The sequence below is a fragment of the Streptomyces sp. BBFR2 genome (assembly GCF_044497305.1).
Lineage (GTDB): Bacteria > Actinomycetota > Actinomycetes > Streptomycetales > Streptomycetaceae > Streptomyces.
Genome location: NZ_CP172415.1, coordinates 1 through 56,127 on the forward strand (window position 1 = coordinate 1; position 56,127 = coordinate 56,127).

49 protein-coding genes and 4 pseudogenes (1 of these 53 only partly in view) are annotated in these 56,127 nt (G+C 70.5%); 31 read left to right on the forward strand and 22 right to left on the reverse strand.

Translation table 11 applies throughout. From position 1 onward, the window contains the following. Positions 1-396: 396 nt before the first annotated feature. A complete protein-coding gene (locus ACGH2B_RS00005) occupies positions 397-972 on the reverse strand; it encodes a transcriptional regulator (RefSeq protein ID WP_399081948.1) in 576 nt (191 codons plus the stop codon). Between the two features lie 507 nt (positions 973-1,479). On the opposite strand from ACGH2B_RS00005, the gene ACGH2B_RS00010 reads away from it, so the two are divergent. Continuing rightward, positions 1,480-1,833, forward strand: a complete 354-nt coding sequence (locus tag ACGH2B_RS00010) for a hypothetical protein (protein WP_399081951.1) — start codon at positions 1,480-1,482, stop codon at positions 1,831-1,833. Between the two features lie 362 nt (positions 1,834-2,195). Beyond that, entirely contained in the window at positions 2,196-3,029 is an 834-nt protein-coding gene (locus ACGH2B_RS00015; protein WP_399081954.1) for a PIG-L family deacetylase, read from the forward strand. 102 nt (positions 3,030-3,131) lie between these two features. On the opposite strand, the gene ACGH2B_RS00020 is transcribed toward ACGH2B_RS00015, so the two are convergent. The 3 genes and pseudogenes from ACGH2B_RS00020 to ACGH2B_RS00030 all read right to left on the reverse strand — a co-directional run. Next, on the reverse strand, positions 3,132-3,905 hold the full coding sequence (locus ACGH2B_RS00020; RefSeq protein WP_399081957.1) for a maleylpyruvate isomerase family mycothiol-dependent enzyme: 774 nt from the start codon (positions 3,903-3,905) through the stop codon (positions 3,132-3,134). Positions 3,906-4,088: 183 nt separating this feature from the next. After that, positions 4,089-5,408 carry an aldehyde dehydrogenase family protein gene (locus ACGH2B_RS00025; protein WP_399096585.1) on the reverse strand — a complete coding sequence of 440 codons (1,320 nt, stop codon included), beginning with the start codon at positions 5,406-5,408 and terminating at the stop codon, positions 4,089-4,091. After that, a pseudogene (locus ACGH2B_RS00030) lies at positions 5,394-6,086 on the reverse strand (type 1 glutamine amidotransferase domain-containing protein); the annotation flags it as partial. The pseudogene ACGH2B_RS00030 and the gene ACGH2B_RS00025, both read right to left, overlap by 15 nt. Positions 6,087-6,238: 152 nt before the next feature. On the opposite strand from ACGH2B_RS00030, the gene ACGH2B_RS00035 reads away from it, so the two are divergent. Further along, on the forward strand, positions 6,239-6,712 hold the full coding sequence (locus tag ACGH2B_RS00035) for a MarR family winged helix-turn-helix transcriptional regulator (protein WP_399081960.1): 474 nt from the start codon (positions 6,239-6,241) through the stop codon (positions 6,710-6,712). A 366-nt stretch (positions 6,713-7,078) separates the two neighbouring features. On the opposite strand, the gene ACGH2B_RS00040 is transcribed toward ACGH2B_RS00035, so the two are convergent. Next, the gene (locus ACGH2B_RS00040; RefSeq protein WP_399081963.1) at positions 7,079-8,206 is read right to left on the reverse strand and encodes an NADH:flavin oxidoreductase; all 1,128 of its coding nucleotides are present in this window, start codon (positions 8,204-8,206) and stop codon (positions 7,079-7,081) included. Positions 8,207-8,280: 74 nt separating this feature from the next. Next, on the reverse strand, positions 8,281-9,249 hold the full coding sequence (locus ACGH2B_RS00045) for an alpha/beta fold hydrolase (protein ID WP_399081966.1): 969 nt from the start codon (positions 9,247-9,249) through the stop codon (positions 8,281-8,283). A 434-nt stretch (positions 9,250-9,683) separates the two neighbouring features. Between ACGH2B_RS00045 and ACGH2B_RS00050 the strand changes: the two genes are divergently transcribed. The 4 genes from ACGH2B_RS00050 (at position 9,684) to ACGH2B_RS00065 (ending at position 12,159) form a co-directional block, all read left to right on the forward strand. Beyond that, a complete protein-coding gene (locus ACGH2B_RS00050) occupies positions 9,684-10,223 on the forward strand; it encodes a SigE family RNA polymerase sigma factor (RefSeq protein WP_399081969.1) in 540 nt (179 codons plus the stop codon). Beyond that, entirely contained in the window at positions 10,223-10,918 is a 696-nt protein-coding gene (locus ACGH2B_RS00055) for a hypothetical protein (RefSeq protein ID WP_399081972.1), read from the forward strand. Before ACGH2B_RS00050 ends, ACGH2B_RS00055 begins: the two co-directional genes overlap by 1 nt. Before the next feature lie 83 nt (positions 10,919-11,001). After that, positions 11,002-11,826, forward strand: coding sequence for a pectate lyase (locus ACGH2B_RS00060; protein WP_399096588.1), 825 nt, complete (start codon positions 11,002-11,004; stop codon positions 11,824-11,826). A gap of 114 nt (positions 11,827-11,940) precedes the next feature. After that, the gene (locus ACGH2B_RS00065; protein ID WP_399081975.1) at positions 11,941-12,159 is read left to right on the forward strand and encodes a hypothetical protein; all 219 of its coding nucleotides are present in this window, start codon (positions 11,941-11,943) and stop codon (positions 12,157-12,159) included. Positions 12,160-12,279: 120 nt separating this feature from the next. Here the strand turns inward: ACGH2B_RS00065 and ACGH2B_RS00070 are convergent. Next, positions 12,280-12,663, reverse strand: a pseudogene (locus ACGH2B_RS00070) (short chain dehydrogenase); the annotation flags it as partial. Between ACGH2B_RS00070 and ACGH2B_RS00075 the strand changes: the two are divergent. The 3 genes and pseudogenes from ACGH2B_RS00075 to ACGH2B_RS00085 all read left to right on the forward strand — a co-directional run. After that, a pseudogene (locus ACGH2B_RS00075) lies at positions 12,658-12,804 on the forward strand (transcriptional regulator); the annotation flags it as partial. The pseudogenes ACGH2B_RS00070 and ACGH2B_RS00075 sit on opposite strands and share 6 nt — an antisense overlap. Positions 12,805-13,080: 276 nt before the next feature. Then, the gene (locus tag ACGH2B_RS00080) at positions 13,081-13,749 is read left to right on the forward strand and encodes a Type 1 glutamine amidotransferase-like domain-containing protein (protein WP_399081978.1); all 669 of its coding nucleotides are present in this window, start codon (positions 13,081-13,083) and stop codon (positions 13,747-13,749) included. A 216-nt stretch (positions 13,750-13,965) separates the two neighbouring features. Next, positions 13,966-14,586, forward strand: a complete 621-nt coding sequence (locus ACGH2B_RS00085; protein WP_399081981.1) for a LysE family transporter — start codon at positions 13,966-13,968, stop codon at positions 14,584-14,586. 110 nt (positions 14,587-14,696) lie between these two features. On the opposite strand, the gene ACGH2B_RS00090 is transcribed toward ACGH2B_RS00085, so the two are convergent. Beyond that, positions 14,697-15,275, reverse strand: a complete 579-nt coding sequence (locus ACGH2B_RS00090) for a TetR/AcrR family transcriptional regulator (protein ID WP_399081984.1) — start codon at positions 15,273-15,275, stop codon at positions 14,697-14,699. A gap of 85 nt (positions 15,276-15,360) precedes the next feature. Between ACGH2B_RS00090 and ACGH2B_RS00095 the strand changes: the two genes are divergently transcribed. Both ACGH2B_RS00095 and ACGH2B_RS00100 read left to right on the forward strand, forming a co-directional pair. Next, complete coding sequence (locus ACGH2B_RS00095; RefSeq protein ID WP_399081987.1) at positions 15,361-16,242, forward strand: SDR family oxidoreductase; 882 nt, start codon at positions 15,361-15,363, stop codon at positions 16,240-16,242. Positions 16,243-16,528: 286 nt separating this feature from the next. Beyond that, positions 16,529-17,380, forward strand: a complete 852-nt coding sequence (locus ACGH2B_RS00100; protein WP_399081989.1) for an SDR family oxidoreductase — start codon at positions 16,529-16,531, stop codon at positions 17,378-17,380. Between the two features lie 514 nt (positions 17,381-17,894). On the opposite strand, the gene ACGH2B_RS00105 is transcribed toward ACGH2B_RS00100, so the two are convergent. Further along, positions 17,895-18,830: an alpha/beta fold hydrolase gene (locus ACGH2B_RS00105; RefSeq protein WP_399081992.1), complete on the reverse strand. Its 936-nt coding sequence runs from the start codon at positions 18,828-18,830 to the stop codon at positions 17,895-17,897. A 377-nt stretch (positions 18,831-19,207) separates the two neighbouring features. Here ACGH2B_RS00105 and ACGH2B_RS00110 point away from each other — a divergent pair, with 377 nt between their 5' ends. Further along, on the forward strand, positions 19,208-19,906 hold the full coding sequence (locus ACGH2B_RS00110; RefSeq protein WP_399081995.1) for an ABC transporter ATP-binding protein: 699 nt from the start codon (positions 19,208-19,210) through the stop codon (positions 19,904-19,906). Positions 19,907-19,974: 68 nt separating this feature from the next. Further along, positions 19,975-22,425 (forward strand): ABC transporter permease, encoded by a 2,451-nt coding sequence (locus tag ACGH2B_RS00115; RefSeq protein WP_399081998.1) that lies wholly within the window; start codon positions 19,975-19,977, stop codon positions 22,423-22,425. A 182-nt stretch (positions 22,426-22,607) separates the two neighbouring features. Here the strand turns inward: ACGH2B_RS00115 and ACGH2B_RS00120 are convergent, their stop codons facing one another. The 6 genes from ACGH2B_RS00120 to ACGH2B_RS00145 form a co-directional block, all read right to left on the reverse strand. Further along, the gene (locus tag ACGH2B_RS00120) at positions 22,608-22,781 is read right to left on the reverse strand and encodes a hypothetical protein (protein WP_399082001.1); all 174 of its coding nucleotides are present in this window, start codon (positions 22,779-22,781) and stop codon (positions 22,608-22,610) included. A 12-nt stretch (positions 22,782-22,793) separates the two neighbouring features. Continuing rightward, positions 22,794-23,099 carry an MTH1187 family thiamine-binding protein gene (locus ACGH2B_RS00125; RefSeq protein WP_399082004.1) on the reverse strand — a complete coding sequence of 102 codons (306 nt, stop codon included), beginning with the start codon at positions 23,097-23,099 and terminating at the stop codon, positions 22,794-22,796. A 15-nt stretch (positions 23,100-23,114) separates the two neighbouring features. After that, a complete protein-coding gene (locus tag ACGH2B_RS00130; RefSeq protein ID WP_399082007.1) occupies positions 23,115-24,260 on the reverse strand; it encodes an MAB_1171c family putative transporter in 1,146 nt (381 codons plus the stop codon). Beyond that, a complete protein-coding gene (locus ACGH2B_RS00135) occupies positions 24,245-24,622 on the reverse strand; it encodes a hypothetical protein (protein WP_399082010.1) in 378 nt (125 codons plus the stop codon). The genes ACGH2B_RS00130 and ACGH2B_RS00135 overlap by 16 nt, the downstream gene beginning before the upstream one ends. 1,054 nt (positions 24,623-25,676) lie before the next feature. Beyond that, positions 25,677-26,663, reverse strand: coding sequence for a DNA polymerase thumb domain-containing protein (locus ACGH2B_RS00140; RefSeq protein WP_399082013.1), 987 nt, complete (start codon positions 26,661-26,663; stop codon positions 25,677-25,679). A gap of 6 nt (positions 26,664-26,669) precedes the next feature. Then, positions 26,670-30,119 (reverse strand): DNA polymerase III subunit alpha, encoded by a 3,450-nt coding sequence (locus tag ACGH2B_RS00145; RefSeq protein WP_399082016.1) that lies wholly within the window; start codon positions 30,117-30,119, stop codon positions 26,670-26,672. Between the two features lie 623 nt (positions 30,120-30,742). On the opposite strand from ACGH2B_RS00145, the gene ACGH2B_RS00150 reads away from it, so the two are divergent. Both ACGH2B_RS00150 and ACGH2B_RS00155 read left to right on the forward strand, forming a co-directional pair. Further along, positions 30,743-31,771, forward strand: a complete 1,029-nt coding sequence (locus ACGH2B_RS00150; RefSeq protein ID WP_399082019.1) for a chitinase — start codon at positions 30,743-30,745, stop codon at positions 31,769-31,771. Between the two features lie 278 nt (positions 31,772-32,049). Beyond that, positions 32,050-32,712, forward strand: a complete 663-nt coding sequence (locus tag ACGH2B_RS00155; RefSeq protein ID WP_399082022.1) for a DUF4232 domain-containing protein — start codon at positions 32,050-32,052, stop codon at positions 32,710-32,712. A 277-nt stretch (positions 32,713-32,989) separates the two neighbouring features. Here the strand turns inward: ACGH2B_RS00155 and ACGH2B_RS00160 are convergent, their stop codons facing one another. The 4 genes from ACGH2B_RS00160 to ACGH2B_RS00175 form a co-directional block, all read right to left on the reverse strand. Then, entirely contained in the window at positions 32,990-33,394 is a 405-nt protein-coding gene (locus ACGH2B_RS00160) for a PIN domain-containing protein (protein WP_399082025.1), read from the reverse strand. Continuing rightward, a complete protein-coding gene (locus tag ACGH2B_RS00165; RefSeq protein WP_399082028.1) occupies positions 33,391-33,669 on the reverse strand; it encodes a hypothetical protein in 279 nt (92 codons plus the stop codon). Before ACGH2B_RS00165 ends, ACGH2B_RS00160 begins: the two co-directional genes overlap by 4 nt. A 1,465-nt stretch (positions 33,670-35,134) precedes the next feature. Further along, complete coding sequence (locus ACGH2B_RS00170; protein ID WP_399082031.1) at positions 35,135-35,704, reverse strand: nitroreductase; 570 nt, start codon at positions 35,702-35,704, stop codon at positions 35,135-35,137. A 611-nt stretch (positions 35,705-36,315) separates the two neighbouring features. Continuing rightward, a complete protein-coding gene (locus tag ACGH2B_RS00175; protein ID WP_399082034.1) occupies positions 36,316-37,644 on the reverse strand; it encodes an aminotransferase class V-fold PLP-dependent enzyme in 1,329 nt (442 codons plus the stop codon). Between the two features lie 454 nt (positions 37,645-38,098). Here ACGH2B_RS00175 and ACGH2B_RS00180 point away from each other — a divergent pair, with 454 nt between their 5' ends. The 8 genes from ACGH2B_RS00180 to ACGH2B_RS00215 all read left to right on the forward strand — a co-directional run bounded on the left by ACGH2B_RS00180 (position 38,099) and on the right by ACGH2B_RS00215 (position 47,409). Beyond that, positions 38,099-39,073, forward strand: a complete 975-nt coding sequence (locus ACGH2B_RS00180; protein ID WP_399082037.1) for a ParB/RepB/Spo0J family partition protein — start codon at positions 38,099-38,101, stop codon at positions 39,071-39,073. Positions 39,074-39,462: 389 nt separating this feature from the next. Beyond that, positions 39,463-40,470 (forward strand): NAD(P)/FAD-dependent oxidoreductase, encoded by a 1,008-nt coding sequence (locus ACGH2B_RS00185; protein ID WP_399082040.1) that lies wholly within the window; start codon positions 39,463-39,465, stop codon positions 40,468-40,470. Further along, positions 40,467-40,766 (forward strand): 2Fe-2S iron-sulfur cluster-binding protein, encoded by a 300-nt coding sequence (locus ACGH2B_RS00190; RefSeq protein ID WP_399082043.1) that lies wholly within the window; start codon positions 40,467-40,469, stop codon positions 40,764-40,766. The genes ACGH2B_RS00185 and ACGH2B_RS00190 overlap by 4 nt, the downstream gene beginning before the upstream one ends. 43 nt (positions 40,767-40,809) lie before the next feature. Next, positions 40,810-41,562 (forward strand): hypothetical protein, encoded by a 753-nt coding sequence (locus ACGH2B_RS00195; protein ID WP_399082046.1) that lies wholly within the window; start codon positions 40,810-40,812, stop codon positions 41,560-41,562. Between the two features lie 66 nt (positions 41,563-41,628). Continuing rightward, positions 41,629-43,503, forward strand: a complete 1,875-nt coding sequence (locus ACGH2B_RS00200) for an ATP-grasp domain-containing protein (RefSeq protein WP_399082049.1) — start codon at positions 41,629-41,631, stop codon at positions 43,501-43,503. Further along, positions 43,500-45,107 (forward strand): acetyl-CoA carboxylase biotin carboxylase subunit family protein, encoded by a 1,608-nt coding sequence (locus ACGH2B_RS00205; protein WP_399082052.1) that lies wholly within the window; start codon positions 43,500-43,502, stop codon positions 45,105-45,107. Before ACGH2B_RS00200 ends, ACGH2B_RS00205 begins: the two co-directional genes overlap by 4 nt. Beyond that, on the forward strand, positions 45,104-46,369 hold the full coding sequence (locus ACGH2B_RS00210; protein WP_399082055.1) for an acetyl-CoA carboxylase biotin carboxylase subunit family protein: 1,266 nt from the start codon (positions 45,104-45,106) through the stop codon (positions 46,367-46,369). The genes ACGH2B_RS00205 and ACGH2B_RS00210 overlap by 4 nt, the downstream gene beginning before the upstream one ends. Continuing rightward, positions 46,366-47,409 (forward strand): EamA family transporter, encoded by a 1,044-nt coding sequence (locus ACGH2B_RS00215; RefSeq protein WP_399082058.1) that lies wholly within the window; start codon positions 46,366-46,368, stop codon positions 47,407-47,409. Before ACGH2B_RS00210 ends, ACGH2B_RS00215 begins: the two co-directional genes overlap by 4 nt. Before the next feature lie 109 nt (positions 47,410-47,518). Here ACGH2B_RS00215 and ACGH2B_RS00220 read toward each other — a convergent pair whose 3' ends face one another. Next, a complete protein-coding gene (locus ACGH2B_RS00220; RefSeq protein ID WP_399082061.1) occupies positions 47,519-48,094 on the reverse strand; it encodes an AAA family ATPase in 576 nt (191 codons plus the stop codon). Positions 48,095-48,343: 249 nt separating this feature from the next. Between ACGH2B_RS00220 and ACGH2B_RS00225 the strand changes: the two are divergent. From ACGH2B_RS00225 to ACGH2B_RS00255, 7 genes and pseudogenes are all read left to right on the forward strand, one after another. Beyond that, positions 48,344-48,460: pseudogene (locus ACGH2B_RS00225) on the forward strand (AAA family ATPase); the annotation flags it as partial. Positions 48,461-48,474: 14 nt separating this feature from the next. Continuing rightward, complete coding sequence (locus ACGH2B_RS00230; RefSeq protein ID WP_399082064.1) at positions 48,475-49,248, forward strand: class I SAM-dependent methyltransferase; 774 nt, start codon at positions 48,475-48,477, stop codon at positions 49,246-49,248. Positions 49,249-49,547: 299 nt separating this feature from the next. Further along, positions 49,548-50,522, forward strand: coding sequence for an alpha/beta hydrolase (locus tag ACGH2B_RS00235; RefSeq protein WP_399082067.1), 975 nt, complete (start codon positions 49,548-49,550; stop codon positions 50,520-50,522). A gap of 311 nt (positions 50,523-50,833) precedes the next feature. Then, positions 50,834-51,436, forward strand: a complete 603-nt coding sequence (locus ACGH2B_RS00240; RefSeq protein ID WP_399082070.1) for a TetR/AcrR family transcriptional regulator — start codon at positions 50,834-50,836, stop codon at positions 51,434-51,436. A 305-nt stretch (positions 51,437-51,741) separates the two neighbouring features. Beyond that, positions 51,742-52,701, forward strand: coding sequence for an NAD(P)H-quinone oxidoreductase (locus ACGH2B_RS00245; RefSeq protein ID WP_399082073.1), 960 nt, complete (start codon positions 51,742-51,744; stop codon positions 52,699-52,701). 46 nt (positions 52,702-52,747) lie between these two features. After that, positions 52,748-53,881, forward strand: coding sequence for an NAD-dependent epimerase/dehydratase family protein (locus ACGH2B_RS00250; RefSeq protein WP_399082076.1), 1,134 nt, complete (start codon positions 52,748-52,750; stop codon positions 53,879-53,881). Positions 53,882-53,930: 49 nt separating this feature from the next. Continuing rightward, positions 53,931-54,278 carry a VOC family protein gene (locus ACGH2B_RS00255; RefSeq protein WP_399082079.1) on the forward strand — a complete coding sequence of 116 codons (348 nt, stop codon included), beginning with the start codon at positions 53,931-53,933 and terminating at the stop codon, positions 54,276-54,278. Between the two features lie 173 nt (positions 54,279-54,451). Here the strand turns inward: ACGH2B_RS00255 and ACGH2B_RS00260 are convergent, their stop codons facing one another. Both ACGH2B_RS00260 and ACGH2B_RS00265 read right to left on the reverse strand, forming a co-directional pair. Further along, on the reverse strand, positions 54,452-54,985 hold the full coding sequence (locus tag ACGH2B_RS00260) for a GNAT family N-acetyltransferase (protein WP_399082082.1): 534 nt from the start codon (positions 54,983-54,985) through the stop codon (positions 54,452-54,454). A 226-nt stretch (positions 54,986-55,211) separates the two neighbouring features. Then, positions 55,212-56,127 carry the 3' portion of a GNAT family N-acetyltransferase gene (locus tag ACGH2B_RS00265; protein WP_399082085.1) on the reverse strand. 68 nt of this gene lie beyond the right edge of the window, so only the last 916 of its 984 coding nucleotides appear in the window; its start codon lies off the right edge, out of view; its stop codon occupies positions 55,212-55,214.

The following is a 56,127-nucleotide window of genomic DNA, read 5'->3' on the forward strand; positions in this document are numbered from 1 at the left end:
GTCTGCTCCGCAGACACGACGCGCCGCCGCTACGCGGCGGAAAGGAAATGCTCCGCATTTCCAAATTCCGGCTCCGCCGGAATTCCCAGCCAACTCCGTTGGCTGGGGCCTGAATTCGCTCCGCGATTCAGGCAGGAAAGGAATTCGCTCCGCGAATTCCTCGGCTGGCAACAGGGTGGGGCAGATCCGCGAGGAGCTCTCGGAAGGTTTGACCTGCCGTCAAAACCCGAATAAATTTCTGGTTTGTTTGTCTGTCATTCTTCGCCGGGTTAGTATCATGAGTGGGCTTCAGTTCTCCGCGCAAATCCTCATGCATTTTCCGGGTATTGAATCTCAGGGTCATTTTTCCGGCTCTAGAAAATTTTCGGATGAGCCGTCAAAGGCCCCTCCGGGGCCTCAAGCGGCGAACCCGATGTTGGTCACGTACTCGTACGCGCCGTAGTCGCTGCCCAGCTCGATGGTGATGTCGTCGAACCAGGCACGGTCGAGCGCGCCATCATCGTGGTCCGCCCATGCCCGGACCACGGCGTCCCAGTGACGTACATTCAGTGTCCGGTATCCGACTACTCGTTGTTGAGGCCGACTGACCTGCGACTGGTCGAGCGGGTGGAACTCCACCCGCGTCCCGCGTCCCGCGCGGTTGAGCCGACCGAGCAGATACCGCGCGACATTCTTCCGGCGCACGGTCCGGTAGGCGTCTTCGATCCGGGCGAGGTTGCACCGACTGGGAGCACGCTTGCCGCCCAGCCACGCCTTCAACGTACGGTCCGTCACCGTCAACCCCGCTTCCCGCGCAGCAGCACGAGCATGATCAGAGCGAGTCAGGTAATGCAGGCGGGCCAACAAACCACGACGTGCGGTAATTGGCGTGGCAATGAATCCGGCCAGCGTATCCAGTTGCCGCGCGACTGCCTCATGTCCCTTGATTCCTTGGGCGCCGAACTTACCGAACTCAATACTCCTATCCGGCACCAGATACCCCTTCCAGGACTCGCTATCGCTACCTCATACTACGTCAACAAGCAGGGAAAAGAGGGAAATCCAATGAGTTGAGAGTCAGGCCGGAGAGAAGCGGGAGCGGAGGGCCGAAGCAAAGTGACGCGTTTGTCTTGCGGGTTGCTGCTTGTGCGTCCCGAGCCGGCTGTTACCCGCGGTCTGTTGCGATGCCGCCTTCCTGTGTCCGGGGAGAAAGAGCCCGCTTTCACTCGTTCGTCCCCTGCCTGTCCTGGCGTAGAGCTACGCGAGGACAGGCAGCCGTTTGCGTCCGGGCATCGGTGAGGTGAGCGGCCCGGCGTCCACCAGGTCTCCGGGAGTTCGGACGCCGTCGGCGCCGATCAGGTCGGCGAGGAGCTAGGAGGGCGCTGCCGGTTCAGCGGTCACGGGCAGTCCAGCCGGGGTGGCCTCCTGCTGCGTGTTTGTTCTGCGGGGTGTCATGGGTGGTGGGGAACTCGTGTGGTCAGGGGGTGCGTCTGTAGGGGCATGCGCAAACGTGTTGAGTCGACCGGCGCCGTCGGTTTTGGGGTGGCGGTCGCCGCCGTGGTGGTTGGGTTGGTTTTGTGGCGGTACGGGGCTCAGCCTGGTTTGCGTGGTGGCTTTGAGGGCGAGCGGGACTGGAGTCTGCTTTATGTGGAGTTGCCGGTCATGCTGTTCGGTTTCCCTGCGGTCACGCTGGTGACCTGGCGGTTGTCCAGGTCTCTTCTGAGCTGCCGGGCTGGGTGGGTCACGCGGGCCGTGGTGCCGGTGGTGGCGGTTTGCGTCGCTGTGGTGGTGCTGGCTTGGGTGAGTTTGATGTGGTTGCACATCCGTGTCGCGCCTTTCGTGCACCCCGGGTGAAGTTCTCGCCGTCGGCCGTCCGCCCCGAGCCGGCCCAGCGCTAGCGCTGCGGCATCAACGTGTGACTCGTACGCCCTCAGCGATTCGTGGCCGATGGCGTCCGACAGGTCGGTGCCGGCGGCCAGAGGAATGCGGCGTTCTCGGACGGCGGGGTGTCCTCGTTCACGTCGAAATTCCGACGCCCAAAGGCCGGTCGGCCGTGCCGGGAACAGTCGGCCCGGCCGGCACTGTTGCAGCCAACGACGCGCCGGCGGGGAACACGGACACCACAAGGTCGTCCGCCTGCCGGAATCCGGGCCCAGGATCGTGGTAGGTCCACCGCGCACTCGGGCCAATTCGTATTACTACGGGAGGACTTACTCATGGCTGATCGGCCCTTGACGCTCATGGCAGTGCACGCCCACCCCGATGACGAGGCGACCAGTACCGGAGGGGTTCTCGCGCGGTATGCGGCGGAGGGTATTCGCACGGTTCTCGTGACGTGTACCGACGGCGGTTGCGGTGATGGGCCGGGGGGTGTCAAGCCGGGTGACCCCGGGCACGATCCGGCGGCCGTCGCGTTGATGCGTCGTCACGAGCTGGAGGCGAGCTGTGAAGCCTTGAAGATCAGTGATCTGGAAATGCTGGACTATGGCGACTCCGGGATGGTGGGCTGGCCGAGCAACGACGCCCCTGGATCCTTCTGGCAGACCCCTGTGGAGGAAGGCGCCGCCCGGCTGGCGAAACTCCTGCGGCACTACCGACCCGATGTGGTCGTCACCTATGACGAGAACGGCTTCTACGGCCACCCCGACCACATTCAGGCCCACCGCATCACGATGGCGGCGTTGGAGAGTACGGGGCTGACATCGAAGGTGTATTGGACGACGATGCCCCGCTCAGTGATGCAGCGGTTCGGGGAGGCCATGCGCGAGTTCGGTGAGGACGTCCCGGAGCCGGATCCTGCCGAGGCCGCCGCGATGGCCGAGATCGGCCTCCCCGACGATGAGATCACCACATGGGTGGACACCACCGCATTCAGCGGTCAGAAGTTCGACGCGCTGGCCGCGCATGCCAGTCAGGGCGAGAACATATTCTTTCTCAAGATGGGCAAGGCGAGGTTCGGCGAGTTGATGGGCGTGGAGACGTTCGTACGTGTCCAGGACGCCACCGGTGCGGCCGTACCCGAGAACGATCTCTTCGCCGGACTGCGCTGATCCGCCGGTCCGATCAGGGCCCGGGAAAGCTCCTCGCCCGCACAGCACAGGGCCGAAGAGCGCATTCGCCGGCTCGTTCCAGCAACTGCCGATGCTCTCTCGTCAGAATGCGGAGTTGGTGAACCAGTGGGCCAGCAGGTCTTGGTTTCCCTCGTATGCGACGGCTTCGGCGGTGTGCCGGCGGCGGCCGTAGAGCGCCAGTAGGAGGTCGGGCGCGGTGGCGTGGACGGTCGCGTCCGCGGTGGTGTGGGCCGAGGCGTCGGCCGGGAGGGTGCCGAAGCCGTCGGGGCGCAGGCGGATGGACCAGGTGGCGTTGGTGTCGGTGGTGCGGAAGCGGATGGTCTCTCCGGTGCCGCGCAGGTTGGCCACCTTGGGGGCGAAGGGGGTGGCGAAGGGGAGGTTGACGAGGAATTCGTCGATCCCGTCGGTTGCGAGCGCGGGGTCGATCGTGGGTCGGGTGCCGAGGGCCAGTTCGGCGTCGGTCCGGTGTACCACCGTCTCGAAGAGCATCCGGCGTGTCCAGAAGCGGGCGTGTTGGTCGGCGCCCCATGCCCACATCGGCAGGTCCGGGTCGGTGGCCGCGAACGCGGTGGCGGCCACCGTCGCGCTCTGGGCCAGCCAGTCGGGGTAGCCGTCCGGCCTGGTCGGCAGTCGCAGGTCCACGTCGCGGCTGCGTGGGGGTTCTTGGACGCGTGCGTGCAGGAGGGTCGCGAACCAGCGCTGCACGCCGCCGGTGTGCCTGGTCAGGTCGGCCAGGGTCCAGCCGGGGCAGGTGGGTACCGGGGTGGTCAGGTCGGCGCCGGTGAGCACGGTGGTGAACGCGGTGGTCTCGGTTGCCACGGCCGCGCGGTGGTCGATGGGGTGGTGGAGGGGCATGGTGTGGTTCCTGTGGGCGGGGTGGGTGGTGGGCGGTTCGGATCTGTCTGCTGGGTGGGGTCCGGGTGGTGGGCGGTGGGTGGTCAGGCCTGCTTGGCGGGGCAGGGCCACGACCGGCCCTTGTGCCCCGGCCCGGCGGACAGGTCGCTGGGCCGGGGGGGCGGAAGGGTCGGTCGGGAGGGCCTAGACCAGTGGTTTGTCGAAGATCGCCTTCGTGTGGCTGAACGTTTCGATGGAGTACTCGCCGTGGTAGCGGCCCATGCCGCTCTCTCCGACGCCTCCGAACGGTAGCTCGGGTACGCCGAGGTGGGAGACGGGCAGGCCGAAGGCGAGGCCGCCGGAGGAGGTTTCCTGGGTGAGCCGTTGCTTGGTGTGTTCCGAGGTGGTGAAGGCGTACAGGGCGAGCGGTTTGTCGCGTTGGTTGATGAAGGTGATCGCGGCGTCGAGGTCGGGCACGGTGATGATCGGCAGGATCGGGCCGAAGATTTCTTCCCGCATCACGGGGGCGTCGGGGGTGACGTCCGCGAGCACGGTGGGTGCGAGGTAGCGGTGTGCGCGGTCGTGGTCGCCGCCTGTGACGAGGCGTCCGGAGTCGAGCAGGGTGATGAGCCGGTCGAAGTGGCGTTCGTTGACGATGCGTCCGTATTCGGGTTCGGTCGTCGGGTCGTCGCCGTACGTTGTGCGGATCGCGCGGGTCAGTTCCGTTTCGAGTTCCGTCGTGGTGTCGCCGATGGCGAGGATGTAGTCGGGGGCGACGCAGGTCTGGCCGGCGTTTTGGAACTTGCCGCGGACGATCCGCTGTGCGGTGGTTGTCAGGTCGGCGCCCGGCTCGATCACGACCGGGCTTTTGCCGCCGAGTTCGAGTGTGACGGGTGTGAGGTGCTTGGCCGCGGCTGTCATGACGATTCGTCCGACCGTGCCGTTGCCTGTGTAGAAGATGTGGTCGAAGCGCTGTTGCAGCAGTGCGGTGGTTTCGGGGATGGCGCCTTCGACGACGGCCACGGTGTCCCGGCCGAGGTAGTGGGGCAGCAGGCGGGCGAGTGCGGCCGAGGTGGCGGGGGCCAGTTCGCTGGGTTTGACGACGGCGGTGTTGCCGGCCGCGAGGGCTCCCACCAGCGGGGCGAGGGCCAGTTGGAGCGGGTAGTTCCACGGGGCGATGATCAGCGTGACGCCGAGCGGTTCGCGGACCACGCGGGCTTCGGCGGGGCGTAGGGCTTCGGGAACCGCGGCCGGCCTTGGCCGCAGCCACTCCTCCAGGTGTTCCACGGTGTGGTCGATTTCGTGGAGGGTGAAGCCGATTTCGGTGCGGTAGGCCTCGGTGCGGCCTTTGCCGAGGTCGGTGTGGAGTGCGTCGAGGAAGACGTCGGTGTGCTCGGTGAGGAGTGTGCGGAGGGTGGTGAGCCGGTCGAGGCGCCAGGCGAGCGGCTTGGTGCGGCCGGTGTCGAAGGTGGTGCGCAGCCGGGCTGTGAGTGTTGCGGGGTCGGTGGAGAGTGCGTCGACGATCGCCTGGGCGAGGGGTGCGGAGGAGGCCGGGTTCTGGCCGGTGAACAGGTTGCGGTCGGTCACGGTGTGCGGGGTGAAGGGGGTGGCTTCGGTGAAGTCGGCGCCGAGTGCGGTCAGGCGGTCCTGGACCAGCCACGGGGCTTTGGTGGCGAGTCCGGCGGCGGCTTCTTCCGCGTTGGTGAAGGAGGTCATCCGGTAGCCGGCGAAGGGGCGGCTGCCGTCCTCGCGGTGGGCGGCGAGGAGTGCGGCGGGGGCGTGGCAGAGCATGCCCAGGGGCTTGCCCGAGTCGAGTGTGCGGGTCAGGATCCGGCCGGATGCCTCGTTGAGTGCGAGGTCTTCCATCGGGCCGTGGCCGCCGGGGTAGAAGACCAGGTCGTAGGCGTCGGGGTCGATGTTCTCGAGCGTGGCGGGAGCGTTGAGTGTGTCGTGGATCGTGTCGAGGTAGGTGCCGATGGCGGCGGCTCGCTCCGCGCCGCCGTTGGCTGCCGCGCTCAGGCTTCCTTGGTCGACGGGTGCGGGGGCGCCGCCGGGGGTGGCGAGGGTGATGTCGTAGCCGGCTTCGCGGAATATCCGGTGGGGTTCGGCCAGCTCTTCGGCCCAGTAGCCGGTCGGGTGTGGGGTGCCGTCGGTGAGCGTCCAGTGGGTGGCGGCGGTGACGACGAAGAGGGCGGAGGGCATGTGGCGCTGCTCCTGAGTGATGTGTGGCGGGTGTGGCCGGGAGACTCACAGCGGGGAGGTTGAAGCCGTGCATGGTTGAGGTCTTCAAGCAATAGCATGAAGGTAGACCTCAATGGTTGAGGAGGTCAAGTAACCTCGCCTAGAATGCGGCCATGACCCGCAGGAAGCCGTCCACGTCGCCCTCGGCCCCACCGTCGGCATCCCCCGCGTCCGCGCCCACGCCCGTGGAGCTGATGGACCAGCTCGCGCAGGCCGCGGCCCTCTACTACCGGAACTTCGCCGCCGTCGCGGCGGAGCGTGACCTCACCCTGATGCAGGGCAAGGTGCTCGGCCTGCTGCGGCGGCCGATGCCGATGCGGACCCTCGCCGACCTCCTGGCCTGCGACGCCTCGAACGTCACCGGCATCGTCGACCGCCTGGAGGCGCGGGGCCTGGTGCGTCGCGAGGCCAACCCCGCCGACCGGCGGATCAAGAGGGTGGCCCTGACCGAGGAGGGCGAGGAGACGGTGCGGCGGATCCGCGCCGACCTGATGCTCGGCCTCACCGGGCTGGAGAGCCTCGGCGAGGAGGACCGGCGCTCCTTCCAGCGCCTGCTCGGGCAGGTCTTCCCTGCCGTTGCCGCCTGACGGCCGGGCCCGGGCGCAGAGCGCGGGGCGGCTCGCCGGACGGAGTGTCCTGACCGCCGGGTCGGTCGGTACTCATCCCTGTCACCACTGCGGTGTCGGCGCCTTCCGCGCCTCCCCCGCCGCTGCCGGCTCCCGGAGTTCGACGGCTCGGCTTCCTCCGCGCCTTCGGCGGCGAGGGCGCTGCCGTCGGCAGCATCGGCGCGGGGTGACTTCCCGCGTTCCCTCGCCCGTCCCGTGCTGGACGCACACGGCAGGAGGGGACCGGTGGGAAGGCCGGTGCCCTTCGTCATGCGGGACCGCTGCGCTGCCGCCGCGGCTTCGCCGGGGGACGGAAGCCGTGCGGCTCCGGTCCCCCGGCCGGGCCGCTCAGCTCAGCGTCTTCAGTGCCGCCGCGTCGTACGGCTTCAGCTCATCGAAGCGGTTGCCCAGGACCTTCGCGGCCCACTGCGGGTCCTGGAGCAGGGCGCGGCCGACGGCGACGAGGTCGAACTCGTCGCGCTCCATGCGGTCGAGGAGGTTGTCGATGCTGCCGACCTCGGCGCCTTCGCCGGCGAACGCGCGGATGAAGTCGCCGTTGAGGCCGACCGAGCCGACGGTGATGGCGGGCCGGCCGGTGAGCTTCTTGGTCCAGCCGGCCAGGTTCAGGTCCGCGCCCTCGAACTCCGGGAGCCAGTAGCGGCGGGTGGAGGCGTGGAAGGCGTCGACGCCGGCCGTGGCGAGCGGGGCCAGGATCGCCTCGAGCTCCTCCGGTGTTTCGGCGAGCCGCGCCTCGTACGCCTCCTGCTTCCACTGCGAGTAGCGGAAGATCACCGGGAATGCGGGCGAGACCACCTCGCGCACGGCGGCCACGATCTCGGCCGCGAACTTCGTACGGGCCACGAGGTCGCCGCCGTAGGCGTCGGTACGGCGGTTCGTCCCCGCCCACAGGAACTGGTCGAGGAGGTAGCCGTGGGCGCCGTGCAGTTCGACGCCGTCGAAGCCGATGCGTTCGGCCGCCGCGGCTGCCTCGGCGAAGGCGCCGATGACGTCGTCCAGATCGCGCTGGGTCATCGCCTTGCCGGCGTTCTCGGTCCCGTCGACGCGGATTCCGGAGGGGCCGACGACGGGGGCGTCGGCGTAGGGCGCGTCGCCCGGCTTGCGCACCATGCCTATGTGCCACAACTGCGGCATGATCGTGCCGCCCGCCGCGTGTACGTCCTCGACGACCTTCGCCCATCCCGCCAGTTGCTCCGCGCCGTGGAAGCGGGGCACGCGGTCGCTCTGCCCGGCGGACTCGTGGCCGACGTAGGTGCCCTCGGTGATGATCAGGCCGACGCCTGCGGCGGCGCGCCGGGCGTAGTACGACCGGACGTCCTCGCCGGGGATGCCGCCCGGGGAGAACATGCGCGTCATCGGTGCCATCGCGATGCGGTTCGCAACGGTCAGGCCGTTCAGCGCGAGGGGCCGGGAGAGGATTTCGGCCGCGCGGGAGGCGGCGGAGGGGGAGATGGTCATGGGAGTGTGCCCTGCCTGTCCGATGTGGTCTGAACTGGTTGTTCGTAAGGATCGTCTGTCCCCGGGGGGTGGGGTCAGCCCCGCAGTTCCGTCAGGAACTCGATCAGTGCGGTGTTCACTTCGTCGGGCCGCTCCTGCTGGGTCCAGTGGCCGCAGCCCGGAAGCACGATCGGCTCCCGGCGCAGGTTGGGCATGAGTTCCGGGAGCTTGGCGATGAGTTCGGGCGTGCCGGGGAAGGCCGGGACGAGGTCGCGGTCGCCGTAGAGGTACAGCGCGGGCGGGCTGACGACCGCACCGTGCCAGGCGGCGGTCAGCTCCCAGTTGCGGTCCAGGTTGCGGTACCAGTTCAGGGCGCCGGTGAAACCCTGGGCGTAGCTCGCGGTGAGTTCGTCCAGATCCTGTTCGGTGAGCCAGTCCGGGAGCGCTTCGGGGTCGGTCATGTCGGCGAGCCAGCCCCGCGACGGGTCGGTCACCAGTGCCTGGTCGGGGCGGCCGGCGTCAGGGGCGTCGCCGGAGGCGGAGTAGAGCAGCTTGCGCAGGGTGGTGCGGGTGTCCTCGGCGAACTCGGCGTCGGCGATGCCGGGCCGGTTGAAGTAGTTCCAGTAGAACCGCCCCGCGAATCGCTCCCGCATGGCTTCGAGCGGGGGGCGTTCCCCGCGGAACGGCGGCGGGACGCTCAGCCCCGCCACCCCGCGTACGACGTCGGGCCGCAGCAGCGCGGTGTGCCAGGCGACGGGCGCGCCCCAGTCGTGCCCGACGACGAACGCCTCCTTCTCCCCCAGGGCGTGGATCAGTGCGATCACGTCCCCGGCCAGGTGCAGGATGCTGTACGCCTCCACGGCTTCCGGGTGCTCGCTGCGGCCGTATCCGCGCTGGTCAGGGGCGACGACCCGGAATCCGGCGGCGGCCAGCGGGCCGAACTGGTGGCGCCAGGAGTGCCAGGACTCGGGAAAGCCGTGCAGCAGCACGACGAGCGGTCCCTCGCCCTCCTCCGCGAGGTGCAGCCGGATGCCGTTCACGTCGACCATGCGATGTTCAACCATGGAGCGAAACATACTCCTGCGCGATACATCCACTGGTACAGACGCCCCGTGCGGAGGGTGGTCCCTGGTCGGTGCGGAACAGCCACCAGGCGGCGGCGGTTCGGTGTCCGCCGGTGTGCCGTGGGGCGAGCGGGATGCCGCCCGCGGAGCCTGCGGCCGGGCGGCGGGCCGAGGGCGCCGGGTGCGGGGTGCGGGGAGGGTCGGTGGCGAAGCCCGCGCGCGGCGGCCGGGCGGCGGCCGGGTGGCGGCACCGACGGGCGCGGGCGCGGTGCCGGCCCTGCGCGGTGCCACGGGTGGCGCGGCCCGCGCGCGGGTGGAACGCGGGTGGAGCAGGGCCTGTCCGGGCGGCTGTTCGTTCGGGTCGTACGGGCGTTGCCCCTGTGATAGTTACTGTCAGGTACGGCGTGTGCGGGGCTCGGGGAGGGAGCGTTCTCGTGGACGAAGATGCGGCCGGGTGCGCCGATGCGGCCGCCGGGTTCCGGGTGTTTTTCGAGCGTCATTACGAGGAGCTGTCCCGGCTGGCGTGGCTGCTGACAGGTGATCGGGAAGGCGCGGATGATCTGGCGGCGGATGCGCTCGTCGCGCTCTGGGAGCGCTGGGAGCGGGTGTGTGCGGCCGACCATCCGGCGGCTTACGCGCGCGGCGTCGTGGCGAATCTGGCCCGCAGCCGCATCCGCAGCGCGGTCCGTGAGCGGCGCCGTGTCGCTTTGTTCTGGTCCCGGGGTCCGGAGCAGGTGGAGGGTCCCGATGTGCCGGCGGTTGTCGATGTGCAGCAGGCGTTGCGGTGCCTGCCGTTCCGTAAGCGGGCGTGTGTCGTGCTGCGGCACGCTGTCGGTCTCTCGGAGCGGGAGACGGCGCAAGCTCTGGATATATCGGTCGGTACGGTCAAGAGCCAGACGTCGAAAGGGATGGCGGAGCTGGCACGGTTGCTGGGGGCCCGTGCCGCCTCGGATCTGATGGGCGGGAGGGCCTGATGGAGGAGTTGCGGCGACGGCTGGAGGAGACCGCGGCGGCGCACCGGCCCGACCGGGAGCGTATGTGGGCGCGGGTGGAGCGTGGTGGGGCGGTGGCTGCGGCCGGGCCGGCGGCTGTCCGGGGCCGCAGGGCGGCGCCGTGGCTGCGGATAGCGGGTGCGACGGCCGCGGTGGCGGGTGTGCTGGCGGCCGGTTGCCTGGCGGTCAACGCTGCCCTTCCCGGTCATGATCCCGGCGTCCGGCCGGCCCGGGTGCTCCCGCCGGCCGGCAGCGGCGTCCCGTCGCCGCTCCCCCGGACCGAGGACGGGCCGCTGTGGAGCGATGGTTCGGTCGATCCGCACGGCAACCCGTTCTGGGCGCAGAGCGATGTGACCCTCAAGACGGCGCGGGCGCTGACCGCGCTCACCGTGGAGCTGCGTATCGCGCGGACCGCCGAGGTGAGACCGACCGGTTCCTGGCGCACCCTGCCCGCGGGGGACTTCCGTGTCACCACGGAGGCCGAGGGGGGTTTCCTCGTCTTCCGCTGGGATCTGAAGCCGGGCCGCACCGTTCCTGCGGGCAGGCATGTCTTCGCAGGCCAGTACGGTCACGCGCGGGGTGGCCGGGACGCCGGGGCGGACGGCTACACGGTGCGTGCCCGGTCCGGTGGTGAACGGTTCGCGGTGCGCGGTGACTTCGCCGTGCGTCCGGGCTGACGGAAATCGTCTCCGGGCGGCAACCTTTCCCGGCTCCGCGGCGACCAGTGGGCGCAAGGGTTCCCCACAGGAAACGGACCATGATGTCGACTTCTCAGCGGCCCGACGGCCGCCATCGCAGATCGTTCCTCCGCCGCCGTGCCGTTCTCGGCGGTCTCGCGGGTCTGGCCGGACTCACGCTCGCCGGGGGCGCGCTGATGTCCACCGCCGGTGCCTCTTCCGCGTGGCCCACGCCCGCCGGCAGCCGTCCGGTCGACCGGACGATCGAGGTCTCCGGTACGTACGACGGCGGGCTTCAGCGCTTCTACGGCAGTGGTGATCTCGGGGGCGGTGGGCAGGGCGAGGGGCAGGACGCGCTGTTCGAGTTGAAGGACGGTGCGGTGCTGAAGAATGTCGTCCTGGGCGCGCCGGCCGCTGACGGCGTCCACTGCCAGGGAAGCTGCACGTTGGAGAATGTGTGGTGGGAGGATGTCGGTGAGGACGCCGCCACCTTCAAGGGCACGTCGCCGCAGGCGACTTACACGGTGTCCGGCGGGGGTGCGCGGAAGGCTTCCGACAAGGTCTTCCAGTTCAACGGCGCCGGCCGGCTGGCCGTCAGCGGCTTCCAGGTCTCCGACTTCGGCAAACTGGTGCGTAGTTGCGGCAACTGCTCGAAGCAGTACCGGCGTACCGTCAGCGTCAGTGACGTGGACGTGACCGGCCCCGGTAAATCGCTGATCGGTATCAACACCAACTACGGCGACACCGCGACGCTTCGCGGCATCCGTGTGCACGGCGAGGGCGGCAGGAAGATCAAGCCCTGTGTGCGTTACACGGGTAACGACTCCGGCGACGAGCCGGTCGAGACGGGCAGTGGCCCGGACAGCACCCACTGCCGGTACGCGCCCGCTGATATCTCGTACGACTGAGGTCCGCGAAGGCGCGGGGGCCTGCCGTCGGCGCGGGGCCCGGGGCGTCCGGGTGCGCATGAGCCGGGAGGGGGTGATGGTGGCAGGGTCCGCAGTCTTCGTGGAGGAGTCTCGATGATCATCAAAAAGCTGCACGAATCGGGATTGCGCAGTGACCACGCGTACACGGCTGCCGTTGCCTCGATCGGCCTGTCGTTCCTGTCATGGGCGGCGTCGGTCAAGGGGGAGCCGGCCGGTACGGACCGTGCCGACAGGTGGGGGATCTTCGTCGGTGAGTGGGCCCCCACCTTCTTCGGTCTGGGGCTCGCGCTGGCTCAGTACGAGAAGGGCTGACCGGGCACGCGGCCGGCTCCACCGGCCGTCGGGCACCACATCGTGTGGTGCCCGACGGTTGGGCGACGGAGCCGCACGCGGCCGGGACGCGCGCGGTCCGGGGCGGCCCGGTGCCGCCTCTCAGCCCGGGAAGCGGACGCCGGTGAGTTCTTCGGAGATCCGCCACATCCGCCGGGCTTCGCCGGTGTCGCGCAGGCGGCTGTACAGGGGCTGCTCCGCGGGGGCGCCGCCCATGTTTCCCGGCCCGCCGGGACCGTAGAAGGCGCCGCTCCGGGAGTCGGGCGAGGCGGCGGCGTACAGGGCGGGAAGCTTCGCGCTCTGTACGGTGCCGACGATGATGCCGCGGGCGGACAGGAGACGGATGACGCGTACGCCCAGGGTGTCCTTGGTGCGGCCGACCTCGGGGCGGGCGGCGAGCAGGCTCGTCGGCGCGATGCCCGGGTGGGACAGGTTGCTCGTGATGCCCCAGCCTCCGGCTTCGCCGCGCCGGTGGAGTTCGAGGCCGGCGTGCTGGAGCTGAACTGCCAGCGGCTGCTGGATCCCGGCCGGTCGCACAGCCTGCTCGTGTACACGGCCGTGCCGGGCAGCGAGAGCTACGAGCGGCTGCGGCTGCTGTCGGTCATAGGGGCGCAGGCGATGCGCTGACCCGCCGGGCGTCCTGTAGGGGTGCCGTCGTCGTGCCGTCGTCGTGCTGCCGTCCTCGCCCGCCTGCCTGCCGTGCGCCGGACGCCGGTCGGCGGGCGGGCGCCCGGCGTGATCGTGGAGGCGCCGGGCCGTTGCGGCAGGTCGGGCCGGGAGCTCACCTGGAGCGGCCGGGCCCGCGGTTGCTCCCTGCGGGCCCCTGGCAGCAGGTGAAGGTGCCGAACGCGCGCTGACGGACCCGCGTGGGCGCGCCCGTCAGCAGTGTGTTCGGCTCGCCCGATGAACTTTCTGCTGACGGCGAGTGGTCTGCGCAACGACACGCTGCGGGATGCGCTGCGGGACATGCTGGGGAAGCCGTTCGGTGAGGCGAACATCGTGTTCGTTCCCACGGCGTCGGTCGCCGAGCCCGGGGACCACGGGTGGGTCGTCGCGGACATGAACCGGCTGTACGGCCTCGGCCGGCGGGAGTTCGACGTCCTGGAGCTGAACGGTCTGCCCCGGCAGATGGTGCTCGACCGGCTGTTCCACGCCGACGTCATCTACGTCGAGGGCGGCAGCCACTACCACCTCGCGCGCAGCATCACCGGCAACGGCCTGGCCGACGGCTTCCTGGAGGCGCTGGCGAGCCGGGGCTATGTGGGGGTCAGTGCCGGGTCAATGATCTTCAGCCGTCATCTCACCGGCCACTCCGCCGACGTCATCGGGGACGCCGCGGACCTCCACGTGCTCGGCGCGACGACCGTGGAGCCGCCGTTCGGCCTTTTCGACTGGTATCTCAAGCCCCACCTGTACTCGCCGGTTTTCCCCGAGCGGGACGACGCCTGGGCCGATCGCATCGCCGCGCGCGCGGACTTCCCGGTCTACTTCATCGACGACGAGACGGCCGTGCGCGTCAGGGACGGCGAGGTGGATGTCGTTTTTGAAGGCCGGTGGCGGTTCCATCCGTGACTCACCGCGTGGTGGAGAGCCCGGACAGGACAGCGCGGCGCCCAGGGCACGGTGAGGCGGAACTGCCGTTGTCCGGCCCGGCGTTGTTCGCAGGCCGCCCGGCGGCGGTGGCTTGAGCGGCATGCGGCAGCATCTCACCGGGACGTCCTGGTCGTCCCCTACCGTCACCAGGCCGGACCTCCACCGCCGCCGCGCCACACTTAAGGAGTCGGTCCCGTGGCCGAAATCATCGCCGTCGCCGTCATCACGGTCCTGGCCATCATCAGCCCTGGGGCCGACTTCGCCATGGTCGTCCGCAACAGCGTTCTCCACGGCCGGACCGCCGGGCTGTTCGCCGCCGCGGGCATCAGCCTGGGTGTCCTCGTCCACGTCACCTACACCATGCTCGGAGTGGGCCTGCTGCTGTCCAGGACTCCGGCCCTTTTCACGATCGTCAAGATCACCGGCGCTTGCTACCTGGTGTGGGTCGGCTACAAGACCTTCTCCGCCCGAACCGAGATCGACATCGCGGCGGACGCCACCGGTGCGGGCCCCCGGGTTCCGCGCCTTCAGTCCCTGCGCACCGGGTTTTTGACCAATGCCCTCAATCCGAAGACCATGCTGTTCGTCGTCGGGACCTACACCCAGGTCGTCCACCGCGGCACCCCCCTCGCCCAGCAGATCGGCTACGGCCTGTTCATGTCCGCCGCCCATCTGCTCTGGTTCGGTCTCGCCGCCGGCCTGTTCTCCGTCCCCGCGCTGCGCACCCGTATGCTGCGCCGTCAAAAGGGCCTGAACCGGACGATCGGCGCCATCCTCGTGGCGCTCGGGCTCTCCCTCGTCTTCGTGTCGGCTTGAGCCGCGCGGGTTGAAGGTCTCGCCCGTGGCGAAGAGGGCGGTAGCGGTCCGAAGGGCGGTGAGGTCTGTTTTCCCGTCCGCCGCACCGGCGCTGGGCGATGCGCGTCCGGTCAGCCCAGTGATGCGGTCGCCGCACGCAGTTCGTCCAGGGCCGCCAGGGTGTAGCCGGCGAGTTCGCCCTCGGCGCCGCGGTCGTCCTCGGCCCATTCGGCGTATCCCCGTTTGAAAGCGAGGACGCCCAGCTCGCCCGCGAGAGCCGCGGTCGGATCGGGTACGCCGCGGGCGAGGAGCGCGGCTGTCATCGCGGCCGCGAGGCTGACGGTCTTGAGGGCGTCACGCTCCTGAAGCTCGGTGCTGGCGGCGACGGCCGCTTTCAGGCGGGGGGCGAGTTCGCGGCTCATGGGGCCCATCGCGGTCGAGGCGCGCCGGAGGCCGGCGGCGACCGCCTCGAGCGGGCCGGCGTCACCGGGCGCGTCGGCGATGCCCTCGCTCAGCAGCCGGCTCAGCGTCTCCTGCCCGGCGACCAGCAGTTCGCGTTTGTCGGGGAAGTGCCGGAAGAAGGTGCTCTTGGTGACTCCGGCACGCTCGGCGATCTGCGTGACCGTCGTGGCGTCGTATCCCTGCTCCGTGAACAGGTCGACCGCGGCCACGACGAGGCGTTCACGCGCACCTGGTTCCCATCGGCCCATGGGTTCATCATAAGTGATGGGACTCTTGTCCCGTCACCTTGCTAGAGTGATGGGACAAGAGTCCCATCACTTTCGGGAGGTCTTCATGCGCGTCTTCGTCACCGGCGGCACCGGTCTGATCGGTTCCGCCGTCGTCGCCGAACTCCTCGGCAACGGCCACACCGTCCTCGCACTCGCCCGCTCCGACGTCTCCGCGCAGGCCGCCGAGGCGGCCGGCGCCGAGCCGCTGCGGGGAAGCCTCGCCGACCTGGACGTCCTGCGCTCCGGCGCCGCCCGGGCCGACGGGGTGATCCACCTGGCCTTCGGCAACGACTTCAGCAGCCCCGAGGCCCTCGCCCGCAACGTCGCCGAGGAGACCGCCGCCCTCACCGCCCTCGGCGAGGAACTCGTCGGCAGCGACCGCCCCCTGGTCACCGTCTCCGGTACGCCCTGGGTGCCGGGCCGCGCCTCCACCGAGGCCGACCCGGTGCCCACCGACGGGCCGGTCGGCGGCCGCGGCCGCACGGTCACGGCGATCCTGGACCTGGCCTCGCGCGGGGTCCGGAGCACGGCCGTACGCCTGCCGCGCACGGTTCACCACCAGGGCACGGGCGGATTCGCCGGCCTGCTGACCGACCTCGCACGCCGAAGCGGCATCTCCGGCTACCCCGGCGACGGCACGCAGCGCTGGCCCGCCGTCCACGCGCTCGACGCGGCCGTCCTCTTCCGCCTCGCCCTGGAGCAGGCGGAGGCCGGTACCGCCTGGCACGCCGTGGCCGACGAGGGGGACCAGGTCCGGGACATCGCGGCCGCCATCGGCCGGCGGCTGGGCCTGCCGGTCGAATCGGTACCGGAAGAGACCTACGGCCCGCTCGGCCCAATCTTCACGACCGACCAGCCCTCGTCCAGCACCCGCACCCGGCAGGCGCTCGGCTGGGAACCCGAGCACCCCGGCCTTCTGCGGGACCTGGAGAACATCCGGCCCTGACCGGCGAGCAGGGCGGACCCGCTGCCGCCGCTCACACCGACAGCGGAAAACCCCCGCCCACGTCACCGGCGGCCGACCGCGTCACCGGCGACCGGCCGTCTCGCCGCGGCGGCATCCCGCACCCGCACATCCCGCGGTCAACGCACCCCGGCTCCCGGCGTGTTCCCCGCGCCCTTGCCGGCGACCAGGCCCGCCGGCGCCGGTCCCCCACCCGCACGGCAGCGACACCTCTCGCCCACCCGCACCGATGCGGCGATGCACGTCCACAACACACAGGAGGCCCCTCATGGCGACAGTCGTCTTCGGAGCCCGCGGTAACGTCGGCCGTCATGTGGCCGACGGCCTGCTGGCCGCCGGTGAACAGGTCAGAGCAGTCAGCAGGACCCCAGCCGCAGGCTCGCCGCCGGAGTGCGAAACGGTCGTCGCCGACCTGCAGCGCCCCGAAACACTGCCCGCAGCGCTCGACGGTGCCGACAAGGTGTTCCTGTACGGCATGCTCGACCCCCGCAAGCCCTACGACATCGAGAAGGTCACCGCGGCGGCCGCAGCCGCGGGGATCGGGCAGGTGGTTCTGCTCTCGTCGGTGTCGGTCGTCCTGGACCCCGACGCCGGCCACCCCGTCACCCGCCACAACCGCACCATCGAACAGGCCGTCCAACGCTCCGGCATGGACTGGACCTTCCTCAGGCCGGGGACATTCGCGGCCAACACCCGCACCTGGTGGTCCGGATCGATCCGCACCGGCAACGTCGTCCGCCTTCCCTACCCGCTCGCACAGTCGGCACCGGTGCACGAGAAGGACATCGCGGCACTGGCGGTGACCGCCCTGACCGAACCGGGCCACTCGCACCAGGCCTACACCCTCTACGGGCCCGAATCCCTGACCCTGCAACGCCAGGTCGAACACATCGGCGAGGCCATCGGCCGCCGTATCCGGGTTGAACACCTCTCCGACGAACAGGCTCGCGCGGAAGTCGCCGGAACGATGCATCCGGTCGTGGCCGAGACGATCGTGAGCCAGTGGGCCGCCACCGACGGCATCGTGGCCACGACCTCCGTCATCACCGAAAAGATCACCGGCACTCCGGCACACACCTACGCCCAGTGGGCCGCCGACCACGCCGACGACTTCCGCTGACCATGCCGTACCGACCAGCCGTACGGGACCCGGCCCGCCCGGCACTCCGGTCTCCCCCGCCCCGGCCACAGCGGCGGAACGCACAACGCCGCACCCACCCGGCCATACCCTCGCGGCACGCGCAGCACGAGGCCGACCGCGCCGGCCTTCGTACCGGCAGACCACGCCACGGCCGGCCGCGGGACGGCCGCGGCGACCACCGGAGGTTGCCGGGACCGTCGGCGCTGAGCACCGTGCTGCGGCTGCCCCGGATGAGCAAGGCCGGGCAAGTCCCGGCGCGCCAGTCGTTCCGGGTGATCCCCGGTGAGGTGCTGCTGTGAGGCGGCGTTCATGTCCTCCAGGTCGAAGGACAGCCCCCTCCGTCGGAGTACGCGCGGACGGCGTCCGTGAGGTAGTTCGCCGACGAGCCGAACTCGTCCAGCAGCTTGGCCCGGGCCTGTGCCCGGTGCCCGGTGCGGCCAGAACAGGCTGGAGGAGAGACCGCCGTCGGCCTCGGCACCGATGTCCTCGACGATCAATGCGTCCACCAGGCCCGGACACCAGGCTGCGAGCTGGCAGGCGTTGACGCCTCCGAGGGAGTGGCCGAGTACGACGGCGCGTCGATCCTGAGATGCTCCAGCACTGCCGCAGCGTCCTCGACGTAGCCGCTACGGGAGAAGTCGGCGGGGCGCTCGGAGCGGCCGTGTCCACGCCGGTCGAGGACGATGACCCGCCAGGAGCCGCCCAGCCCCCGGGCCAGGGGCGTGAAGGCGCGGCCTTGTCCGAAGTGTCCGTGCAGGGCCGGCAGAGGGCGTCCCGGACCGCCGAGGTCGAGGAGGGCCAGACGGTGCCCGGCCACCCCTGTGGCTGCGCGCTTCGGTTCGGACCGCTCGGGCAACGGTCGGAAGCCCTTCTCTTTCGGTCGCTGCACCACCTCCACGTCGATCCCGAGGCGGGCGCCGTGCTGAAGGACGCTGGTCTGGTATCCGCCGTCGGCCCTGGCCTTGGTCACGCTCGCATGGGCTACTGCCAGTTCGGCCGGGGCCTGCTTGCCGCCGGGTCGTGGACGGAGGCGGCGGTGGCCAGGACGGTCAGGGCGAATCCGAGGGTGTCGGTGATCAGGTGGCGCTTGCGTCCTTTGATCTTTTGCCGGCGTCAATGCCCTGGCCGGCTTCGGCGACATTGCCCGAAGTCTCCACGCTCTGTGCGTCCACCACGGCCGGGGACGGCTCCTCGTTTCGGGCCTTCGCCCGGCGGGTCCCGTCCTGCGCAGCAGATCGTGGATCTGCTCGGTGGTTCCGTCCGCCTCCCACTTGGCGTAGTCGTCGTAGACGGTCTTGAACGGCGGGAAGTCGTGCGGCAGATACTCCCAAGGGATCCCGGTGCGGTTGACGTAGAGGATCGCGTTCACGATCTCTCTCAGATCGTGCGCTCGCGCTGCCGTCCCGGTCCCTGATCGGGCGGCCGCCACGCGACGAACACCGGCTCGGTCAACGCCCAGCGGGCATCAGAGACATCGCTTCGATACGCACGCCGAGTACTCACGCCTCGGGCAACGGTCACCGAGGCTTCCAGTCACAAGAACATCCCAAAATACCAATTACCTAGATCAGATACCCTCCAAGCCAAGCTCATTCCGTAATGATCAGTCAGGCGAATCCCGGGAGAGGAATGTGCGCCACCGCGAAAACCCGTTCCTTCCGGCGGCGCCTGGCATCCCAACGGGCCGTCAGAGCGCGTGCAAGATGGGCCGAGAACCGCCTTGAGGCCCGCTGATGGCGGTGCTTCCGTTAGCCGGATGCCGGGGAGCAGGACAGTGATTTACCACATGGGAAATGGCGGTTAACTTTGACTTCAAAATTGGTGTTGCGAGGCGAGAACCTCTCACGCGAGTTCATCAGCGGCGATACCACGGTGACCGCGGTGAAGAACTGCGATGTTGAGATCTCAGCCAATGAGTTCGTCGCCATCGTGGGAAAGAGCGGAAGCGGAAAATCCACATTAGTGAACCTGCTCTCCGGGCTGGATGTGCCGACCTCAGGGACGGTGACGCTACTCGGAAGAGACCTTTCCGCATTGAGCGAGAAGGAGATGGCCGAGCTGCGGGCCCGGCACATCGGGTTTGTTCTCCAGAAGGACAACCTGATTCCCTCGCTGACCATTTCCGAAAATGTGGCAGCGCCGCTGGTGATGGGCGGAGAGAAACTGAGCAGCGCCCTCGAGCGCGCGCGGGAGATTCTCGGCCAGGTGGGACTCGGGCACCGTGCGGACCGGTGGCCGAGCGAGGTGTCCGGCGGCGAGGCACAACGCGCGGCCGTGGCCCGCGCCTGCGTCGGATCGCCGGCCATCGTGTTTGCGGACGAACCCACCGGTGCGCTCGACGAGGAGAACGGAAAGCGAGTCCGGGAGATCTTCCGGCAGTTGGTGGCAGAACAGGGCGCGGCCGGGGTCATCATCACTCATGACATGGACCTCGCCGACGAAGCGGACGTGGTCATCACCATTTCTGACGGAGAGACCTCCGGCCGCGTGGTCAAGGGGGCGTGATGGCGGTCGACTCCGCACGACTGGTCGCCCGCTCGCTGTCGAGAAGCTGGCGTAAGCAGCCGGCACGCATGGTGGCCGCAGTGGCAGCCGGGATCGGCGGCGTGCTGCTGACGACGGCCATGCTGCTGATCTCTGCCGCGGTGCTGGACGCGATCAAGAGCGCCTCGATTTCCGGAATCCGTTCCGACGCGGTCGCCGTGGAGGCCAAGACCCCCGGCGGGATGACCGACAGCCTCACGCGGCGCGTCGAGGAAGGGGCCAAAACGCCCGCCTCCCGCGCCCTGGTGATCAACACCAGCGTCGGCGCCACCGAGGGCAAGATGACTCCCGCGATCGTCTACGGTGTCGATCAGCGGCTGGGCGACTTCGTCGGCAAGGTCCTGCGCGACCAGATCGAGGACCGGCCGTTGACCCGGCCCGACCAGGTCTACCTCACGCGCACCTGGGCCGCGGACCACGGGCTGCAGGCCGGCGACTCGATCCGGGTCAGCGCCCCCTCCGGAACGCGCACACTGAAGGTCGCGGCGCTGCTGGACGGCGAGATCGCCAACCACGGCGCCGTGGTGATCGCGCCGAAGCAGACCGTCGCCTCGGTCTTCGGGCGCGGCACCCGCACCGACGTACTGCTGCTGTCCCCCGGGGACCGCGGCACCGAGGCCGTTTCGGCCTCCGCCCGGGAAGCAGTGGACGGGGCAGCGGGGGTGATGCGCCCGGCCGAGCTGTTCTCCGGCTACCAGAAGCAGTTCCAGACCTCGCAGACGATTCTGGCGATGTTCGCCGTGATCGCGGTGCTCACCTCGGCCGTCGTGCTGTTCCTCGCCTGGCGGCTGGCCCTGAACGACGCTCGCCCCATGCTTGCGCGTATGCGGCTGTTCGGTGTGCGCACCAGGGACCTGATGCTGGGGTCGGCCGTCGTCATGGTGCCGGTCCTGCTGGGCAGCTACGTGGTCGGCGCGGCCCTGGGCGTCCTCGTCGGCGCACGCATGAGTTCGTTCACCAAGCAGATCACCGAGCTCACCCAGCAAGCAGTGACTCCCGGGGTGCCCTGGCAGATGCCGGTGCTCGGGGCCTTTGCGGCGGCCGTGGTGATGTTCGGCGCGGCCTGGCTCTCCGGCCTGCGCAGATTCATGAAGATCACGCCGGTCGAGGCGGTGAGCGGGCGGGACCAGACCGTGCCGCGGCCGGGCGGTGCCGTTCTCCCTCTGGCCGTGGGGGCGGCAGCCGTGGCGCTGGGCGCGGTGACGGTGTTCCTCGCACCCGACGGCCTGCGGATGGTCGCCCTGCTGCCGCTGCTGGGCGGAGCCGCGCTGGTCAGCGTGGTGCTCCCGGTCGCCCTCGGCGGGCTGTTGCGCCGGGGCTCGCCGCGGCCGGTGCGACTGTTCTCCGGACGGCAGCTCCAGATCGGCTGGCGGCGCAACGCTGCGCTGGGCGTCACCTTCGCCGTGGCCATCATGATGGCGCTGACCATGGCGGGCGTGGCCAGCAGCATCAAGGACTCGGTCTCCACCTCGGTGGAGCGCTGGACCCAGGGCCAGCTCTACGTCCAGGCGGCGCGGGCCGGTCAGAACCTCCAGAACGACGTATTCGCCGCCCCTTTCGAGAAGGATCTGCGTTCGGTCAAGGACGTGGACGCGGCCTGTACCTTCTCCTACTCCAACGTCGGTCTCGGTGACCGGCGCGTCCAGATGTGGAGCTGGGGCGCGACGAAGGACTGCCAGACCCTCACCAAACTGCGGGTGTCCGAGGGCGCGCCGGACTTTCTGACCAGCATGGGGAAGAACGACATCGCCGTTTCGTCGAGCTTCGCCAGAACTCGGGACATCTCTGCCGGCGACACCCTGCAGCTCCCGCTGCCCACCGGACACCGCACGGTCACGGTGCGGGCGGTGCTCGATGACACCGCATCGGACGGCGGCATGATCATCGCAGGGGCGCGCCTCTACCACGAGGTCACGGACAGCCCCGGCTCGTATGCGTACTACGTCGGCGTCTCCCCTGGCGCGAACCCCGCCACGGTGCAGAAGAACATCGAGGCCGCATTCGGCGACCGCTACCCGCGCGCCGTGGTCCTCACCCAGCAGGAGATCCGCGACGTCTTCGCCTCCATCACCGCGCGGCTGGTGAGCGCATTCGAGGCGTTCGCATGGGTGATGTTCGTGCTGGCTGTGCTGGTCGGCGCCGCCACCCTTGCCTCGGGCCTGGTGGAACGGCAGCGGTCGCTGGCTCTCACCCGGCTGACCGGCTCGACCAGCAAGGCCGTCAACCGGCAGATCCTCTTCGAGTCACTGGCGATCGCAGTCACCGCCTGGGTCATCGCCATGCCGGTCGGAGTTCTGTCCATCAATCCGATGCTCGACGCTCAATCACTGCAGAGCGGGTTGCTGCCTTCGGTCACGGTCCCCACGCTGCTGAGCGGGCTGAGCCTGCCGCTGGTGGTCGTCTGCGTCGTGCTGGCCCTGCTCGTCGCCAATCCGCGACGAGCCAACACCTCGCTGCGCGACCTGCTCGCTCAGGAGTAACGGAGGTTTCCGGCGGGGCGGCCACGTCGGTCGCCCCGCCGCGGTGCACCGCGCCAACGCCCGTTCCTGGGAACGGAGTTCGCAACATTCCAGGGCCTGCCCGGGCGATCACATGCGGAGCCAACAGACGAGGGCCACGACGGTGACGGGAAAAACGCAACCGCGCTTGTCATAGTGAATTTCTACCGCCCGCGCGAGCGGCCCAGGCCCCATGCTCCTCGCCGCAGATCGCTGGTAGCGCAGATGCGTTTGAGCCGTCGCTCGGTGCCGTCGTAGCGGGCCCGGAAGGGCAGCCTGCCGTGTACAGCCCGGTGGTTGTCGATCAGCAGGATGTCTCGTGCATGCCAGAAGGTCACTTCTGGCTTTGGTCAGCCGCCCTCGGTGGCTGCGACGTGCTGCTCAAGGAGAGCGATTTTGTTGTCGAGGGGAGCGGGCATGGCCGGCCACACGTCGACTTTGATGCTCACCTGGACGCGGGGGGCCTTGAGCGCGACCGCTTCCGTGGCACGCCGGATGACGCTCATGACCTCGTCCCATTCGCCTTCGATCATCGTGTACATCGAATCCGAGCGGTTGGGGAGGCCGGATTCGCGAACGATTTTCACTGCTTCGGCGACGTATTCCGCAACAGATTCCTTCACACCCATGGGAGTCAAAGCGAAGGCAACGAGCACAGTACGGGTTCCCCTCTAGTGGAGGTCTTCGGCAAGCGAGGCGCGGTAGCTGCGGACCGTCGGTGACCGGTAGGCGGCGGCGATCCCGAGCAGGTAGCTGATTTCTTCGGTGAGGTCGTGTGCGCCGCCGCCGGTGAGGTTCAGCGTCTGGGCGCCGGGGGGCCGGCCGGTGTGGCGGTGGTGCAGGGCCGCGGTGAGCCAGCAGGCGGTGAGGTGCGCGTCGGCCGCGGGGGCGGGGACGGCGTGGCCGGTGACGTGGCGGCGCGCCTGCTCGACGGTGTCCTGCGTGACGTAGCCGCGCAGCACGGTCATGGCGTCCCTGATCTCGATCACCCGCCGGTAGAGGCGGAGCTGGATCGGGAGCGCCGCGGTGCGCAGGCGGCTTCCCGGGGTGAGGACCACGTCGGGGGTGGCGGCGACCAGGTCGCGCCAGAGCGGGGCCAGTCCGCGGTGCGAGGTGTGGTGGCGGAGCAGGGTCCGTATCCGTATGAGGGACGGCAGTGCCACGCCGGCTGCGATGAACAGCGCCTCGGCGCCGGTGACGGGTGAGAACAGCGGGGCGAGGGCGGGTGAGCGGGTGCCGAGGTAGAGGAGCTTGAGCACCCACAGCAGGGAGGCCAGGAGGATGCCGGTGCCGAACAGCCGCAACGCGTAGCGCAGGGCGCGGGGGGTGCCGGCGCGGTGGCTGTGGCGCCAGCACACCAGTCCGCATGTGGTGTCCGCGGTCAGGTGGAAGGCGAAGAAGAGCCACCAGTAGGTGTCGGGGACGCTCGGGATGTCCGGTGAGGGGGCGATCTGGTTGCGGGCGTGCGGGAGCGCCGTGACGTCCAGCAGCACCAGCACGGTCATGACCGCGACGGCGCAGCCGAACACCGCGGCCGTGCGCCGCCGGCGCTGCGCGGCCTGGAGGATGTACCACAGGACGGCGGCGGCGTCGACGATGCTGAACAGGTGGGTGGTCAGGTCGATCCAGTGGGCGTCGGGGGCCACCTGGGCCAACACCGCGGTCACGGGTTCGAGGTGCATCGACATGGCCAGCGCGATCATGACGATGGCGCACCACAGCGGGCGCTGTTCCCGGCGGCGGATGCCTTGCGGGGCGCGGAGGAGGGCCACCGCCCACAGGGCGAGGATTCCGGCGTTCTCTACTTCGGTGAGCACGGTGTCCCCCGGTGGCGGATTCCGCGTAGCCCCATTCCGGATTCCAGTCCGCCCAGTATTCCGGAGAGCAGGGTCGGGGCAGGCAGGCGAGCGGCGCCCTCCAGGATCAGGCTGGCGATCATCTCCGCTTCCTGCTCCTGCATGTCCGAATAGCGTGCGCGGGGCAGGGCTTGCCGGATGGAGGCCGGATCCGCGAGGTCGATGCGCCGGTACAGGTGCTGTTCCTCGCCCGGGGAGCGGTGGTCGCTCACCAGGTGTCCGATCTCGTGGAGGATGATGTGTTCCTGGTGCAGGGGGCTGGTCCGGGCGTCGTAGAGGACGTAGTCCTCGTGGTCGGTCGCCAGCCAGAGTCCGGACGGCATGTCCGGGACGGTCGGGGTGGGTAACGGCCGCAGGTGAAGGGGGCGTTCCCGTCGGGCGGCGAGCCGGGCGCACAGTTCGGCGGCGGAAAAGGGTACGGGCAGCGGCAGTCCGTCCATGACGCCCTGGCATCGGCGGCGCAGTCGCCTCCAGCGCGTCGTGGTGGGCTGTCCGCCGGTTGTCGGGCCGGCAGGGCACAGGACCTGGTAGCGGTGCCCTTTCATGGTGTCGCCGGGAGTTCCGGCCCTCCGGCGGCTCCCGGTATGCGGCAGGCATGGTTCCGGGAAGGCGTTGCCAGGGCCGGGGAGGTGTTCCGGCAGAGGCGGGACTTGTGTGCGGGCCGTCTCGGGGACACCGCGGTCTCCTTTCCGTGGGCCTGGTGGCTACGGCGGTGATCGTAGGTCGCTCCGCGTCACCGGGCGGGGGTGCTTCGCGGGACTGGCCGGTTATGGGCGTGAGCTTCCCTCACCGTCATGGTGCTCAGGTCAGGTGTCCTCAGGACGGTGAGCGTCACGGCTTGGCGCCGTCGGACGGCCGGTGGCGTCGCCGTCGTATCAACTCGCGGTGGGAGGAGCGCAGTCGCACCGCGCGGGAACGCTTCCGCCGTGCTTCCGGCCCGTGGCCTGGTGACGCCCGAACCGTCGCCCTGCCGGGCTGGTCGCCCGCTCTCCCCGCCAACGTCCCGTGCCCCTGGTGCCCTCGGCGTGATCGCCGGCAAGCTCGGCCTCGCCCGGCTCTCCCCACCGCGCACGACCGCTCCGTACCTGCGCCTCACCCGGACACGTCCTGGCCGGCCATCGGACAGGTGTCTCTCGGCTGCCTCTCGGCGTGCCGCCCGATCGCGCGAGCCGCGATCACTCGCGCGTACCGGCAGGGCCCGGCGGCTGCCCGGGCGGCCGGCCGAACGCCCTCACACCAGGGAGACGTGCTCCGCCTCCCTCCGCCCTCATGTCCCCATCAGGGCCACGAAGCGCCAGGTCAGAGGCGTGTCTCCCGGGATCCCGTGCTTCGCCGCAGTTGCGGTCACGTGGCCGGCCGGTGGGAGCCGGGGGGTTGTCAGGGTATTCCGGCGGTGCTGGCGGGGCGTACGGCGGTGGGGCCGTAGCGGGTGCGGGCTCGGTCGGTGGCGGTTTCGATGCGGCGGGCTTTGTCGTCGGTGGGGTCGAGGGTCAGTTGCCGGGGGGTGGCGTCGGTGTCGTGGAGGTTGTCGGCTCGCAGGGCGAGGTGGCGTACGCGGGCGCGTTGGAGGGCGAGGCCGCGGTGGATGGCGTGGGCGGCGGTGCGCAGGTGGGGGGTGTGGGCGGTGGGTTCGGGGAGGGTGCGGGTGCGGGTGGTGGTGGAGTGGTCGGCGTAGTGGAGGGTCAGGGTCAGGGAGCGGCAGGTTCGGTGTTCGTCGCGGAGTTGGGTGCCGAGGTGTTCGGCGAGGTGGGTCAGGGCGTCGCGTTGCCGGTCGGGGTCGAGTTCGTCGCGGGTGAAGTGGTGTTCGGCGCTGACGGTGGGGGGTGGGGCGCCGGGTGTGAGGGGGGTGGGGTCGATGCCGGCTGCGCGTTGGTGGAGTTGTCGTGCGGGTGCCGTGCCGAGGATGCGCTGGAGGGTGAGCAGGGGGGTGGCGGCGATCTTGCCGGCGGTGGTGAGGCCGTAGGAGGCGAGGGTGCGTGCGGTGGCCGGGCCGACTCCTGGTAGGGCGGTGGCGGGGAGGGTGGTGAGGAATGCGGTGATGGCGTGGGGGTTGTCGGGGAGGGTGCGGGTGGTGCCGGGGGTCGCGCGGTGGGCGGTGAGGTGGGCCAGTAGGGGGTTGGGGGCGATGCCGATCGTTGTGCCGGTGTCGAGGGTGGCGGTGCGGGTGCGGATGAGGGCCGCGATGCCGGTGGGGTCGCGGTCGAAGTAGCGCAGGCTGCCGGAGATGTCGGCGAGTGCCGCGTCGGGTGGCAGGGCCTGGACGAGGGGGGTGAAGTCGCCGAGGAGGGCGATGAGTTGCCGGTATGTGGCGTCGGGTGGGGTGTTGGTGGTGCGGGGGTCGCTGAAGTGGAGGTAGAGGATCATCGTCGGTCACCCCGCGCTGCCGGGGCTGGCGTGGTGGAAGGTCTTCGCGGTGAGGGCGGTGAGGGCGGCTGGGGTGCCGGGGGGTTTCAGGTCGGCCCAGGGGTGGAGGGGGGTGCCGGTGGGTTGGGTGAGGGTGCGGTGGGGGGTGGTTTGGCGGGGGGTGGGTGTGGTGCGGGTGAGGCGGTCGGTGACGGCGGTGGGGCCGCTGTGGTGGTGGAGGTCGATGAGTTCGGCCAGGTTCCAGGCTTCGGTGCCGGTGATGCTGAGGGCGTGCGGGGGGCGGCGGGTGAGGGTGCCGCGTACGAGGAGGAGGTTGCTGTGGAAGAGGGTGTGGGCGCAGCGGGGGTGGCTGTTTTCGAAGAAGGCGAGGTCGGTGAGGCCGGTGGGGTCGTCGAGGGTGGTGAAGATGATGCGTTTGCCGGTGCGGTTGGGTGGGGTTTGGGTGGCGACTTTGACGCCGGCGATGAGGACGGTGGTGCCGTGGCGCAGGTGGGGGAGGTCGGCGGCGGGGGTGGCGCCGATGTGGGCGAGGAGGGGTCGGTGTTCGTCGAGGATGTGGCGGGAGATGTCCATGCCGAGGATGTCCAGTTCGGCGGCGAGTTGTTCGGAGCTGTTCATGGCTGCCAGGCCGGTGGGTGGGGCTGGTGTGTGGTCCGGGGTGGGGTGGGGGTCGTGGTTGTCGAGGGGGAGTTGGCCTGCGGTGGTGTGGTGGGCGTGGCTGGAGCGGTGGAGTTCGGTGATCTTCAGCAGGAGTTCGCGGCGTGGGCCGAAGGTGTCCATGGCTCCGACGTGGGCGAGGCGTTCGGCGAGGGGGCGGCTGGGTTGGGCGCGTTGCCAGAAGTCCTCCACGGTGGTGTAGGGCTGTCCGGAGGTGATGCGGTCGCTTTCCGTTTCGGTGATGCCGCGGATTTGCGAGAGGCCGATGCGCACCCCCCATTTTCCGGACACCAGTTCGAGTGTGTGTGCGGCGCGGGATGCGTTGATGTCGGGGAGGAGGAGGGGTATTCCGTGGCGGCGGGCGTCGGCGGCGAGGACGCGTTTGTGGTACATGCCGGGGTCGTGGGTGAGGAGTCCGGCGAGGAGGGCTGCCATGCGGTGGGCTTTGAGCCAGCTTGTTTGGTAGGCGGGGTGGGCGAAGGCGGCGGCGTGGGCTTTGGCGAAGCCGAAGCTGCCGAAGCCTTCGAGGGTGTTCCAGATGTCGCGGACGGTGTGGAGGGGGTAGCCGCGCCGGCGGGCGTGGTCGGCGAACCAGGCGCGGACGCGGCCTTGGCGTTCGGGGACGGACAGGGCGCGGCGGGCTTCGTCGGCGGTGCCCCGGTCGCAGCCGGTCATGGTGGCGATGATGGCGATGACTTGTTCGTGGTAGACGACGTGTCCTTCGGTTTCCTTCAGGACGGGTTCGAGGTCGGGGTGGGGGTAGTGGGCGGGTTTGCGGTGGTCGCGGGCTTCGATGAGGGGGGTGACCATGTTGGCGGCGACGGGTCCGGGGCGGAAGAGGCTGATGTCGAGGGTGAGGTCGGCGAAGGTGCGGGGGCGGAGGTTTTGGACGAGTTCGCGTTGGCCGGGGCTTTCGAGTTGGAAGGTGCCGAGGGTGTCGCCTGAGGTGATCAGGTGGTAGGTGGCGGGGTCGTCCGGGGGGACGTGTGCGGGGTTGTCGAGGTCGAGGTGTTCGCCGGTGACCCGTTCGATCTCGGCCACTGCGTGGGCGAGGGCCGACTGCATGCGGACGCCGATGATGTCGATCTTCGGGTGGCCGGTGTCCTCGATGTCCTCCTTGTCGAACTGGGACATGGCGATGTTCTCCACCGTGGTCGGCGCCACCGGGGTGCGCTGCAGTAGTCCGGCGTCGGAGACGAGCAGGCCGCAGGGGTGCATGGCCGCTTCGTGCGGGAGGCCGTCGAGTGCTTCGACCTGTTCCCACAGGCGGCCGTGGTCCTCGGTGGCGACGGTGCGGAGTTCCGGGAGTTCGGCCAGGGCGGTTCGTACGTCTTTGGCGCGGATGTGGGGGAACGCTTTGGCCAGGCGGGCGGCCTGGGCGGGGGGCATGCCGCGGGCGCGGGCGACGTCTTCGATCGCGCCGCGGGCGCGGTAGGTCTTGTAGACGGCGAGGGTGGCGACGCGGTCGGCGCCGAAGCGGGTGCGTACCGCTTGGTAGATCTCCAGGCGGCGGGCCGATTCGACGTCGAGGTCGATGTCGGGGAGGGCGGCGCGGCGGGGGGAGAGGAAGCGTTCCATCAGCAGGCCGTGGGTGACGGGGTCGATGGGGCTGATGCCCAGGAGGTGGGTGACGAGGGAGCCGACGCCCGAGCCGCGGGCGGCGACGCGGATGCCGAGGTGGCGGGCTTGCCGGGCGACTTCGGCGACGGTCAGGAAGTATCCGGCGAAGCCGTGGCCGGTGATGATGTCGAGTTCGTTCTCCAGGCGGTCCCATCGGTGTGTTTCGCGGTGGTAGCCGTGGTGGAGCATGGCGGCGGCGCAGCGGTCGGCGAGGGTGCGGCCGGCGGTTTCGGTGGTGGTGCCGAGCCGGTCGGGTTCGGGGAGGTTGAGCCGTCCCAGGCCGAAGGCTTCGCCGGGGTCGGTGGTGCAGGCGGCGGCGGTTTCCTCGGTGGCGGTCAGGAGGCGTCGTGCGTCGGTGTGGCGGCCGCCGGCCGCTTCGGTGATGCGGGTGGCGATGCGTTCCATCTGTCCGGCGTCCTTCAGCCAGCGTTCTCCGCTGTCCAGGCGGGAGGCGTCGCGGGTGTCGAGGGGGACGAGGTGGCGGGCGGAGTCGAGGATGTCGGCGATTTCGCCCTGGCCGGGGTCGGCGTAGCGTACGGCGTTGCTCAGGACGGCGGTGAGGTGGTGTTCGGCGGCGAAGCCCGCGGTGCGGGCGGCGAGGCGGAGGGAGCCGGGTCCTGTGCCGGTGCGTCCGTGCCAGGACATTTCGAGGCGTAGTGCGGTGCCGAAGCGTTCGCGCCAGGGGGCGAGCAGGGTGGCGGCCCGGTCGGGGCGGCCTGCGGCGAGGGCTTGTCCCACCTCGGAGTCGGGTCCGAGGAGGACGAAGATCCGGTCGTCGGGGGCGGTCAGGTCGTCCCAGGTGAGGCCGTCGTCCGAGGCCGCTGCCGTGGTGACGAGGCGGCACAGTTCGGCCCAGCCGGGTGCGCTGCGGGCGAGGAAGAGCGCGCGGGCGGGGGCCTGGGGGACGAAGGTGCCGCCTTTGGCGGGGGTGCGGCGGCGTGCGGCGGGGCGGGGCGCGGGGGTGGCGGTGGGGACGGCGAGGTCGGTGCCGAAGAGGGGGCGGATGCCGGCCTGTGCGCAGGCTTTGGCGAAGCGTACGGCGCCGGCGAGGGAGTCGCGGTCGGTGAGTGCGAGGGCGTCGAGTCCTCGTTCGGCGGCGCGTTCGGCGAGTGTGTGGGGGTGGCTGGCGCCGTAGCGCAGTGAGTAGCCGCTCGCCACGCGGAGATGCGTGAACGACATGCGCGCCTCCTGTTTCTTCGCGTTCCCCCTTTTTTTTGTGGCGTCTGTGCCTCTTGTGCTGTGGAGCCAGCCTAACCCAACATTCGCACGATTGTTCGAGCGGCGGTTCGGGTGGCGAGCGCGGGCCGGGGGGGGCGCCGAGGGCGGGGGTGCCGGTTCGCGGTATGTGGCGGGTGCGGTATGCGGCGGGTGCGTCGCACTGCGCGGTGGGCAGGTCCGGGCGGGCGGGGCGGCGGACAGCCGGCGGGCGGCGGGGGGTCGGCGGACGACCGGTGGCCGGCGGGCGGCGGGGGGTCGGCGGGCGGTGGTCGGTGGCGAGGGGTGCGGCTGGAGGGTGTGCCGGGGCGTCGCGCACGGGCGCGTCGGGCGGACGGGGGCCGCCGGTGCCGGGGCGGGCGGCGGGCGCGGGGCCCGGCCGGCCCGGAGGAGGGGTGCGGCGGGTCCGGGGAGGGTGGCCGATCCCGGCCGGGAGGCCGGTTCGTGCTTCAGGAATGTCTCAAGTGGGGTCAAAGAATGGGTAGTTGGGGTTGCGGGCTCTTGACGGGGGCTTTGGTCTAGTCCATTTTTTCGTGGATGAACGGTCATGCTCCTCCCTCTTCCGTCCCGGAAGGACCGGACACCTGATGAGGAAGTCGATCCGTACAGCCCTGGTCACGGCGGCGGCGGTGGCCCTGTCCGCCGCCGGAGCCGGTGTCGCCGGCGCCGGCAGCGCGCACCGCCCCGCCCGCTCCGGCGCGGCGGGGCAGTTCGCCCCGTACGTGGACATGAGCAACTCCGCCGCGAACCTGCTCCACACCGCCATCACCGGCCATGGCGTGAAGACCTACACCGCCGCCTTCACCATCGGCGCCGGCTGCGACAACATCTGGGGCGACACGCTCCCCGTCGGCAACGACCCGTACACCGATCCGGAGATCGCCAAGGCGAAGGCCGAGGGCGCCGACGTGATCATCTCCTCCGGCGGGGCCGCCGGGGAGCCGCTGGCCTTCACCTGCACCGATCAGAGCAAGATCGACGCGGGGTACCAGAAGGAGATCACCGCCTACGGCACCACCTCCCTGGACTTCGACATCGAGGGCGCGGCCGTCGCCGACACCGCGGGCGTGGCCCGGCAGATGACCTCGATCAAGAACCTCAAGGCGGCCAACCCCGGGCTGACCGCCTCGGTGACCCTGCCGGTGCTGCCCACCGGGCTGACCGCCGACGGCGTCAACGTCCTGAAGGCCGCCAAGGCCGCCGGCGTGAAGCTGGACAACGTCAACATCATGACGATGGACTACGGCCAGGGCACCGGCACCGACATGGGCGCGGCGGCGATCAGCGCGGGCAAGGCCACCCTGGCGCAGATGCGGTCCGTCGACCCCGGCTACACCTACGCCGACCTCGGCCTCACCCCGATGATCGGCGTGAACGACGACGGCTCCACCTTCACCCTGGCCGACGCCGCCTCGGTGGCGAGCTGGGCGAAGAGCAACGGCGTCGGCCGGATGTCCTACTGGTCCGTCAGCCGCGACCAGGCGTGCGACTCGGCCGCGAAGACGGCGGCCCGGCACGGCGGGGACGCCGCACGGGCCGGGACGGTGGCGGCCTCGCCGGTGTGCAGCGGCGTCGCGCAGTCGCCGTTCGCCTTCACCGACACCCTCCGCGGCTGACGCCCCTCCCCCTCCCCCGGCCCCGGACCGGCCCCGGATCGGCCCCGGCCCCGGCCCCGGCCCCGGATCGGCCCGCCTCGGCTCGCCTTGGCTCGGTCCGGTCACCGGGGCGGCCTGGCACCCGGGTCGGTCCGGTCCGGTCCTCGGTCCACCGCGTACGCATGGTGCCGGTGGAATGTGAGTGAAGCGTTTCCAGGACGTCAGCGGGGCCGGGGAGGGTGGTGTGCACGCCGCGGGAACGACCTGGAGAAGTCCCGCACGAGCCGCAGGGACCGATCATGCGTACTTCCCGTATCCGTGCCACCGTTCTGGCCGCCGCCACCGCCACGCTGGCGTTGAGCCTGACCGCCTGCGGCGGCGCCGACGACGCCGCGAAGAGCGACGACGCCTCCGGCCAGAGCCGGTCCGCCACCGCCGGGCAGGACGCCAAGGGCGGCTCCGCGCAGGCGAACAGCGCCACGGACACCAAGGGACAGACGGAGTCGGCCTCCGCGACGGGCGGCACCGCGGGCGCCGAGGCGGGTGCCGACCTGTGCGTCGGTGACGAGCTGCTGGTGACCGCCGAGCACGAACTCGCCGACCAGCAGGGCGACCATCTGCTGCTCACCGCCGTCAACAAGGGCGACAAGCCCTGCGTGATCACCTCCTACCCCACCGTCAAGATCAACGGTGAGGGCGCCGCCCTGCCGCTCTCCAAGAAGGCCGACGGCGGCGACCAGCCGATCACCCTCCAGCCCGAGGACAAGGTCTACAGCGCCGTCAACATCTTCGACTACGGCAAGGACAACCACACCGGCACCGGCCTCTCCGTCGCCCTGCGCGACAACGACGGCAACGACAAGCCCGCCTACTCCGTCGACGTCAAGGGCGACAAGCCCCAGTTCACGTACAACGAGGCCGACGTCCTGAACTGGAACACCGAGAAGCCCTACGACTTCTGAGACCACTCGGACCACTCAGACCTCTGAGACCTGGTCACCGGCGGCCGGCTTCCGCCGGTGACCACGGCCGTGCCCAGGCACGGGAAGCGGTGCGGGCGGGAACCCGAGGGGGGTTCCCGCCCGCACCGCCATGCCCGGCGTCAGGTGCGAGTCGTGCGCCGCGGGCGTTCACGCACCGCCGCGTTCGTACCCCCCTCCCCCGGGACGCCTTCCGGGCCGGGCCGGCGCTTCGAGGCAGGTGATCGGGCGGCGGCGGCCTGGTGGCGGGCCCGGTGCGTCACCGGGTGGCGGGGCCGGGGATGACTTCGAGCGGCGGCTGGGCGTCGCGGGGGTGCGGGGGCTGGACGGTGGAGAGAAGGACCGGTCTCTCCAGGCGCCAGGCCAGGGACGCGTTGAGGGTGCCGGGGTCGGCGAGGAGGTCACCGTCGACGGTGGCGATCTGGAGGGCGCCGGTGCGGGCGAGCGCTCCGAGGCGGGTGACCGCCGCGGCGGCCACGGCCTTCCCCGCACGGGTGGTGAGCAGGTGATCGAGCTCGGCCAGGACCAGGGGCGAGACGACGAGGATACGGGCGCGGGTCAGGGCCTTCACGGCGCGTTCGTGGTCGTCGTCCTTGCGGTTGAAGGCGGCGAGCAGGACGGAGGTGTCGGCGACGGCGAGCACCGGCGGGGGCGCGGCGGTCACCGGGCGAAGTCCTCGCGGAGGTACTCGCCGGTGCGGGCGGACAGGTCGGCGGGGCCGTCGAAGAGGCCCCACCGCGCGGGAGGCACCTGGTCGCCGACGGGCGTGGTGGGCACGGGCAGAGTGCCTGCGGCCCATTCGGCGGCGAGGGCTTCGGGGGTGCGGCCCAGGACGGCGGCGAGGTCGCGGAGCAGGGCGGCGCGGCTGCTGGTGACGGCGGCGCCGGCGATGATCTCCCGGTCGCCGGACGGCGTTTCGTCGGCAGTCTGATCGCTCACGGTGCTCTCCTCGGGTCGTTGTCTTCGATGTCCGCGCCACGGTCCGGTCTTCGCCGTGTGCACCACGGCCGGCGCCCCCGCGCCCGCGCCACGGACCGATGTCCTCGGCGCCCGTGCCACGGGCCGGTGACCGCGGTGCCCACCCGCGCCACGGGCCGGTGACCTCGGAGTCCGTGCCACGGGCCTGGGTCTTCGGTGTCCGGGTCCGGACCGGTCTTCGGTGTCCGTGCCGCGGGCGGGCCGGGCGGCTTCCCGGCCCGGGCCTTCGTACGGTGACGTCCGCGGCGGTGGCGAGCGCGGCGGCAGGCGGTCACGTCACCCGGTGCCACAGCGTTTCCGGCAGCGCACTGTCCGTACGGTACCGGCAGCGGCGCCGCGAAGGGGCCGTCCTGGGCCACTCCCGCCCGGGAGCGAGAACGCCCCGGCGGTCACCGATCACCTGTGACGGCGGTGACCTGCGCGTTTTCGAAACCGTGAGGCCAGGCGGGGCCGGGCGAGGGGCCGGATGCGGGCAGGACGTGGCCGGAGACGGAGGTTCATACCGGTCACGGCCTCGCGGCGCCGGGCGGCGGTACCACCGGCCGGTCCGGATCGCGCGCGGCACAGCACGGTGTCCCGCCGCCTCCGGCACGGCACGGCAGGGCGGCGGTGAGCCGCGGGACACACAACGGGCAACGGCGGGCGGCGGGCGGCGGGCGGCGGGCGGCGGGCGGCGGGCGGCGGGCGGCGGGCGGCGGGCGGCGGGCGGCGGGCGGCGGGCGGCGGGCGGCGGGCGGCGGGCGGCGGGCGGCGGGCGGCGGGCGGCGGGCGGCGGGCGGCGGGCGGCGGGCGGCGGGCGGCCGAGTCTCGTCGCGTATGCCGGGGCAGGTGAAGGCGAGTTGGGGTGAGTTGGGGCCGAGCGGCCTGCGGTCCGCTCAGGGCGTGAGCCCGCGTCCGAGGTGCTTCGCGGCGCCGGTGCCGGGCGGCAGCCGAGCGGCGCGGGGCCGGCATGGTGCCCGGTGCCGGGAGACGGGAGACGGTGGGCGGGAGACGGGAGCCGGTGGGCGGGTGCCGGTGGGCAGCCGTCGCGCTGTCGGCGGAGCGGACGTCGAACGGCCTGTGACCTGCTGCTGTGCGGGAGCGGTTACGCCGCAGCCGAGGTGCTCTGCCCCGCTCCCCCGGCCCCGGCCCGGCCGCCCCCCGAGTCCCCTCCCCGCAGCCACTCCCGGTACCGGGGCCGGTGCCGGTTCCGGACGCCCGCCGCCGGCGGAGAGGGCGGCCGGGGACGCTGAGCGCAGCCCCGTGACCTGCACGGAGCACGTGGGCACATGTGCACATGGCGTATGTAGGGCACAGAGGAGACGCGGGGCATGGACCGGCCACTGCGGGCGGCGGGGGTGGGGCGGGGGGGGGCGGGGTGTCCGTCCGGTCCTGGCCGGTGCCAGGGACGGTGCCGGTGTGGGGGACGGTGCGGGTGCGAAGCGCGTCAGCGGGGGGTGAAGACGGAGATCCGGTCGGTGACGTCCTCGGTCGCCCGGCGCTTCGGCGGGAGGAGCCGCTGGGGGGTGCCGATGTAGAGCCATCCCAGCAGGCGTTCGGCTTTTCGCAGGCCCAGGGCGCTGCGGACCCGTTCGGACTCGGTGAACCTGCCGGTGCGCCAGACGCTTCCGAAGTCCCGGGCGTGCAGCAGGAGTATCAGGGAAGTGGTCATGGCGCTGGTGGCGGCGAGTTGTTCCCATTCGGGGATCGAGCCGCCGCGGCCGTTTCCGTTCGGCACCGGTGAGAACACCAAGGTGGCGAGAAGCGGTGCTCTTTGCGGCTTGGTCTCCACCTGCCCTCGCCGGGAATCGGGGCCCGCGCAGTCGTCGGCGAAACAGCGCCCCAAAGCGGCGCGTCCTTCATCCCGTACCAGAATCCATCGCCAGGGCCGGAGTCTGCCGTGATCGGGGGCCGTGGCTGCCGCGCTCAGCAGATAGGCGAATTCCTGGTCGCTGGGGGCGGGTTCGACGAGATGGTGTTCGCTGCGGCGGGTCAGTACAGCGGTGATGACATCCATGGGGTCCTCTTCTGCATCGGCGCCTCGGCTGCTTCACCGGACGCGTTCGCCACCACGCCGGCGAACGCAACGGCGGTCGCATCTCCGCGCGTTGGCGGGCCGCTCATTCCCGGGGCCGCGGCGTACCGTTTCGTGTATGCGGGAAGCGGCGGAAGAGAGGAAAGGGAGGCGGGCGCCGTTTCTCCGCACCTCTGCGGCCCTCGCAACCCGCACCCAACCCGTTCTTGGTTCCCCGCGTCCCTGAAATTCCTCATTCTCGCGGCCTTACGGCACGGCCCGTACGGTCTCCGCGCCCCTTGACCTTCCGCCCCTCCCCCTTTCCCCTTTTCCTCTTTTCCTCTTTTCCTCTTTCCTCTTCCCTTTCCCTCTTTCTCTTCTTGCTCTTGCGGGCCTCCCGCCCTTCCGTGGTGATGTGCTCGGAAGGGCGGGTCCGGCCACCCGGCCACGACGGTGACGGTCGTGGTGGCGGTTGCGGTGAAGGGGCGGTGGTGGCGGGTGGCCGGGCCGGGCTGTGTCTTTACGCGCCGACGTGTTTTCCGCCGCGTCTTGAGCTGAGCGGCCGGAAGGCGGAGTGGTCGGGAAGGCCGCGGGCGGGTGGCGGGTTCGCGGTGTCAGGCCAGTGAGCGGATGACTTCGAGGGCCCGGTGGACGTCCTTGGGGAAATTGACGATGCCGGCCGAGAAGCGGACGTGCGGGACCGCGTACGGTGTTCCGCTGGCGATGACGCGGTTGTCGCGGAGGATCTGTACGACGTCCGTGGGCTTGTAGCCGCGGACGTCGAAGCAGACGAAGCCGGCGGAGTGTTCGGGGGCGCGGGGGGTGTGGAGGGTGACGTGGTCCATGCCGGCCAGGCCCTCCTTGATCTGGCCGTTCAGGTCGAGGATGCGGTCCTGGACGCGGGTGCGGCCGATCTGCCGGTGGAAGCGGAAGGCTTCGATGGTGGCCCACTGGTGTTCGTAGGCGAAGAATCCGCCCGGGCTGATCCATGAGGCTTCGGTGGGGCCGACCGGCGGGCGGTCTTCGCGCCAGGCGTCCTGGGGTTCTTTGGTCATGATGCTGGGGATGGTGGGCTGCAGGAGTGCCCAGTTCTCCGCCTTGGCCCAGACGATGCCGGTTCCGTGGGGGCCGAGGATCCATTTGTGGGTGCCGGCGGAGAAGAAGTCGCAGCCCATTTTCGCGACGTCTTCGTCGACGATGCCGAATCCGTGGACGCCGTCGACCACGAGCAGGATGCGGTCCGCTTCGTCGCGGTTGCGGTTCAGTTCTGCGAGGGCGTCGGCGATTTTCGCGATGGGCAGGCGGACGCCGGTGCCGGAGTGGACCCAGGTGACGCCGACGACCCGGGTGTTGGGGCGTACGGCGGCGCGTATGCGGGCTACGGCTTCGTCCTCGGAGAAGTGCAGTGATGATTCGTAGAGGGAGATTTTGCGTGTGCTGGCGCCCCACCTGTTGACGGCCAGTCGTATGGATTCGTGGTGCGGGTAGAACTCGTGGGTGGTGGTCAGGATTTCCTGGTCCGGCTTCAGGCGCAGGCCGCTGTAGATGAGGGCGAGTCCCATGGTGGTGCTGCCGGTGAGGGCGATCTCGTGGGGCTTTCCGCCGACGTATTCGGCGGCGGCGGCGCACACCTTGCGCCAGATCATGTCCTCGTCGCGTTGGAACATGTTGTCGTCGAGGTAGCTGTAGGGGTTTTCGTCGAATGCCTTGCGGTATTTGGCGATGGCTTCACGTACGGGGGTGGGGTTGGAGGCGAAAAAGAAGTTCGAGAGGTGTGCGAGGTCGGGCCTGAGGAGGAATTGTGCGCGGACGGATTTCCAGTCGTGGGGGTTGAACGGCTGGGTTGCAGCCTCTTGCGCGGCGGCTTTCCCTGCGGCTCCCAGGGTCAGTGCGGAAGCCGCGGCGCCGGAGCCGAGCAGAATTTTGCGGCGCGAAAGAGACACGATTACTCCTCCAGGGGTCGGGGTGGTCGCTTATCTTCGGGTGAAGTTTTGCGACGGCGTGTCCGGTGTTTTGGGGCAAGGTTCACTGATTAGCAGGACCGGCTGCGGGGGGTCAAGAAACGTTATCCGAAACCGACCATCGGGGAGGTTTTACTAAACCGTGAAGCGGGGTCCGTAAACCACGGCCTGCCGCAACTTAATGAAATGTTGCGCCCTCATGAACGGTCCGGGCGGGGGCCGCTGGTCGATACTCCGGGCCACCGGTGAAGGGATCACAGGTCTTGACGGATCACGGCGGTGATCGTTAACTGGCCACCATCTACCCGTAATGTGAAAATATGGGGAGCGGTGGGTGCTGACATTGAGAGACTTATTAGGGACCGGAGACTTTTTAAGAACTGCGGCTCGGGATCTCGAGGCCAGGGCGGAGGGCGGGTGCCCCGGGGTCCGTCTGGTGCCGGTCGACTCCCTGGTCGCCGCCGATTCGCCCCGGCTGGGCGGGGTGAGCCGGGAACATGTCGAGATACTCGCACAGGCAAATATCGAGCCGATCCTCGTCCACCGGGACACCCGGCGGGTGGTCGACGGGATGCACCGTCTCCAGGCCGTCCGGCTCCGGGGGGAGCGGCTGATCCCGGTCCGGTATCTGGACGGGCCGGCCAGTGAGATCTTCCTGCGGTCCGTGGCGGCCAACGTCCGCCACGGTCTGCCGCTGACGCTGCAGGACCGCAAGGCCGCGGCGGTCCGCATCCTGGCCTCGCACCCGGATCTGTCGGACCGTGCGATCGCGCGCATCACCGGGCTCTCGCCCAAGACCGTCGGCGCCGTCCGCCGTACTTCGACCGAGGAAATTCCCCGGTCGAAGGTCCGGGTGGGGGCGGACGGCCGCAGCCGCCCGCTGGATGCGGCCGAGCGCCGGGAGGCGGCCCGCGCGTTCCTCGCCGAACACCCCGGCGCCAAGCTCCACGAGATCGCCGCCAGCGCGGGGGTGTCGATCAGTACCGCGTGCGACATCCGCCAGCGCCTGCTGCGCGGCGAGCGGCCCCCCGCGCCACCGCGCCCCCCGGCCGCGGACGGACCCCGGGCCGCGGACGGACCCCGGGCCGCGGACGGACCCCGGGCCGGGGACGACGACGGGCCCCGGGGCGAAGGCGGAGGCGGGGCGCCGGCCGGCCGGCAGCAGGGGCAGGGGCGGCGCATCGAGAGTCTGGCGAAGGATCCCTCGCTGCGGTTCACCGAGTCCGGGCGCGCGCTGCTGCGCTGGCTGAACGCGCGGGCACCCGATCTTGAGGCGGGGCGGCAGTTGATGTCCTCGGTGCCGCCGCACTGTGCCGTCGCGGTCGCGAACCTGGCCAACTCCTACGCCCGGGAATGGCAGCGGTTCGCCAGCGCCCTGGACCAGGCCGCCGCCGACGGGGACGGGGCGTAGAACGGCGGGGCCGGGCGGGGTCCGGCGTGCCGGGCGGGGCCGGGCTGCCGGCCGCCGGTCATGACCGGCCGGCACCGGCACACACCCTCTCTTTTTGGTCCGTACTTTTTGAGGTAAAGGGCTCTTCATTCCCTGTGCTTTCCGCGGGGAGCCGGAATTCCGGACCCTTTTGTTGACGCCGGCGCCGGGCCCTTGAATGATGAAATCGCACCCCGCGCTTCACGGTCCTTCCTCTCACGGGCCGCGCCGTGGTGTCCGCCGGATCGGTGCGAAATGCCGTACGGCGTGAGGGAAATGTGTCCGGCCGGCCGTGAGGCCGAGAGGGCCGATCCGTTTTCGACCGCCGAAGGGGCCTGGAGTTCAGGATGAATCAAGCGGGAACTCGACCAGTGGAGACGAGCACGGATGTGGCCGTCGTCGGAGCGGGTCCGGCCGGTCTGTACGCCGCCTACTGCGCGGGATTCCGCGGGCTTTCCAGCGCGATAATCGACGCGTTGCCGCAGCCGGGTGGTCAGCTCACTTCCCTGTATCCGGAGAAGAAGATCTACGACGTCGCCGGCCATGTGGCCGTACGCGGCCGGGACCTGATCGATCAGTTGCTGGCCCAGGTCGCGCCGTTCCGGCCGCGGCATCTTCCCGGGCGGACCGCCGTCTCGCTGACCCCGGACGAGGGCAGGGGCGAGGGGGCGGGCCGGGGCTGGGTGGTCGGTCTGGAGGACGGCGGGCGGGTGCGTGCCGGGGCGGTCGTGATCGCGGCCGGTCTGGGGCGTGCGGTGCCGCGCACGCTGGCCTGTCTGCAGCCCTGGGAGGGGCGCGGGGTGGCGCACCACGTGCCGCGTCTGGAGGCGCACCGGGGGCGTGATGTGGTGATCGTGGGCGGTGGTGACAGTGCGGTCGACTGGGCGCTGGCGCTGGCGCCGGTGGCGCGGTCGGTGACCGTGGTGCACCGTCGGGCGGTCTTCCGTGCCCACGAGCACAGTGTCAAGCAGATGTACGCGGGTGATATCCGGGTGCTGACCGAGGCGCAGGTGACCGGTGGTGAGGGGCGGGAGCATCTGGAAAGGGTGCGGCTGCGCCAGGGCGGGAGCGGCGGGGAATTGACGTTGCCCGCGCAGGCTGTTGTTTCGGCGCTGGGTTTTATCACTTCTTCGGGTCCGCTGGCCGGGTGGGGGCTTCGGATGGAGAGTCGCCGTGTGGTGGTGGACGGGGCGATGCGGACGAATCTGCCGGGGGTTTATGCCGTGGGCGACATCTGTACGTATGAGGGGCGGGTGCCGCTGATCTCGGTGGGTTTCGGGGAGGCGGCGACGGCGGCGAATCATCTGGCGGTCGCGTTGCGTCCGGGCTCCCGTCTGGCGCCGGAGCATTCCACCGACCGCGAAGCGTTGTTGTCATGACCCTGAAGAAATTGACGGTTCTTCCGGCCGGGACCGAGGTCTGGTTGCCCGGCGGATCCCCTCTGACCGAAGTCGAGTACGAGTGTCCGCAGCAGCTCATCCCGTTCGGCTGCCGCTCCGGGGCGTGCGGCGCGTGCGTCATCGAGGTGCTGGAAGGTTTCAGCGCCCTGGGTGAGCCCGACGACGACGAACTCGACTTTCTCGAAGACCTCGGCCGGACCGGCGGAGGCCACCGCTTGGCCTGCCGGTGCCGGCTGGGCGGCGACGCGACCGTTCGCGTCGCCGACGACACCTGAACCACTGACACCGCACATCCGGACAACCACGAGAAAGGCCATCATGCCGAACCGCGTGATCAACGCCGGCTACGGGGACCGCACCCCGTTCCTGACCGCGTCCGCCTCCGTGAAGCTGCGCGCCGAGATCGACGAGCAGCTCGACCAGCAGGTCCTGGAGTGGTACGCCAACGTGCCCGAGGCCGCGCACCTGGAGGGCAAGAACGTCGACTCCGCGTACTACAAGCGGAACCTGATCGAGACCGCCTGGCGTATCCGGCTGCTGCGGGTGGCCGAGGCCAAGGCCCTGGTGGAGGTCGCCAAGCGCAGCCCGGAGGCGGCGCAGGTGTGGGCCAACTACGAGCAGGAGGAGATGCTCCACGACGAGCTGTTCATCAGCGACCTGGAGAAGGCGGGGGTCTCGCGTGAGCAGTTCCTGGCCACCGAGCCGTACCTGTCGACGAAGCTGCTGGCCGGCTACTTCTCCTACCTCCTCGACCACGAGGGTCCCCTCGGTGTCGTGGCGTACTCCTACCTCGTGGAGTACGTGAACGTGAAGCTGGAGCCGAGGAAGCTTCAGGCGCTCAAGGGGTCGGTCGGCGAGGACAACATCGGCGGTCAGATCAACCACTCGCACACCGACATCAACGACGACCACCCCGGCGAGGTGTGGGCGGCGGTGCGTCACCTGCTGCGCGGCCAGGACGACATCGACGCGTTCAAGCGGTACCTGCGTGAGCACCAGACGGTTCTGGCGCAGTACTTCGAGGAGCTGTACCTGGACACCATCGCCAAGGCGGAGAAGCAGGCCGCCTGATTTTTCGTCCTCGGCGGGGGCGCGGCGCGGTCGCGGCGCGCCCCCGCCCACCGGTGAGGAGGCCGGATGAGCATGGAAGACGCCCCGGGAGTGCTGCTGCTCAGCCATGTCGGGTTCTCGTTCGTCGAAGACCTCGCCGGCGCGGTGCGGGCACGCGGGCTGAAGGTCTACGTGATCAGTTCGCTGCCGGAGCCGGAGCATCAGGGTGTGCGGCCGGGGGTGCTGGCGGACCTCGCCGACGAGGTCAAGGTCACCGCCGGGCATGTGCTGGGCCCGCGTGAGGTCGACGGCTTCCTCGACGAGCTTCAGGCCGCGGGTGCCCCGGTGCGGTGCTGCCTGACCGTCTGGGAGGGCTACCGGCACCTGATGGCGCTGGCCAACGCCCGGCTGGGGGTCGCGGACCTCCAGGAGAAGCAGGCCCTGCAGTTGCGCGACAAGCTGACGGTGCGCAACCGTCTGGCCGACGCGGGTCTGAGCCGGGGCCGGGCGGCGGTGCTCACCCCCGCAACGCTCGCCGCGCGCCGTCGGGCGGGCGGCCGCTACTTCGTCAAACCGGTCAGCGGGATCGCCTCGTTCGGGACGTTCCCCCTCACCGACAGCACCACCTGGGCCGATCTGCAACGCATCGCCGACCAGGCACGCTCGGACACCGTCTACGCCAGCGCCTTCACCACCGGCCCCGCCGACGAGGACGACACGGGCACAGCAGACCCAACGGCCGCACAGGCGGACGGAACAAGCGGGACAGCCACACGGACGGCCACGCGGACGGCCGGGACGGGCGGTGCGGGCGGTGCGGGCGGGACGGCCGCACGTACGGCGGCGGAAGCGGCGGGAGCGGTGGCGCAGGCGGGGGCCGCCGGGCGCGGCGCCACCGGACCCGCGGACCAAGGCGCGGGACAGGAAACGGGCCGGGACACGGGCCGGGACCCGGGCCGGGACCCGGGCCGGGGTGCAGGCCGGGCCACGGGCCAAGACGCGGGTCGGGACACGAGCTGGGACCCGCACCGGGATGCAGGCCGGGCCACGGGCCAAGACGCGGGCCGGGACCCGCACCGGGACGCGGGCCGGGACGCGGGCCGGGATGCAGGCCGGGCCACGGGCCAAGACGCGGGCCGGGACCCGCACCGGGACGCGGGCCGGGACGCGGGCGGGAGTGCGGGCCGGGACACAGGCCGGGAGGCGGGCGGGAGTGCGGGCCGGGACGCGGAGGTCCCGGTGCGGTTCCTCGTCGAGGACTACATACCCGGGCAGGAGTTCAGCTTCGAGGTGATCGTCGTCGACGGCGGGCCGCAGGTGGTGGCCGTGCACGAGAAGTGCGAGGTGACCGAAGCCGCGGGCACCGTCCTGGAGAACGCCTGCGTCAGCCCTCCCACCAGCCTGACGCAGGACCAGATCGCCGCGGGCCTGACGTGGGTCGGCACGGTACTGGAGCTGCTGGAGCTGAACTGGGGCTGCTTCCACATCGAGGCACGGCACAGCGCCTCGGGCTGGGACCTGATCGAGATCAACCCGCGCGTCGGCGGCAGCCTGATCTCCCCCAGCGTGGCGGCACTGACCGGCGGCCCCGGCCTGCTCGACCTGTGGCTGGACTCCCTGCTCGGCGCCCACCGGCCCGCCGCCCTGCGCACCACGCTGGAGAAACTGTCGTACACGGCCGGCGGCGCGGCGCCGGGCGGGCGGGCGACGTTCTTCCGTGTCTTCTTCGCCGACCCCGGCACGCTGGCCCGGGTCGAGCTGAACCCGGCGCTGCGGCCGCGGCCGCTGCTCTCGCAGATCCTGCTCAAGGCCGGTGACACGGTCGAGCCGTCCTCGCGGGAGGTGTTCCTCGGCCAGGTGCTGTGGCGGATGGACCTGGCCGGCCGCGAGGCGGTCCTGGCGGAGCTGATGCCCGCCTCCGAGCGGGCGATCGAGGTCGCCTACGAGGGAGGACAGGCATGAGCGCACCGCTGTTCCTCATCGTCGACTACAACCTGAGCCGGATCGACGAGGTCCGTCACCTGAGCGACCACGCGCGCGAGCGCCACGGTGCGCGGGTGGTGCTGATCCGGGCCGCTCCCACCGCGGCGGACCGCGCGCTGGCCGATGAGGTGATCGACCTCGACCCGCTGCGCGACGACTTCGCCGAGATGGGCCTGAAACTGCTCGGGGACCGGCGCGAGCGGATCGTGGCGGGCGTGGTCTTCTCCGACAACGCCGTACACAGCGGCGCGGAACTGCTCGACCGGCTGGGCGTCGCCGTCGACGCGCCGCAGCTCGCGCAGGGGGCGTTCTCGAAGTTCCGCTACCGGCTGGAAGAGGCACGGGTCGCACGGCTGCTGGCGGCGCAGCGGATCATGGTGCCCGCCTTCGCCGAGATCGCCTCACTCGATCAGCTCCGGGCATTCGCGCGGGAGCACCCCGGGGGTTTCGTCGTCAAACCCTCGGCCGAGGGCAACAACCGCGGCGTCGTCGTGGTGCGGCCCGGAGATGACCTGACAGCCGCGTTCGCCGAGGTCCTGCCCTACCTGGAGGGCGGGGTGATCTGTGAGGAGTTCATCCCCTACCGGCGGGAGTACTCCTACGACGGAGTGGGACCGCTGGCGTTCCTGACCGAGAAGATCAGCGCGCCGGGCCGGTACCCCGTCGAGGTCGCGCAGGTACTGCCCGCCGTCGTCGACGCCCACGAACGCGCCACACTGGAGCGGGCCGGACGGTGGGCGAACGCCCTGGTCGGCCAGTGCGACGGGCCGTTCCACAACGAGATCAAACTGAGCGACGACGGACTGCGGGCCGCGGTGGTGGAACCCAACCGCCGTCCAGGCGGAATGAAAATCTGGTCACTGGCCCGGTGGGTGTACGGCATCGATCTGCACCATCACTGGATCGACACGGTCTTCGCCACCGGCACCACTGCCGCCCCCGGCACCGCCGCCACCGCTGCCGCCGCCGGAGCCCCCGGCGCCACCGCCGGTACCGCTGCCGGTGCCGCCACCACCGCCGCCGGAGCCCCCGGCACCACTGCCGGAGCCGCTGCCACCACCGGCACCACCGCCGGTACCGCTCCCGGCAGCACTGCCGCCGCCGGAACCGGAACCGGAGCCGGCACCACTGCCACCACCGCTACCGGAACCGGAACCGGCGCGGGTGCCGGAACCGGCGCGGGTGCCGGAACCGGCGCGGGTGCCGGAACCGGCGCGGGTGCGGGGCGGCTGGTGGCGGGCTGCTCGGCGGCGACGGTGCTGCTGGGCGTCGGCAGCGACCGCTCCTTCGCCCCCGCCGACGTCGCCGACGGCGCGGAGCCCTTCGCCGAGGCCGTGCGGGCCACCGCCGCCCAACTGTCCCTGGCCGACGGGGAACTGAGCGTCACAGCCTTCACCTGGCTGTCGACCGAACGCCGCACCCTGCACGCCGTCGCCCGGGACAACGCGGACTTCGCGGCCCAGGGCTGCGTCGTCCTGCGCGGGAACCGCGCCGACATCCGCACCGTCGTCCACACCCTGCGCACGGCCTGGCCGGCCGCGCTCGACCGCGCCCTCACCCCTGCCGTCAGGAAGGCCTCATGAAGATCCTCATCCTGCACCGCGTGCCCTACTTCAAGATCGAATACGCGCGGGGGATCCCCCACGACCGCCACGAGGTCACCTACTTCGGCACCGACCAGGCCCTGGCCACCCTGCCGGACGGCCTGCGGTGCGAACGCGTCAGCCGGCCCGGCACCCGCTCCGCCTACGACGAAGCCCGCCAGTGGCTGACCACCCACCCCCGCACCTTCGACCGCGTCATCTCCGTATCGGAATACGAACTGCTCGACGCCGCCCGCCTGCGCGAACACCTCGGCGTGACCGGCCCGCGCGTCGAACAGGTCACCCTCACCCGCGACAAGGTCCTGATGAAACAAGCCGCCCAGGACGCCGGAATCCGGGTACCGCGCTTCTCGGCACTGCCGGACCTGCTGCACCCGCACGCGCGGGCACCGTGGCAGGGCCGCACCGTCCTCAAACCGCACCGCGGCGCCTCCAGCGAAAACGTCCTGGTCTACGACACCCCCCACCAGGCCCTCACCGCGGTCACCGAAGGCCGCACCGGCGTCGCCGCACTCGACACCGGCACCGGCCGCGCCGACTTCCAGGCCGAGGAATTCATCTCCGGCCCCATCCGGCACTTCGACGGCCTGATCCAAGACGGCACACTCCTCCTGCTGACCGCCAGCCAGTACGTGGGCACCTGCCTGCGCTACGCCCAAGGACAGCCCATGGGCTCGTACCAGATCACCTGCGACGCCCCCACCCGCACCTGGGTCACCCGGGCACTGGCCGCCGTCGGCATCAAGGACGGCAGCTTCCACCTCGAAGCCATCGTCTCCGAAGAACAGGAACTGGTCTTCCTCGAAGTCGGCAACCGCGTCGGCGGCGCCGACGTCGTCGCCACCGTCGAACTCGCCACCGGCGTACACCTGCCCTCCTACGAACTGCGCATCCTGCTCGGCGAACCCGTCGCCGACCGCCTGCCCGCACCCCCCGCCGGCGCACGCCGGTACGGCTGGTTCGTCCACCCCGGCCACCACCTCGCCGGACAGGAGTTCCACGGTCTGGACGGCACAGGGGCATTTCGGGCCAGTGCCCGCGTCGTCGCCTGGAACGAGCTACAGTCCGGCGCGCGGCTACCCGATCACATCACCTACCAGGCCGGAGAAACGGTTCTCGCGGGCATCGTCGCGAGCAACACCCCCGAAGAAACCCGGGATTGGATCGTCGACCTGTTCAACTCCCTGACGGTCCGCACCCGCCCGGCCGCCCCCACACCAGCGGAACAGGTCCTCGCATGAAGAAACAGCACATCCTGCTCGCCGTGGCAGTCACCGCGATCTGGGGTCTGAACTTCTCCATCATCAAAATCGGACTCGAGAGCGTCGACCCACTCATCCTCGCCGGCATCAGATTCGCGCTCTGCGCACTGCCCGCCGTGTTCTTCCTCAAACGCCCCCAAGTCCCCTGGCGCTACATCACCGGCTACGGACTCGTCTTCGGCGTCGGCCTGTGGGGCGTGGTCAACCTCGGCATCAAAGCCGGCCTGTCCTCCGGAATCGCCTCCCTCGTCCTGCAGTTCAGCGCCTTCCTGACCATCCTCCTCGGCGCCGTCGTCTTCCGCGAAAAACTCTCCCGGTTCCAGTACGCCGGCATCGCCGTCGCCCTGACCGGACTGTTCTCGGTCACCTTCATCACCGACGGCACCGTCACCCTCACCGGCATCGCCCTGGTCCTCCTCGGCGCGGTGGCATGGAGCGTGGCCAACATCCTCATGAAGAAAGCCGCACCCAAGGAAACCCTCGCCTTCCTCGTGTGGTCCTCCCTCTTCTCCCCCCTCCCCCTCTTCGCCCTCGACCTCGCCGTCAACGGCACCACCGGCTACACCGCACTCCCCCACCAAATCGGCTGGACCGCAGTCCTCTCCCTCCTCTTCCAGGCCTACCCCAACACCGTCCTCGGCTACGCCATATGGAACTGGCTGCTCCGCGAATACCCCGTCTCCACCGTCGCCCCCCTCTCCCTCCTCGTCCCCATCTTCGGCGTCCTAGGCTCCATCCTCCTCTTCAACGAACCCCTCCCACCCCTCAAACTCCTCGCCGGCACCCTCATCATCACCGGCCTCATCATCGGCCTCTACAGCAAACACCCCACCACAACCACACCCCCCACCCCCACCCCCACCGAAACCCCCACCAACAACGAAGCCGCAGCCGCAGCCGCGAACGAAACCCCAACCGAAACCGAAACCCGCGACGAGGCCAAAGCCGAAACCGGCAGCGATGACACATCCGACGACGGCAACAACAACACCCCGATTCACAGTGCGAGCCAACGATGAACACCCCCACAAACCCCACCAACCACAAACCCACCACGAGCGCCCTGGTATTTCTCCTCACGTCCGCCGTCTCTTTCCCCTCCCGTCCGCCGTCGTCTGCCGGACGGGATCAGGTGATGGCGCCCTCGGACCAGGCCCGTTCGAGGATCTCGTCGACCGTCTCATCGGCGGTCTGCCGGGAGGTGTCGAGCCACAACCCGAGCCGGGGCGTGCTGTCGCGGAGGACTTTGTCCAGGTCCTCGGGCTGCCAGTCGGGCCCGTAGCCTGTCTTGCCGCGCTGTTTCTCCCGTTGTGCCACGACTTCCGGGGCGGGCGTCAGCACGACGACGGCCAGCGGGCGACTCTTGATCATCTTGGTGATCCCGGTCAGGTGCTCGCCGAGCAGGATGTCCTGCAGGACGACGGTGAACCCGGCCTCGACGTAGGCGTCGGCGGACGCGGCGGCCAGCCGGTGCCGTAGCCGGAGCTGGGCGACGGCCTCCGGCGGAGCCTCGGCGGTCATGTGCGCCTGACCGTTGACGATCATGCGGCGGAACGCGTCGCCGCGCACATGCACCGAACGCGGCAGGCGTGCGGCGAGGGCCTGGGCGACGGTCGACTTGCCCGCCGCCGAGATACCCGAGACGACGATGACGCCGGGTGCCTCGTCGGCAGTGACGGTGCTGGGGTTGGTGTGGTCGGTCATGGGTGGATGGGATTCCCCTCTGTGCGTGGCGTGTGCGTGGGCACCACGTGCGGCGTTGCCGTACGGGAGCGGGGCGGGCGGGCCCGGCGTGGAGGCGCGGCCGGGAAGCAGAGTGTGCCACCGGGGCAGCGGCGCGGCGGGCGGGATGAGGTGCGGCGGCACCAGAGCCGAAAGGAGGGGGTCGGTGGCGTCCTCCCGGCGCTGCGCACCGGCAGGTTGACCGGGTACAGGAGCCGTCCTGCCGTGACGGATGACCTGGGTGGCATGAAATTCGACCGCCACCACGCCGAACTCCTCTTCCGCCCCCTGGCCGAACGGGAAGAGAAGAACGGCGTCGCCATCGCCTCCAACGGGCCCTTCGGCGGCGCTAGGCTGCGGCGATGGAACGCGTAACGGATGTGCCCGAGTGCCCCGCCCGGTCCGCGGAGCCGGCCGGGGTGAATGACTACGACAGGTTCGCCGAGGCGTATTCGGCGGACAACGAGTCCAATCTCGTGAACGCGTACTACGCGCGGCCCGCGATGCTGGATCTCGCCGGAGACGTGACCGGCCACCGGATCCTGGACGCGGGCTGTGGCTCCGGTCCCCTGTCCGCGGCGCTGCGCGACCGCGGCGCCGTCGTCACCGGCGTCGACGTCAGTGCCGGAATGCTGGCGCTGGCGAAGCGACGGCTCGGTGAGGACGCGGACGTACATCAGGTCGACCTCCGCGACCGCTTGCCGTTCGACGACGGCGCGTTCGACGACGTGGTCTCTTCGCTGGTCCTGCACTATCTGGAGGATTGGGGGCCGACGCTGGCCGAGTTGCGGCGCGTGCTCAGGCCCGGCGGCAGGCTGATCGCGTCGGTGGACCACCCGCTCGTGGCCTACACGATCCAGGAACCTCGGCCCGACTATTTCGCGACCACCAGCTACAGCTTCGACTGGCAGTTCGGCGGCCGGACCGTCCCGATGAGGTTCTGGCGCAAGCCGTTGCACGCGATGACCGATGCCTTCACCACCGCCGGTTTCCGTCTTTCCGCCCTCAGCGAGCCGCAGCCCGACCCGGCCGCCCGCGAACTCTTCCCGGACGGCTTCCGCGACCTTTCGGTCAGGCCCTGCTTCCTGTTCTTCGTCGCCGAGGTGCCGCCTTCGGCCACCGGCTCGGACGGCTAGCGAGTCGCGGATCGCGGCCGGAGCGAGAGGCGGATCGCGGCGACGGTGACGGCGGCGTGCTTGACCTCGCAGCATTCAGGCGCCCCGCTCCCACGCCCCCTCGCCGGATCAGGCGCCCTCTTCGATGCCCCGGGCCGCGGTCCGGGCGAGGGGGCCCGCACCACACCCACCCCGCGCGGTTGCGCCCCGCGAAGGCCGTAAGACGATGGACCGAGGGGAGTTCGCCGAGGCCGGGTCGACGGTGGCGTGGCCGAGGGACGTACGAACGGGCGCGTATGCGCCTGCGGAATGGAGTGACCATGTCCGGCCTTCCGCCTCCGATCACGCCGTATCTCGAACAGGCCGCGAGGGAGCTGGCCGAGGCGACGGATCCGCACCCGCGTATCTACGAGGTGCCGCCCGAGGAGGGCCGGGAGATCCTGCTCGGTCTGCAGAGCGGTAGCGGGGTCGCCCGCCCGGACGTCGACGAGGAGTGGGTCGACGTGGACGCCGGCGAGTGGGGCACCGTCCGGACCCGCATCATCCGGCCCGAGGGGGCGGGCGGGCCGTTGCCGGTGGTGTTCTACATCCACGGCGCGGGCTGGGTGTTCGGCGACGACAAGACCCACGACCGGCTCTTCCGGGAACTCACCGTGGGCGCGGGCGCCGCGGGCGTCTTCCCCGTCTACGACCGGGCGCCGGAGGCCAAGTACCCCACGCAGGTCGAGCAGAACTACGCGGTGGGGTTGTGGGTGCTGGAGCACGGCGCCGAGCACGGCCTGGACACCTCGCGTATCGCCGTCACCGGTGAGTCGGTCGGTGGCTGTATGTCGACGGTCTTCGCGCTGATGAACAAGGAGCGCGGCGGTATCGATCTCAAGGCGCAGGTCCTGCTGTACCCGGTGACCAACGCGGACTTCGACACCCCTTCCTACCTGCAGTTCGCCGAGGGTTACTACCTCACCCGGGATTCCATGAAGTGGTTCTGGGACGCCTACACCACCGATCCCGCCCAGCGCACCGAGGTCCACGCCTCCCCGCTCCAGGCGTCCCTGGAGCAGTTGCGGGGACTGCCCACCACGCTGGTCATCACCGATGAGGCGGATGTGCTGCGCGACGAGGGCGAGCAGTACGCCAACAGGCTCCGCGAGGCGGGCGTCGACGTCACCTCCGTCCGGGTGGCCGGCATGGTGCACGACTTCCTGCTGCTGGACAGCCTGCGCGACACCCGCGCCGCCGATGTCGCCCGCACGCTCGCCGTCGATGCCCTCAGGAGGGCGCTGCACGACAGTTGACCCGCGGTTGCGACGCCGTACCGCCGGGGCCGCAGGGCCGCGCCCGGAGCTGGGCGCCCACGGGAGGTGGGTGCCCAGCTCCGTCGTTTTACGAGGGGTGCCGCCCGCCCTTCCAGCACTTCATGCTGAACACCGGCGTCTGGAGCCGCGACGGTGACGGCGGACCGCGCCGTCACCAAGGACCGGGCACAGGGGCGTGAACAGCCCGCTCACCCTCCTGATCACCTCCCGGACACCACGTCACCTATGATGTATGCATCGTTTACATGAAAGAAGGTATGTAAGCGCCGCGAACACGAGGGAGTGTGACCATGCCGCAGGCCAGTGGCTCGTACCACCACGGCGATCTGCGCGCGGCCTGCCTGAGCGCCGCGCGGGAGCTGCTCGAAGAGGGCGGTGGCGCCGGACTGTCGCTGCGGGCGGTGGCGCGGCGGGCCGGCGTGTCGGCGACGGCCCCCTACCGGCACTTCCAGGACCGGGACGCACTCGTCTCCGCGGTCGCCGCGGAGGGCTACCGCGAACTCGCCACCTCCCTGGCCACGGCGCACCCCGCGCCCGCGACCGCCGACGACCTCGCCGCCGTCGCCGTCGCCTACGTACGCTTCGCGATCGAGCACCCGGCACTGTTCCGGGCGATGTTCGCCGAGCCCTGCGACCCGGACAACGAGGAACGCGTCCTCGCGACGACCGCCATCACGGAGTACGTCCTCGACATCGTCCGCCGCGCCTTCCCCGCCGCGGAGCCGGTGGACGCCCTGGCGACGGCGGTGTGGGCCCTCGTCCACGGCCTGGCGTTCCTGCACCTCGACAGCAAGCTCGACACCTCCACGCCCGAGATCGTCGCCGGTCAGGTCGGCGCCGCCGTCCATGCGATGCTCAGCGCCTCGCAGGTGGCGGCCCCGTCGCCGGGATGAGCGGACGTCGCGTTCCGGCCGCCCCGGCGCGATACCCCTCTCCCTCGACGGGCGCCGGATGACCACCCCGCCCACGCCACAGACCAATGTTGACACTGCACACTCCTCCCTCCTAATGTGTGGATTGTAAACATTCATCTGCTGGGGCCTTCAGGGCAATAGCCCTCATTTCACCCACCTCTCGGTAGGGTGTGCGTCACGCCGCGGTGCCTCTTTCAAGGCCGGACTCCCGGCGGGTACGCGTCGATCGCACCGTCCCGGACGCCTGCGAGAGCCCCTCGCCCCAGCCATGTGAACGGAGCGCCATGAAGGCTGTGTCGATCAAGGAACCCGGCGGCCCCGAGGTCCTGGAATGGACCGAGGCCGAAGACCCGACGCCCGCCGCCGGTGAGGTGGTCATCGATGTGGTGGCGAGCGCCCTGAACCGGGCGGACGTCATGCAGCGGCAGGGCCTCTACCCGCTGGCCCCGGGCACCTCGCCGTACCCGGGGCTGGAGGTCTCGGGCCGCATCAGCTCGCTCGGCCCGGGGGTGACCGGCCGGCGGGTGGGCGACGAGGTCTGCGCCCTGCTCACGGGAGGCGGTTACGCGCAGCGGGTCGCCGTCCCCGCGGGGCAGCTCCTCACGGTGCCGAAGGGGGTCGGCCTGGTCGAGGCCGCGGGGCTGCCCGAGGTCACCGCCACGGTCTGGTCGAACCTCGTCATGACCGCCGGACTGAAGGAGGGCGAGACCCTTCTCGTCCACGGCGGGATGGGCGGCGTCGGCACCACGGCGATCCAGATCGCCAAGGCGCTCGGCGCCCGGGTCGTCACCACGGTCGGCGGCCCGGAGAAGGCCGAGCGGGCGCGGGAGCTGGGCGCCGACGCGGCGATCGACTACCGCACGGAGGACTTCGCCGAGCACGGCCCCTACGACGTGATCCTCGACGTCATCGGCGGGGCCTACCTCGAACGCAACATCCGCTCCCTGGCCGCCGACGGACGCCTGGTCGTCATCGGCCTGCAGAACGGCTTCGAAGGCCAACTCAACCTCGCCGACCTGGTGTTCAAACGCATCTCGGTCTACGGCACGACCCTGCGCACCCGGTCCGCCGAGCAGAAGGCGGACATCGTCGGCGAGGTGCAGCGGCACGTATGGCCGATGATCGAGCGGGGCGCCGTCCGACCGCTCATCGACCGTTCCGTTCCCATGGCCGAAGCCGCCGAGGCCCACCGGCTGATGGAGGCCGGCGGCCACGTCGGCAAGATCCTCCTGGTGAACGACTGACCCGCCCCCGCCCCCTCCGCACACAGCGGGAAGCGAAAGGAAACCCATGGACACCCAGCTCGACCTCGGTGGCCTCCCCGTCGATACGAGCGCGCCGGTCCTGGTCACCGGAGCGACGGGCTACGTGGCCGGCTGGATCGTCAAGGGCCTGCTCGACGCGGGGGCGACCGTCCACGCCGCGGTCCGCGACCCGGGCAGCGCGCCCAAGGTCCAGCACCTTCTCGATGCCGCCGCGTCCTCGCCCGGGACGCTGCGCCTGTTCGCGTCGGACCTGCTGCGCGAAGGCTCCTACGCCGAGGCCATGCGGGGGTGCCGGATCGTGCTCCACACCGCCTCACCGTTCGTCCGGACGGTCAAGGATCCGCAACGCGATCTCGTCGACCCGGCCGTACGGGGCACCCGCAACGTCCTCGGCACCGCGAACGAGGTGAGCGGCGTCGAGCGGGTGGTGCTCACCAGCTCCATCGCCGCGATGATCGGCGACGCCGAGGACACCCTCCGCATCCCCGGCCGGACCGTGACCGAGGAGAGCTGGAACACGACCTCGTCGCTGACCCGCGAGCCCTACAGCTACTCCAAGACCCTGGCGGAGCGGGAGGCATGGCGGCTCGCCGAGGCGCAGGACCGCTGGCGCCTCGTCACCGTCAACCCCGGACTGGTGATCGGCCCCGCCCTGAACACCGCCCCGACCAGCGAGAGCTTCACCATCGTCCGGCAGTTGGCGAGCGGCAGGATGCGTTTCGGCGCGCCCCGCGTCGCCTTGGCCGTCGTCGACGTCCGTGAGGTCGCGTACGCGCACCTGGCGGCCGCGTTCCTGCCCGACGCCCAGGGGCGGCGCCACCTGGTCGTGGCGGAGAGCACCGACATCGTCGATCTCGGCCGCAGACTGCTGCCCGCCTACGGTTCACGCTTCGCACTCCCCCGCCGCGGACTGCCCAAGCCCCTGGCCGTCGCGCTCGCCCCCGCGGCCGGACTCGCACGCGACTACCTGCGCCGCAACATCGGCTTCCCCCTCCGCACAACCACCACCAAGAGCCGCGAAGCCCTCGGCGTGCGCTACCGGCCCGCCCAGCACTCCATGGACGACATGGTGGAGCAGCTTGTCCGGTCGGGGACGCTGCGGGAGGGCCGGTTTCGGAAGTGGGCGGCGGCAGAACGGCGCGGCGCCCTGGTGCCGTAGTACCTCTGGGGAGACACCGAGACACGTTCACTCTCACTTGGAGTCATCGATGGCTGTTCGCCGTGTCGTGCCCAACATCCGGTCGGAGGCCGCGCAGGAGAGCCGGGAGTTCTACGGCCTGCTGGGCTTCGAGGAGGTCATGAACCACGGCTGGATCATGACGCTCGCTTCCCCGTCCGTCCCGGCAGCGCAGATCAACGTCATGACCAGCGACAAGACCGCGCCTGTCACCCCTGACATGAGCATCGAGGTCGACGACGTGGATGCGGTTTACGCGGTCGTGCGGGAGAGCGGTGCGGAGATCGTGCACCCCTTGCAGGATGAGGAGTGGGGCGTGCGGCGGTTCTTCGTCCGCGACCCCAGCGGACGGGTGGTCAACGTGCTGAGCCACCGCTGACGGGCCCTGGGCCCCGACGCGACGCATCCGGATCTTCAGCACGGCTCACGCAGGGCAGCATCCAAGGTACTCATGAGGTGGACAAGGCGGCATTTGCCCGTCGGCGCGAGCGGGGACACCTGCCGCCTGCCGGCACCGCGCGGAGCCGTCCGTAAGGTCGGACGCCGGGTGTGTCAGAGCCGTCTCGTGGTGAACAAGGTGGTTCCGTGCACCGCGTCCGCTTCCTTCCGATCGGTCTCGGTGAACCCGGCCTTGGCCAGCACTCGGCGGGAAGCGGTGTTCCAGTCCCAGACCGTGGCCCACAGACGTTCGTACCCGGACGATCGCGCCCATTCCACAACCGCCAACGACGCCTCGGTCGCATATCCCTGACGCCAAACGCGGCGCAGCAGCTCGAATGCCAGCTCCGGCTCCCCTACCGCCCCTCGCCCGCTGTCGACCAGCCCGCAGTAGCCGATGACGTCGCGAGAGGTTTTCCGCTCGACCGCCAGCAATCCGGTCGACCACACCTTGTTGGTGCGGATCGAATTCTCCAGCTCCGCAACCGTGGGGTGTCCGTCCGGGTCGATCCGCCGGTGCGGCGGCACTCGTGGATCACGTTCGGTCCACAGTTCACGCTGGATGACAGCCTCGGCCACCCGCCAAGGTCGGAGCAGCAGCCGACTCGTCTCGACCACAACCTCGCCGCCCGGCGCACCACCTGTCATGACAGCAACCCTTTCACGGACGAACGCACTGCCGTGCCGCGGGGCGCGGTCGGTCCTGCCTCCGAAAAACCGTCGGCAAGCACTGTCCTGGACATCAACGAAGCCAGTCGTACGACCTGTTTCACCGCTGGTGGCGGGACGGTACCTGGCAGCAGATCTTCACCGCGCCGCCCCCGAGGCATTGCCGAATCCTGTGGACCGGCCGGGCAGCCCAATGACCGGTCGGTCAAGCAAGCGGCTTGCGGTATCGGACGTACTCGTTCTGCCGCCGGAACCCGACGCTCTCGTAAAGATCGTAGGACCGGTGCGGGTTTGCCGTACCCGTGAACAGCCGGGCAGTCGTCGCGCCTTGCTGGCGAAGGCTTCGCAGCCCGTCCAGCAGCAGGGCCCGGCCGATTCCGAGGCGCCGCTGGTCCGTCCGGACACTCAGCTCTTCGACCTCGCCGACGGTGCGGTCGTGGCGGCGGATGGAACAGAGGGCGACGCCGGCCATGTCCTGCCCGCTCCAAGCGGCCCGCCAGCATGCCGGGTCGGCGGTGTCGATGAAGTCCTGGAAAGGCCATTTCTGGGTGAAGCCGGTGTCCGCATACGAATCGACGACCGTCCTCCAGGCCGCACGGTAGTGGCTTGGCCCGATCGGGCTCACCCGTATCCCGGCCGGCAGTTCGCTGCCCTGCTCGGGCAACTGCCGCAGATCGCTCAGCTCCAGCTCGACCAGGCTGAAGACACGTCGGTAGCCGGCTGCGAGCAGAAGCGCCGTGGCGTCCTGCTCGGAGGCTGTGGCGTTCGCTCCGATCACCGCCGTCCGCGCCGTTCCCTGCTGTTCGACGAGCCGACGGATCCGGTCTTCGGCCCAGCTCAGCATGGCTGAGCCGATGCCCTGGTGGCGATGCCCGGGCAGGAGGAAGCCGCGGTGCAGATAGAGCCACGTATCGTCCCGCTCTTGCCACCACCGGATCGTCGAGTAGCCGACGACGCTTCCGTCGCGCACCACCAGGATCTGGTTCCTGGACGGCTCCTCCAGCTTGGCGGAGGCTTCGGCGATCTCGGCCGCCGTCGGGACCCCTTCCACCACCGAATGGGCATCGACCCCGTCCCGTTCAGCACACCCCAGCCGCACCGCGGCCATGGCGCCGTGGTCT

What these genes read in the sequence shown, in the direction of transcription:
- ACGH2B_RS00010 (WP_399081951.1), top strand. Translation starts at nt 1,480, where the DNA reads ATGCGCAAACGTGTTGAGTCGACCGGCGCCGTCGGTTTTGGGGTGGCG.
- ACGH2B_RS00015 (WP_399081954.1), top strand. Translation starts at nt 2,196, where the DNA reads ATGGCTGATCGGCCCTTGACGCTCATGGCAGTGCACGCCCACCCCGAT.
- ACGH2B_RS00020 (WP_399081957.1), bottom strand. Translation starts at nt 3,905, where the DNA reads ATGCCCCTCCACCACCCCATCGACCACCGCGCGGCCGTGGCAACCGAG.
- ACGH2B_RS00035 (WP_399081960.1), top strand. Translation starts at nt 6,239, where the DNA reads ATGACCCGCAGGAAGCCGTCCACGTCGCCCTCGGCCCCACCGTCGGCA.
- ACGH2B_RS00040 (WP_399081963.1), bottom strand. Translation starts at nt 8,206, where the DNA reads ATGACCATCTCCCCCTCCGCCGCCTCCCGCGCGGCCGAAATCCTCTCC.
- ACGH2B_RS00045 (WP_399081966.1), bottom strand. Translation starts at nt 9,249, where the DNA reads ATGGTTGAACATCGCATGGTCGACGTGAACGGCATCCGGCTGCACCTC.
- ACGH2B_RS00055 (WP_399081972.1), top strand. Translation starts at nt 10,223, where the DNA reads ATGGAGGAGTTGCGGCGACGGCTGGAGGAGACCGCGGCGGCGCACCGG.
- ACGH2B_RS00060 (WP_399096588.1), top strand. Translation starts at nt 11,002, where the DNA reads ATGTCGACTTCTCAGCGGCCCGACGGCCGCCATCGCAGATCGTTCCTC.
- ACGH2B_RS00065 (WP_399081975.1), top strand. Translation starts at nt 11,941, where the DNA reads ATGATCATCAAAAAGCTGCACGAATCGGGATTGCGCAGTGACCACGCG.
- ACGH2B_RS00080 (WP_399081978.1), top strand. Translation starts at nt 13,081, where the DNA reads ATGAACTTTCTGCTGACGGCGAGTGGTCTGCGCAACGACACGCTGCGG.
- ACGH2B_RS00090 (WP_399081984.1), bottom strand. Translation starts at nt 15,275, where the DNA reads ATGGGCCGATGGGAACCAGGTGCGCGTGAACGCCTCGTCGTGGCCGCG.
- ACGH2B_RS00095 (WP_399081987.1), top strand. Translation starts at nt 15,361, where the DNA reads ATGCGCGTCTTCGTCACCGGCGGCACCGGTCTGATCGGTTCCGCCGTC.
- ACGH2B_RS00100 (WP_399081989.1), top strand. Translation starts at nt 16,529, where the DNA reads ATGGCGACAGTCGTCTTCGGAGCCCGCGGTAACGTCGGCCGTCATGTG.
- ACGH2B_RS00115 (WP_399081998.1), top strand. Translation starts at nt 19,975, where the DNA reads ATGGTGGCCGCAGTGGCAGCCGGGATCGGCGGCGTGCTGCTGACGACG.
- ACGH2B_RS00135 (WP_399082010.1), bottom strand. Translation starts at nt 24,622, where the DNA reads ATGCCGTCCGGACTCTGGCTGGCGACCGACCACGAGGACTACGTCCTC.
- ACGH2B_RS00140 (WP_399082013.1), bottom strand. Translation starts at nt 26,663, where the DNA reads ATGATCCTCTACCTCCACTTCAGCGACCCCCGCACCACCAACACCCCA.
- ACGH2B_RS00145 (WP_399082016.1), bottom strand. Translation starts at nt 30,119, where the DNA reads ATGTCGTTCACGCATCTCCGCGTGGCGAGCGGCTACTCACTGCGCTAC.
- ACGH2B_RS00150 (WP_399082019.1), top strand. Translation starts at nt 30,743, where the DNA reads ATGAGGAAGTCGATCCGTACAGCCCTGGTCACGGCGGCGGCGGTGGCC.
- ACGH2B_RS00155 (WP_399082022.1), top strand. Translation starts at nt 32,050, where the DNA reads ATGCGTACTTCCCGTATCCGTGCCACCGTTCTGGCCGCCGCCACCGCC.
- ACGH2B_RS00170 (WP_399082031.1), bottom strand. Translation starts at nt 35,704, where the DNA reads ATGGATGTCATCACCGCTGTACTGACCCGCCGCAGCGAACACCATCTC.
- ACGH2B_RS00190 (WP_399082043.1), top strand. Translation starts at nt 40,467, where the DNA reads ATGACCCTGAAGAAATTGACGGTTCTTCCGGCCGGGACCGAGGTCTGG.
- ACGH2B_RS00195 (WP_399082046.1), top strand. Translation starts at nt 40,810, where the DNA reads ATGCCGAACCGCGTGATCAACGCCGGCTACGGGGACCGCACCCCGTTC.
- ACGH2B_RS00200 (WP_399082049.1), top strand. Translation starts at nt 41,629, where the DNA reads ATGAGCATGGAAGACGCCCCGGGAGTGCTGCTGCTCAGCCATGTCGGG.
- ACGH2B_RS00205 (WP_399082052.1), top strand. Translation starts at nt 43,500, where the DNA reads ATGAGCGCACCGCTGTTCCTCATCGTCGACTACAACCTGAGCCGGATC.
- ACGH2B_RS00210 (WP_399082055.1), top strand. Translation starts at nt 45,104, where the DNA reads ATGAAGATCCTCATCCTGCACCGCGTGCCCTACTTCAAGATCGAATAC.
- ACGH2B_RS00215 (WP_399082058.1), top strand. Translation starts at nt 46,366, where the DNA reads ATGAAGAAACAGCACATCCTGCTCGCCGTGGCAGTCACCGCGATCTGG.
- ACGH2B_RS00220 (WP_399082061.1), bottom strand. Translation starts at nt 48,094, where the DNA reads ATGACCGACCACACCAACCCCAGCACCGTCACTGCCGACGAGGCACCC.
- ACGH2B_RS00230 (WP_399082064.1), top strand. Translation starts at nt 48,475, where the DNA reads ATGGAACGCGTAACGGATGTGCCCGAGTGCCCCGCCCGGTCCGCGGAG.
- ACGH2B_RS00235 (WP_399082067.1), top strand. Translation starts at nt 49,548, where the DNA reads ATGTCCGGCCTTCCGCCTCCGATCACGCCGTATCTCGAACAGGCCGCG.
- ACGH2B_RS00240 (WP_399082070.1), top strand. Translation starts at nt 50,834, where the DNA reads ATGCCGCAGGCCAGTGGCTCGTACCACCACGGCGATCTGCGCGCGGCC.
- ACGH2B_RS00245 (WP_399082073.1), top strand. Translation starts at nt 51,742, where the DNA reads ATGAAGGCTGTGTCGATCAAGGAACCCGGCGGCCCCGAGGTCCTGGAA.
- ACGH2B_RS00250 (WP_399082076.1), top strand. Translation starts at nt 52,748, where the DNA reads ATGGACACCCAGCTCGACCTCGGTGGCCTCCCCGTCGATACGAGCGCG.
- ACGH2B_RS00255 (WP_399082079.1), top strand. Translation starts at nt 53,931, where the DNA reads ATGGCTGTTCGCCGTGTCGTGCCCAACATCCGGTCGGAGGCCGCGCAG.
- ACGH2B_RS00260 (WP_399082082.1), bottom strand. Translation starts at nt 54,985, where the DNA reads ATGACAGGTGGTGCGCCGGGCGGCGAGGTTGTGGTCGAGACGAGTCGG.